Origin of the sequence: Enterococcus sp. VV15 (assembly GCF_005236045.1) — a bacterium.
GTDB classification, from domain to species: domain Bacteria; phylum Bacillota; class Bacilli; order Lactobacillales; family Enterococcaceae; genus Enterococcus_B; species Enterococcus_B durans.
In genome coordinates this window covers 1-51,695 of sequence record NZ_QPTY01000021.1, presented here as the reverse complement: position 1 = coordinate 51,695, position 51,695 = coordinate 1, and the positions used below count along the sequence as shown (strand labels likewise).

The window sequence follows — 51,695 nt, the reverse complement described above, 5'->3', positions numbered from 1 at the left end:
TATATTGAAACTTACTATAACACAAAACGCATACACTCTGCCCTTGGCTATCAATCTCCTAGAGCCTTTGAAAAAAAATCCGCTTATTCTCTTAACTAAGTGTCTAGTTTTTATTGACAACTCCAATTATTAACGTATCCTTTTGTCCAAATAAAAGAATAGCGACTTTCTTTTGAATTGATTAATCGTAAATTTTTTTGAGAGATAGTTCCGGTAGTAGGAATTGCATTACCTGAAAATACAGAGGTCATTTTGCCAGAGCTAATCTTTGTTTTAAAGCTGGCTTTCCAAGCACCTGGAGAAGAATATTTGATTAGGTAAGTACCAGATTTAATGGTTCGTAGTAAGTTAGCGGAGTAATCTGAAATCTCTTCGATAGATATTTCAATTATCCCTTCTTCGGTGGGGATATTAAAATATTGATCTCCATTTTGAATTAAGTCGTAAGATATTTCTACTTTGTTTTTTGAAGAAGTAATTTCGCTAGCAAAATTTATAGAACAACTCACAAAACTAGAAATAATAACGAATGCGAATAAAATTATTTTTTTCATTAAAAGAACTCCTTTCCATGTAGTTAACATACACGGAAAGGAGTTTCTTTTATAGCAACTAGTGGATGCAACCTAGCAACTGTTGGTTGCTATATAAATTGGTTGCTGAGTGTAAATTAATAGTTGCTAGGTTAAAAGAAAATTCAGTAATAATATAAAAATATAAATTACGAAAGGAGCTAGTGAAAAAAGTTAGAAAAGCTTGTTTAATGTATTCTATTTAAAGAGGAGAGTTGATTTGTTATGAAGAAAAAAATGATTCTATTTTCAACGTTTATTTTGTTATTGATTTATCCATCTCAAGTATTTGCATCAAACTTAGAAAATGATGCTACCAGGGAATTACTTAATCAGGCAGAGTTAGTTGCAAGCATAACTAACCCGGATGAACAAGATAAAGAAGTAATTAAGCTACAAAAAATGTTAGAAAATTATGATGTAGATATCTCTGAATCATATTGGACTCCAGAAGAAAATGAAGCGTTGACACGTGGTTATGGACAGTGGCATGATTTAGGAAAAGGCTACAAGGTAAGGGTAGATAGACCGCATGGGAGTAATGACACAAAACCACACGTACATGTGAAAAAAGGAAATAAAGATGTTACTGAAAACGTTGATGGATCCAATTCTCACGGAACAAATATGACAAGAGGAGGAGTACCTAAAGATATTCAAAAAAGGGTAAAGGGCTAAATGATTATAAAAAGGCTCAAAAAGATTTAAAAAGTATGAATGCAGCTCGTTCAAAAATTAAAGCTCGAAAATTAAATATGAAGAAAACGGCTGATATTGTAATTGCAATTGGAATATTTATTGCTGTAGTTGGCTTTGCAATTTTTGCTGCTTCTGCAATAGCTAGTTGGGGCGCGTTTTTCTTAGTATTCATTTAGATAAGGAGAATACCTATAAATGGAATATTTTGTTAATGATGAACACTGGGATATCGAAGGTTATTATAAAAATTTAGAACAATTATCTAAACGTTTGGGTACTTCATATCATTTTCTAAAAGATAATTCTCTTCATGACTATCGATTAGTAAAGATAGAAGTAGAAGAATTAGCAAATCTAGTAATAGAAGTCAATCTGTATTTACGTAATCCTTATGAAAATATTGACTATATTATTAAATGGAAAAATATACAGAAATTTTCTTTTCGGTATGATTGCTTACAGTACAAATTTGCTAATACGGATGATTTTGTTACAGATGACGGCTACGGGAGCGTTGCAGAAGATGAAATCACCGCCTATGATGACAAGTATTTGCAACATGAGCTTCTTTTTACTTCGAAAATGAAGCTCTACTTAGTGGGGGAAAGTGTTGAAGTATGTTAGGAATAACTATTAAAGTATTTTCAGTTGCTTGAAAAAAAGTTGAGCTAATTAGCTCTAAAAAGTAGTGAACAAAAGAAAAAGCCCTTGTCAGCCGTTAATCTGACAAGGGTTTTTGGTAGGGAAAATGGTAGGGAACCATCTTATTTTTAATGAAAATCAAGCATTTTAGCTATTGAAGAATGTTGATTTATCGGGATTCCCCTTCCATATTCTGTTGGCTCTTTATTCCCACTCCACAGTTGCAGGTGGTTTAGACGTAATGTCGTACACGATACGGTTGACGTGTGCCACTTCGTTAACGATACGTACAGAGATTTTTTGCAAGACGTCCCAAGGGATGCGAGCAAAGTCAGCTGTCATGCCATCGATGGAAGTAACGGCGCGGATACCGATAGTGTAATCATACGTACGGCCATCGCCCATAACACCAACAGAACGGATACCTGGTAGGACTGTAAAGTATTGCCAGATATCACGGTCTAATCCAGCCGCAGCGATTTCTTCACGCAAGATTGCATCAGATTCGCGGACGATTTCTAATTTTTCTTCACTGATTTCACCTAGTACACGGATACCTAGACCTGGTCCAGGGAAAGGTTGACGCCATACGATTGAATCGGGCATACCTAATTGTGTTCCTAATTCACGGACTTCATCTTTGAAGAGTGTGTTCAAAGGTTCGATCAATTCAAATTGCATATCTTCTGGAAGACCACCAACGTTGTGGTGAGACTTGATTGTTTGAGCTGTCTCAGTACCACTTTCGATCACGTCAGTATAAAGTGTGCCTTGTGCCAAGAAAGCAACGCCTTCTTCGCCAGCTAATTTCGTTGCTTCATCATCAAAAACATACACAAATTCATTTCCGATGATTTTGCGTTTTTGTTCAGGATCAGAAACACCAGCTAGTTTATCTAGGAAACGTTTTTTGGCATCAACTTTGATGATGTTCAAGCCAAATTTACCGCCTAGGCTTTCCATTACTTGGTCAGCTTCGCCTTTACGTAATAGACCATGGTCAACGAAGATCGATGTCAATTGATCACCGATCGCTTTTTGTAAAAGAACGCCGACAACACTAGAATCTACGCCGCCTGAAAGACCAAGTAAAACTTTTTTGTCGCCTACTTGTTGACGGATTTTTTCGATTTGCATATCGATGAAGTTATCCATTGTCCAGTTGCCTTCGCAATGGCAGACATCAAATGCAAAGTGACGTAATAATTCGATTCCGTATTCGGAATGGCGCACTTCTGCATGGAATTGGATACCATAGAAGTTGCGTGTTGTATCTTGGATTGATGCAATTGGGCAATCTTTGCTTGTTCCGACGATTTCAAAACCTTCTGGAACTTTTGTTACCAAGTCACCATGACTCATCCAAACAGTTTGTTGTTTTGGTATTTCATTGAACAACACAGCATCGTCAGCAGTTACTTCTAAGAGTGCTTTTCCGTATTCGCGGTTTTTGGCTGGCTCAACTGATCCACCTAATTTATAAGTGATCAATTGCATACCATAACAAATCCCTAACACTGGAATTCCTAAGTTAAAGATCTCTGGATCGATTCCAAAAGCATTTTCATCATACACACTGTTTGGTCCACCAGAAAGAATGATCCCTTTTGGATTCATTGCTTTTACTTCTTCTGCAGTAATGCGGTGGCTCAATAGTTCGGAAAAGACTCCCAAATCACGGATGCGTCGTGTAATCAATTGGTTATACTGGCTACCATAATCTAATACGATAATCTTTTCAACGTTTGTCATATCGGCAACGTTTGTCACATTTATTACCCCTATCCCTTTAAATTTTATCTCAAAATAGATGAAACTATTTTAAAATGCTAATATTTTCGCATGAAAATCGAATCGATGATATGATTTTCAGTTTTATGGAGAATTATATCTGCTCTGCTGCGAGTAGGCAAGATATATTCGTTTAAATTCTTTAAATTCACATTTTTCCATACTTCTTTTGCCATTTTGAACGCATCTTCGCGATCACCGATAGCAAATCGATAGTAATAGTTTTGTGGATTTTGAAAAGCTGTATCGAGTAAGGCACCGAAACGATCAAGGTACCATTTTTCGATCAGTGATGAATCTGCGTCAACGTAAACGGAAAAGTCAAAAAAGTCGCTGACGTAAATTTGTTGGTTGGCTGGTAGTTGAAGCGTGTTGATTCCTTCAACGATCAGAATATCTGGTTGTTGGATCAGCTCGTATTCATCAGGAATGATATCATAGACGTCATGTGAATAGACTGGGACTTTGATTTCTTCCTGACCGGATTTGACTTTATTTAGGAAGTCAATGAGCATTTCCATATTATAACTTTCTGGGAATCCTTTACGATCCATAATCCCTCGTTTTTTTAAGACCTTGTTAGGATAGAGAAAACCGTCAGTTGTAATCAACTGAACATTTCTCCGCTTAAAAGTACGAGATAAGATTGTTTGCAGTAGGCGAGCAGTGGTGCTTTTACCAACGGCGACACTTCCGGCGATACCAATGATGAATGGTGATACCTCCACGTATTTATGAAGAAAAAGACCTTTACTCAAAGTAAGAGATTCAAATTCTTTCATATAAAGATAGATCAGATGAGCAAGAGGAACATAAATGTCTCGAACATCTTGCATCGAAATACGGTCATTCAAACTCTTGATTTTATCTAATTCATCTTGGGTCAATGGTGCTTGCCCGTTACGATAAAATTCACGCCATTCTTCTCTTGCGACACGGTAGTAATTCATTGGATCATTCATAATAGCCTTATAGCCTCCTGCATTCTCCCATCAATGGATTTATTTTAACACAAAACATTCCTAAACCCCACCACTTGGGAGGAAAGCTTTGTCTTTTTTGGGTATTTTTCCATAGTCGGAAGAAAAAATAACTCTCAAGGGTTCTAGTCTGACTTGCACCTCTGTACATAAAACGATAGACTATGGACAACTAACAAAGTAAGAAGGGTGGACATTATGACAAACCACTATTATTCAGAAAACCCCGATACAGCCCATGATTTTGAGGAATGGCCGTTTGAATTAAAAGGAAAAATATTCCGATTTGTGACTGATTCTGGTGTATTTTCACGTGAAACAGTCGATTACGGTTCACGTGTATTGATTGATGCATTTGACTGGGAAGAATTACCGAATGAAGGGAAAATCTTAGATGTTGGCTGTGGCTATGGGCCAATCGGTTTAGCCATTGCTTTTGCGAGCCAGCGGATGGTGGAGATGGTCGATATCAATTCACGGGCAGTTGCATTGGCGCAGGGGAATTCGAAACGAAACCAAATTGAAAACGTTGAGATCCACCAATCCAATATCTATGAAGATGTTCAGGAAGAAGGCTATGCTGCTATTGTCAGTAATCCGCCCATACGTGCAGGAAAAAAAGTAGTTCACGAAATATTGACAGAGGCGTATCCACGATTAAAAACAGGTGGAACATTAACGATCGTGATCCAAAAGAAACAGGGAGCACCGAGTGCGCAGAAAAAAATGCTGGAAACTTTTGGAAACGCGGAGATCGTTACAAAAGACAAAGGATACTACATTATCAAAAGTGTGAAAGAATAAATAAAATTATACGGTATCGTGACTATTAATCGTTTTTTGCTCTTTTTAGAAAAGCAGCGATGTGAATGGATATAAATTTTTTTGCTATGAGTAGAATATTTTGAGATATGATTTATACAGATCTAGGAGGCTGAGACATAGAAATGTCTCGGCTTTTTTTTGTTTCGTTGAAGCTTAGATAAAAAAGGGGAAGTAAGTAAAGCATTGTGTCTATTTTCTAGCTATTCTTTTTGAAAGGGTTTTGGTAAACTAAAAAAGAATTTATACAAAGGGGGAGAAGAAGTGAAATTAACGATCAGAGATATCGCAGAGATGGCTGGCGTTTCTGTGACAACTGTCTCACAGATATTGAACAATAAAGGAAGCCGCTTTAGTGATAAAACCAGAAAAAAAGTATTGGAGATCGTGGATGAGCATCACTACAAACCTGATTATTTTGCCTCCAATGTGATCAATCGTCATTCTAAGACGATCGGGATGATCGTACCTGATGTGACCGACTTTTTCTTCTCTAAATTGATTGAAGGGGTCGAAAGTTATTTAAATCCGTTGGGGTATGTGATCATGCTGTGTAATTCTCGGCATAGTCAGGAGAATGAAATCAAATATTTACAAGAACTCTCTCATCGTTCGGTAGATGGCATCTTATTGGCTACCCCGAATGTCTTGCCTGATGCGTATTCTTTAGATAGTGGGTTTTATACGAACATGCCGATTATCTTGATCGATCGGGGACTAAACCGTAGAGACAATGGTCGCTTGCTTGTGAAAGAATATGAAGGGGCTTACCAAGCGGTATCGCTGTTCATTGAAAATGGACATACTAAAATCGGTATGTTGAAGGAAACAACTGGTTATTATCAATTGGAAGAGCGATTCAATGGATATCGCCATGCGCTCAAAGATCATGGTATTCCTTTTAACGGCAAGCTTGTTGAACAGGGTGAATTGACGGTACAAGGTGGTTATGAATCTTCCAAGAGATTGCTACGCCACAAAGATATTACTGCGATTTTTTGTGGGAATGATGCGATGGCGATTGGTTGTTACCAAGCAATCGATGAGTTAGGGAAAAAAATTCCGGAAGATATTTCAGTCATTGGGTTTGATGGGCTAAAACTTTCTGAATATATGATCCCCCAATTGACAACAGTTAAACAACCAAGTTTTGATATTGGTTTTTATGCTGCTCGCTTTTTGATCGACAAGATTGAATTTCCCCAACGCAAAGTTCCGAACAAAGTCTTTGAAACAAAATTAATTATTCGTGAGAGCATAAAAACATTGACAACGGGCTAACTGGGCGGTATATTGCTTATGTAAGTGTTTACAAACGTGAAGTATAGCTCTTTGTATTTTTAGTAAACTGGTTTACTAAAGTGGTTTACCTTTTATAAAAATCCTGTATAATACCGAATGAAGACAAGGAGGATCAGGCAATGCGAATGGTGGATCTGATTGAAAAAAAGAGGGACGGAAACGAATTATCAACGAAAGAAATCGACTATATTATTACGAATTATACGAGTGGTAACATTCCTGATTATCAAATCAGCGCATTGCTAATGACGATCTTCTATCAAGATATGACGGATCGAGAAATTACTGACTTGACACTGGCAATTGCACATTCAGGGGATGTGATCGATTTGAGTCCATTAGATGGGATCAAAGTCGACAAACATTCGACTGGTGGTGTGGGAGATACGACAACGTTGATCTTAGCGCCGTTAGTAGCTAGCGTGGGTGTTACAGTGGCAAAAATGTCTGGCAGAGGACTTGGCTATACGGGCGGAACACTAGATAAATTAGAAGCGATCCCAGGGTTTAAGATCGAACTTTCTGATGAAGAATTTATCCGGATCGTCAATGACAGTAAGGTTGCTGTCATTGGTCAATCGGGAAATCTTGCACCAGCAGATAAAAAGTTATATGCCTTACGGGATGTGACGGCGACAGTTGACTCGATTCCTTTGATCGCAAGTTCGATCATGAGTAAAAAAATCGCCGCGGGAGCGGATGCAATCGTATTAGACGTCACTACTGGTGATGGGGCATTTATGAAAAATATTGAGGATGCCCGACGATTAGCGAAAACAATGACCAGTATTGGTAAACTAGCGAATCGACAAACAGTTGCAGTGATTTCTGATATGTCTGAACCATTGGGTGAGGCAATTGGCAACAGTCTGGAAGTCGTCGAAGCTATTGATACATTAAAAGGTAACGGGCCGGAAGATTTGGTGGAAATGTGTTACGCATTGGGAAGCCAAATGATGGTATTAGCAAAACAAGTGGCTACGATCGATGAAGCAAGAGTTCAACTTAAAGAAGCGTTGGAATCTGGCAAAGCTTTGTTGAAATTCAAAGAAATGATCCAAAATCAAGGGGGCGACCCAAGTGTGGTGGATCAGCCTGAACGATTGCTGACAGCGAAGTATGTAAGCGAGCTTCCTGCGAAGGAAAGTGGCATTGTGTCGAAACTTGTTGCGAATGAGTTGGGAATTGCTGCAATGATGTTGGGAGCTGGCCGTAAAACGAAAGATGATGCTATCGATCATGCGGTAGGTCTTAAATTAAATAAAAAAATCGGCGATCCTGTTCAAGAGGGTGAATCTTTATTAACGATCTATAGTAATGAAGAAGATATCTCTTCTGTGAAAGAATTGCTTTATCAAAATATTGAAATCAGTGATTCGGCTGAGAAGCCTACTTTAATACACGACATTATCACAGAATAAAAAGGAGAGAAAAAAATGGAATTGAATCGAATGATTGATCATACAATTTTAAAAGCAGATGCTTCAGAAACGGATGTCATGCGTATCATTGAAGAAGCAAAGAAATATCATTTCTATTCTGTCTGTATCAATCCAACATGGGTTTCTTTAGCAAAAGAAAATCTAAAAGGTGAACCGGTAGCGGTCTGCACGGTGATTGGGTTTCCTCTAGGGGCTAACACATCAGAAACAAAGGCTTTTGAAACAACAAATGCCATTGAAAACGGCGCAGATGAAGTAGATATGGTCATCAATATTGGTGCATTGAAATCACAACAATATGGAAAAGTACAACAAGATATCGAAGCAGTAGTTGAAGCAGCCAAAGATCGTGCATTAGTGAAAGTGATCATTGAAACAGCGCTACTAAACCATGAAGAAATCATCAAAGCTTGCGAACTTGCGAAAGCAGCTGGAGCAGATTTCGTCAAAACATCTACTGGTTTTTCAACTGGTGGTGCCAAAGTAGAAGATGTTCGATTGATGCGTCAAACTGTAGGACCAGAAATGGGTGTGAAAGCATCAGGTGGCATCCATAATGAAGCGGAAGCTTTAGCAATGGTTGAAGCTGGAGCAACACGGATAGGTACTAGCGCAGGCGTTTCGATCATGTCTGGCTCAACAGGTGAAGGATACTAATTTTAAGGAGAAGTTTATGTCAGAAGTGAAACAAGAGTGGATCGATACTGCAATAGAGGCCTTGGATAAAGCCTACGTTCCATATTCCCATTTTCCTGTAGGCGCATGTTTAGTGACTGAATCAGGGCGAACGTATCAAGGAATCAACATCGAAAATGCATCATTTGGCTTAACAAATTGTGCCGAACGTACAGCATTCTTCAAAGCAATCTCTGAAGGAGAAAGGTCATTTATACACTTGGTTGTGTCTGGGCATACACCAGATCCGATTTCTCCTTGCGGTGCTTGTCGTCAAGTCATGGCTGAATTTTGTTCGCCGGATATGCCAGTAACTTTGATTGGCGATGACGATGTCATGAAATCCACAACTGTGGAGGGATTGTTACCTTACGCATTTACAGAAAAAGATTTATAACTCACGTTCATTCAGTCAGCTGACTGTTGAAAAATAAAACAATTATTTTAGGGGGCTTTACAGAAATGAAAAAAGCAAAATTATTTGGTTTAGGTGCTGTAGCGTTATCTGCTGGGTTATTATTGGGCGCATGTGGCAACGGCGGCGATTCAGACTCTACTGATTCCACTGGTGGAGGCAGCTCTTCAAAAACAACAACTGCAGCATTGATCACAGACACAGGCGGTGTCGATGACCGTTCATTCAACCAGTCAGCTTGGGAAGGACTAGAAGCTTGGGGGAAAGACCATGATCTTTCACGTGGAAATGATGGATTCCAATATTTCCAATCATCTAATGAATCAGATTATATTCCAAACATTGACCAAGCCTTGAATGCCGGATTTAAAACAATATTTGGGATTGGCTATAAATTAAAACCTGCGATAGAAGAACAAGCTGGTTCTAATCCTGAAACAAACTTTGCGATTATCGATGATGTAATCGAAGGAAAAGACAATGTCGTTTCAGCAACATTTAAAGATAACGAAGCTTCTTATCTTGCGGGGATTGCAGCGGCATACACAACTGAAACAAATATTGTTGGATTTATCGGTGGGGTAAAAGGTGAAGTAATCGATCGTTTTGATGCTGGATTTAAAGCTGGTGTTGATGCTGGAGCGAAAGCTTTGAATAAAGAAGTAAAAGTTTTGAACCAATATGCAGGTGACTTCTCAGCACCAGATAAAGGTCGTTCAATTGCACAAGGTATGTACGCTCAAAACGCGGATATCATTTTCCATGCTTCAGGTGGTACTGGTAACGGTGTATTCCAAGAAGCTAAATCATTGAATGAATCTGGCGACAAAAAAGTTTGGGTAATCGGTGTTGACCGTGACCAATCTGACGAAGGAGACTACACTTTAAATGGGGAAAAGAAAAACTTCACGTTGACATCTACACTTAAAGGTGTGGGAACTGTTGTAGAAGACTTAGCACAAAAATCAGCTGACGGTAAATTCCCTGGTGGCGAACACACAGTTTATGGATTGAAAGAAGACGGTGTGGGTATCACTGAAGGTCAACTTTCAGATGAAGCGAAAAAAGCAGTGAATGAAGCAAAAGAAAAAATCATTTCAGGAGATATCAAGGTACCAGAAACTCCTAAAAGTTAATTAAGTTTTATTCGATAGAGGTCGGGACAGAAGTGTTTCACTCCGAGAAATAAGAAGGGATTCACGGGAATTGTTTTTCACATCTTTGTGCATCTTCAGATTATTTTTTCGAAGGGGGGCTTTTGTTCCCGCCATTTATTCATATTTAGAGTGTGAGGCAAAAGTATTGCTTACTTTTGTCCCATATTTTATGAATAAATATATTTCGATCTATTGTTTCTTTATCAAGGTGTTGTAAGAAGTGGGTTGTTTTTGACGTCTTGTCTCATCGGAGCAAAGTGCTTCTTTCATAACCACTGTTAAATGGTGTTCAAAAGCCAACTCCTTGAAATAAGCCTGAATTTTTAAAAATATGAAAAGCTATTTTTAAAAATTATTTCTTATTGTCATCGGAGCAAAACGGCCTTTTCACAACCTCTATTAAACGGTGTTCAAGAAGCTGTCCTTCGGCAATAAATCAAAAAAACTCAAAATATAAGAAGCTATTTCGAGTTTTTCATCTTTATTGCTCAGGACAAAGCGCTTCTTTCACAACCTCTTGATAAGGGAACAATCCCCTGAAGTATTTTGCTTCATTTTAAGATTTATATAGAAATAGAAATCTTTGTCAATCGTTGCCTAGACAGAAATCGTTAGGATGTGAAAAATGTGGTTCAAGAAAATATTGTCATAGAAATGCGGAATATCACCAAACAATTTGGTACATTCAAAGCAAATGACAACATCAATTTACAAGTGAGAGCTGGTGAGATCCACGCTTTGCTTGGAGAAAATGGTGCCGGGAAATCAACATTGATGAATGTACTATCGGGTCTTTTAGAACCGACTTCAGGTGAGATCCTGATGCATGGGAAAGAAGTGAAGATTACAAGCCCAACAAAAGCTAATCAGCTAGGTATCGGAATGGTCCATCAGCATTTTATGTTAGTGGATGCTTTTACGGTCACAGAAAATATTGTTTTGGGTAGCGAACCCAGTCGAGCAGGGGTGCTTAATCGTCGCAAAGCTCGTGAAGAAATCAAAAAACTTTCAGAGCAATATGGGTTGTCGGTTAATCCAGATGCCTATGTTCGTGACATCTCTGTAGGGATGGAGCAACGGGTCGAAATTTTAAAAACACTTTATCGTGGAGCAGATGTATTGATCTTTGATGAACCAACCGCTGTATTGACTCCTCAAGAAATTGATGAATTGATTCTTATCATGAAAGAGTTAGTGAAGGAAGGCAAATCAATCATTTTGATTACGCACAAATTAGACGAAATCAAAGCTGTAGCTGACCGTTGTACTGTCATCAGACGTGGACAAGGGATCGGTACGGTCAATGTGAAAGATGTCTCTTCTCAACAATTAGCAGATATGATGGTGGGACGTACCGTTTCATTTAAAACAATGAAGAAAGAAGCACGTCCGCAAGAAGTAGTATTGTCCATTGAAAATCTAGTAGTCAAAGAAAATCGAGGACTAGACGCAGTCAAAGATCTTAGCCTAGAAGTACGGGCTGGTGAAGTACTAGGGATTGCGGGTATCGACGGGAATGGTCAATCTGAGTTGATCCAAGCATTAACAGGCTTGCGAAAAGCAGAAAGCGGCACAATCCGCTTGAAGGGTGATGATATTACCAATAAGAAACCGCGTAAAATCACAGAGTCTGGCGTAGGTCATGTGCCTGAAGATAGACATAAATATGGACTGGTACTAGATATGACTTTAGCTGAAAATATCACTTTACAGACGTATTATCAAAAACCATATAGTAAGAATGGGTTACTGAATTACTCGGTCATCAACGAGCATGCACGTGACTTGATCGAAGAGTACGATGTACGGACAACAAATGAAGTCGTACCGGCAAAAGCACTCTCAGGTGGAAATCAGCAGAAAGCGATCATTGCACGTGAAGTGGATCGTGATCCAGATTTATTGATTGTTGCGAATCCTACTCGAGGACTAGATGTAGGAGCCATTGAATTTATTCATAAACGTTTGATTGAACAAAGAGATAAATTCAAAGCTGTTTTATTGATTAGTTTTGAGTTGGAAGAAATCTTGAATGTGTCGGATCGAATCGCCGTGATCCATGAAGGGAAAATCGTCGGTATCGTCGATCCAAAAGAAACATCTGAAAATGAACTAGGATTACTTATGGCGGGCTATTCTTTGGAAGAAGCAAGAAGAGAGTTAGAAAAGGTTGGTGGCGCACATGAATGATCGCAGTGAGAAGTTTCGTAATCTGCTAGTACCGGTATTTTCAGTAATTTTAGGATTGATCTTAGGCGCTATTTTGATGGCTGCTTTTGGATTCAACCCAATTCAAGGTTATTCTTCGATGTTGGATGCTTCACTTGGTTCACAACGAAGTATCGGAGAGACATTAAGACAAGCAACGCCTTTGATTTTTACAGCGTTAGGTTTCTCGGTAGCTAACTCTGCGGGCTTCTTTAATATCGGGCTTTCAGGACAAGCGCTTTGCGGTTGGATCGTTAGTGTCTGGGTAGCATTGGCATTTCCTGATCTGCCAAAAGTGGTTTTATTGCCGCTTTGTGTGGTCTTAGGTGCCTTAGCAGGAGCGATGGCAGCAGCTATTCCTGGTTTGCTACGTGCCTTTTTTGGAACAAGTGAAGTAATCGTAACGATCATGATGAACTATATTTTACTTTATCTTAGCACATTCGCTTTACACGATATCATGCCGGAAAGCTACCGTTCTAGTTTGGATTCATCAAACTTAGTTGGACAAAATGCCTCATTGAGAGTGCCTTGGCTTACTCAAATGTTCGGGGGTTCCCGTGTAAATGCAGGATTGTTTTTAGCACTTATTGCTTTGTTCCTCGTTTGGTTGCTTATGAAGAAGACAACGCTGGGATTTGAAGTGCGTTCGGTCGGATTGAATCCTTTTGCTTCGGAGTATGCAGGGATGAGCAGCAAGCGTACGATTGTTTTATCTATGGTGATTTCAGGCGCTTTAGCAGGGCTAGGCGGAGTAGTTGAAGGACTAGGAACATACCAAAACTTCTTCGTTCAAACCACTTCACTATCCATCGGTTTTGATGGGATGGCGGTTTCGCTATTAGGTTCTGGATCAGCAATTGGAATCCTTCTTTCAGCGATCTTGTTCAGTATCTTGAAGATCGGTGGACTGGGAATGCAGACAGGTGCAGGAGTACCATTTGAGATCGTGAATGTTTCGATCGCCTTGATTATTTTCTTTGTCGGAATCAATTTCTTGATTCGCTTTATCATGGCAAAACTATTCCAAGGAAAGAAACAAGCAGCAATCGTTGCAACGGTCGAGTCGAACCCAACAAGTCAGAATAAAGAAGGAGGAGAGCTCTAATGTCAACAGTCGAATTGATTGCTTTGATCCTTACATCTACACTCGTTTATTCAACGCCGTTGATCTTAACCTCTTTAGGTGGAACTTTTTCTGAGCGCAGTGGGATCGTTAACGTAGGTTTAGAAGGTATCATGGTCATGGGTGCATTTAGTGCGGTTGTTTTCAACTTGACGATGAGCCCTGAATTAGGTGCAATGACGCCTTGGATCGCTATCCTAGTTGGTGGGGTCGTCGGTGTCTTATTCTCCTTGCTACATGCAGTAGCAACGGTTAGTTTACGTGCAGACCACATTATCAGTGGTACGGTCATCAACTTGATGGCTCCCGCATTAGGTGTATTTTTAATCAAAGCATGGTATGGTAAAGGTCAAACGGATAACATCTCCGTAAACTTAGGGTATTTCTCCTTCCCAGGTCTATCAGATATTCCTGTGATTGGACCGATATTCTTTAAAAATACCTTTTTACCAGCTTATTGTGCGATCTTGATTGCTGTTCTTGCGTGGTTTATCATCTTTAAAACCAAGTTTGGACTACGTCTACGTTCGGTTGGTGAGAATCCTCAAGCCGCAGATACACTAGGAATCAATGTATATGCGATGCGTTATTCAGGTGTATTGATCTCAGGTCTTCTAGGAGGAATGGGCGGCGCTGTTTTTGCACAGTCTATCTCAGGTAATTTTTCTGCCGGAACAATTGTTGGGCAAGGGTTCATTTCAATGGCAGCAATGATTTTTGGTAAGTGGAATCCGCTAGGCGCAATGGCCGCTTCTTTATTCTTCGGTTTTGCGCAAAGCTTAAGTATCATCGGCGCACAATTGCCAGTGATTTCTTCAATACCGCCAGTTTTATTACAGATCGCGCCTTATCTATTAACGATCATTGTTTTGGTCATTTTCTTAGGAAAAGCATCTGGGCCTAAAGCAAACGGTAAAAATTATATCAAATCAAAATAAACTTTTAGTGCATAAAAAGGGCGGGTTACGGGAACTATTTTTCGGCTCGTCCTTTTTGATTTATATAGTTAAAAAATAAAAGGAAAGAAGGAATATTCATGTTTAAACGTGTACATTTGATCGTCATGGATTCAGTTGGAATCGGAGAAGCACCTGATGCAGAAAAATTTGGTGATAAAGGTTCAGATACACTAGGCCACATTGCAAAAGAAGCAGGTTTGACCATTCCTCATTTAGAACAATTGGGACTAGGAACGATCCGTCCATTAGAAGGAGTAGAAGCTGTAGCTGATCATCAGGGGTATGTGACCAAATTAGAAGAAGTGTCTGTTGGTAAAGATACGATGACAGGACATTGGGAGATCATGGGTCTAAATATCAAAACGCCATTTCGTGTGTTCCCTAATGGATTTCCAGAGGAGCTTCTAAAACAAATCGAAGAATTCTCCGGTCGTAAAATCGTTTGTAACAAACCATATAGTGGAACCGCTGTTATTGATGATTACGGCGAACATCAAATGAAGACAGGCGATTTGATCGTGTATACCTCAGCAGATCCAGTTTTGCAAATTGCGGCACATGAAGAAATCATTCCTTTAGAAGAATTATATCGGATCTGCCAGTTTGTCCGTGACATCACGAAAGATGATCCATATATGATCGGTCGGATCATTGCCCGTCCTTATGTCGGCGAACCAGGCAACTTCACACGGACAAGTAACCGTCATGATTACGCACTAGATCCATTTGGCCATACGGTATTAGATTCATTGAAGGATGCAGGCAAAGATGTAATTGCTGTTGGAAAAATCAACGATATCTTCAATGGTCAAGGGATAACAGAATTTGTTCGCACGAAGAGCAACATGGATGGTGTCGATCAATTGCTAAATGTCATGAAAAAAGATTTTACAGGGATCAGTTTTACGAACTTAGTTGATTTTGATGCCTTGTATGGTCATCGTCGTGATGTAGTAGGGTACGCACATGCGATCGAAGATTTTGATTTACGAATACCTGAATTATTGGATGCAATGGCAGAAGATGACTTGCTGATGATCACGGCTGACCACGGAAACGATCCAACATTCCCTGGAACAGACCATACACGGGAATATGTTCCATTACTTGTCTACAGCAAAAAAATGAAGGAACAAGGCAGTTTATCTCAAGGATACTACTCTGACATTTCTGCAACGATCGCAGAGAACTTTGATGTTCCAGCAACTGAAAATGGCGAAAGTTTCTTGAAACTGTTGAAATAATTAAAAAACGAGATTGGGACAAAAGTAAGAAACACTTCTGTCCCAATCTCGATTCAAGAAGAGTTCATGTAAAGGATTTTGTAAAAGAGCCATCTTGCTTTAAATGATAAAAATCAGCTGTTGAGAATGTGGAGACCATTTGTTTGAACAAAATGAAGAATTCTACAAATGATCAATAGAGAAAAATTTTTAAAATAGGAGAAAGTAAATGACCCAATTAAGCGAAATGTTACAAGAAACGACGCAATTTATTCAGTCAAAAGGAGTAAAAGGAATCGATTTTGGTTTGATCCTAGGTTCAGGATTAGGTGAATTAGCAGAGGAAATCGAAGAAGCTATCACGATTCCTTACGATCAGATTCCCTTCTTTCCAACATCAACAGTTGTTGGGCACGCAGGTCAACTTGTTTACGGCACGTTATCTGGAAAAAAAGTATTAGCGATGCAAGGACGTTTCCATTTTTATGAAGGCCATTCGATGCAGACAGTGACATATCCCGTTCGTGTCATGGCAGCATTAAAGGCACACTCAGTGATAGTCACAAATGCTTGTGGTGGGGTGAATGAATCATTTGCTCCTGGCGATCTAATGGTGATTACCGATCATATCAATTTCACTGGCCAAAATCCATTGGTTGGACCAAATGATGATGAAATCGGTCCGCGCTTCCCGGATATGAGCGATGCGTACACAGCTAGCTATCGTGAAATCGCACAAAAAGCAGCGGAAAACTTAGCATTGAATCTAAAAGAAGGCGTATATATGGGATATTCTGGCCCAACTTATGAAACGCCCGCAGAAATCCGAATGTCACGAACAATGGGGGCAGATGCTGTCGGCATGTCTACGGTTCCGGAAGTGATTGTAGCGGCACACAGTGGTTTGAAAGTATTAGGGATTTCATGTATTACGAATCTTGCAGCAGGAATGCAAGCAAATCTGAATCATGAAGAAGTAGTAGAAACTACACAACGTGTCAAACAATCTTTTAAAGCACTGATCAAAGAAGTGCTAGTGTTACTATAAAACAAAAGGAGCAAGGAATATGAGTGTGCATATTGAAGCAAAACCGGGAGAAATCGCAGATAAGATCCTACTACCAGGAGATCCATTACGGGCAAAGTATATCGCTGAAACATTTTTAGAAAATCCTGTATGTTATAACGAGGTTCGTGGAATGCTTGGCTTTACAGGTACGTATAAAGGAGAACGAGTTTCTGTGCAAGGAACAGGAATGGGGATGCCTTCTGCAACGATCTATGCCCATGAACTGATCCATTCATATGATGTGAAGAAATTGATCCGAGTAGGGACTTGTGGCGCATTATCAAAAGATGTCCATGTTCGCGATTTAGTTTTGGCACAAGGAGCAGCTACGAGTTCTTCCATGATCGAAAAGAATTTCCAAGCATTTCATTTCCCACCAATCAGTGATTTCGATCTACTATTAAAGGCGTATGGACTAGCGAAGGATAAAGGGTATAGAACACATGTTGGCAACGTACTTTCAGAAGATACGTTTTATAAAGATGATTTGACTGAAACATTCAAATTAGCTGAACTAGGTGTTTTAGGTGTTGAGATGGAAGCAGCTGCCTTATATTATTTAGGTGCAAAATATCATGTTCAAACACTGGCGATCATGACAGTTAGTGACCATTTGATTACTGGAGAAGAAACATCCGCAGAGGAACGCCAGACAACATTCAATGAAATGATCGAAGTTGGTTTGGAAACAGCGATTGCAAAATAAAAAGAAAAAAACCTTAGGGATCAACGGGTAAGTTGATTTCCTAAGGTTTTTTGACCTATAATTTTTGATTATAAGTAGTATTTTTTAGCAACTGTTAAATCATCGTTTAATTCATAAACAAGTGGTTGACCAGTTGGGATTTCAAGATCCATGATGTCTTCATCAGAGATTCCTTCAATGTGTTTTGCTAAAGCACGTAGAGAGTTACCGTGTGCAGCTACTAAAACAGTTTTGTTGTCTAGTAAAGCTGGAGCGATTTCGTCTTGCCAGAATGGTAAAGCACGTTCCAAAGTAACTTTTAAGTTTTCGCCACCAGGAATATCGCGTTTGTCTAACATTGCATAACGACGATCGTTTGCAGCAGAACCTTCGTCACTTTCGTCCATTAATGGAGGAAGAGTGTCGTATGAACGACGCCAGATGTGTACTTGGTCATCCCCGTATTTTTCAGCTGTTTCTTTTTTGTTCAAACCTTGTAACTTACCATAATGACGTTCGTTTAAGCGCCATGATTTGATTTGAGGAACCCATAATTGGTCTGAGTATTCTAAAATCAAGTTACATGTTTTGATTGCACGAGTTAAAACAGAAGTATAAGCAACGTCAAATTCGATTCCAGCTTCTTTGATTTTGCGTCCGCCTTCTTTTGCTTCTTCGATTCCTTCTGGTGCTAAGTTTACGTCAGCCCAACCAGTAAATTGGTTTAATGCATTCCATTCACTAAGACCATGACGAGAAAAAACTAATTTTGGCATGTTTAGCTCTCCTTTAAGATAGGTTTTATTTCTGAAAATTTCAGTTCTGCTTTATTGTACAATTTTTTTGCCTAGATTTCCATTGAAAAATGAAGTTAGTTCCTTGAGAAAAGGATCAATAGAAGATAAAAGAACAAAAAACAGCGTAATACGCACTTTTTACATTTCGAATCACCTGATGAGAGGTCCATTCGTAAACGAGGGTACTTTAAAAGAAAAACAACGAAATTTTATAGAAGTAAATAGGAAATAATAAGTACATCACATCATTGTTAGAACAAATTTTCTCTATGTTTACGAGTTTTTCTGAAAAAAGGTCGCTACATAAAAAAGAAGTATCAGAACACCTTTTCATGTTCTTGATACTTCTTTTTTAGAGCAGAGTCTCTTGCCTCGGATAACCATTGCTCACAGTATGATCCATGGCACTAAGTTCGATAATCCTTCAACCTCACCAAGTGGAGAGATTCATTTTTTTATTTCAGTCAAAATGAGTTGGCACAATCGGTTAAGATAACTGCTGGATCTCTTTTTCTGGGAGGTTGATATATTTATAACACGTTCCGACTGATACACCACATTTTGAAGAAATCAATTGAATCGTTTCTTTTTTCTCGTAGTAAAGTCTGCGGATTTTTTTGATTGTTTTTGGATCGATTTTTGGTCGTCCGCCAATTTTTCCTTTTTTACGTGCTTCGTCGAGGCCTACTAAAGTACGTTCTTTGATCAATGAGCACTCCATAGTAGCTAAGCCTTCCATTAACTGGAAATAAATTTTTCCCATTGGTTCACGAGTATCGATTTCTTCGTGAAGACTGACAAGGTGTAACCCACGGTCTTTGAATAATTGCGTTAGTTCTGTTAATTGTCGGGTCGACTTTCCTAAACGATGCAGCTGGCAGATCACTAAAGTATCACCTTGGCGCATTTCTTTGATGACTTTTTCTAAACAAATGTTATCAGACATGGCATCCTTCGACTCATATGTCTCGTGAAAAATTTCTTGACAACCAAAATTAGAGAGTTGTTCAACCTGTGATGTTAGATCAACATCATTTATGGTTGTGCGTGCATAACCAATAATCTTCATGGTGATTCCTTTCTAGCAATGATTTTCTGACTATCTATGACAGTAAGAATGTAGCATAAAGTCTTTTAAAAAGATAGTTTTTTATGTTTGTTTAAACGCGTCGTTTTTTACAGAAATCGTAAAAAAATTTCTATTTTTGAAAATGGGTATCGGTCACTGTGACGCCTCCATCGGCACCGACGATGACTTTTGTCACCATATTCAAAAATAGTCCATGTTCGACTACACCAACGAGTTGGTCAAGATATGTTGCTAAGCTTTCAGGATCTTCAATGACATCAAGATGAAGGTCAATGATGTAATGACCGCCATCAGTAACTAAAGTTTCGCCAGTTTCAGTTGATCGGAGCACAGGATTGTAGCCTTTTTTAGTGAAGATACGCATCAATTGTTGTGAACCGTAGGGAATGACTTCTACAGGAAGAGGGAACTTGCCCAGTTTAGCCACCAGTTTCGATTCATCAACGATCCAAATGGTTTGTTTTGAATAAGTTGCCACGATTTTTTCGAAAAGAAGCGCTGCGCCACCACCCTTGATTCCTTGGAAATCTTGGCTGATTTCATCCGCGCCGTCAATCGTTAAATCGACCTCTGTAACTTCATCAATACTCTTTAAAGGGATGCCGAGTGTTTCAGCTTGTTCTTTTGTTGCATTTGAAGTAGTTACACCAGTGATCTTCAATCCTTCTTCACGCATTTGACGGCCGATTTCTTCTACCATATAGTAGGCAGTTGAGCCTGTACCTAATCCGACGATCATTCCGTCTTTTACAAATTTTGCAGCTTCGATACCAGCTAATTGTTTTAGATTCATTTTTTGCTTCCACCTTTTTTTGAGTCTGATCTTTCATAGCTATTTTATATGGAAACCGTATAAAAAGATACCAAACATTTGGAGTATTTTGTTGGTTTGAAAAAAAAGTACAACACTAGTTGACATCCTTTTTTATTCATGATATTCTAACCAAGGTGCTTTATCTACAGGTCTCTATTTAAGAGGCGTGCTGACTGTTTATCAAAGCATATTTGATAAAGATGCATAGATTGCATTTATTTTTTATCGCAAAAAAAGAACCACCTGGATGTGTGGAACTAGACGCGAATAGTGGGAAGGAGGAAACAAGGAATGCCTACAATTAACCAATTAGTACGTAAACCTCGTAAATCAAAGGTGGAAAAATCAAATTCACCTGCTTTGAACAAAGGATATAACAGCTTTAAGAAAACTCAAACAAACGTGAACTCTCCTCAAAAACGTGGGGTAGCAACTCGTGTGGGTACTATGACACCTAAAAAACCGAACTCAGCTTTACGTAAATATGCTCGTGTTCGTTTGTCAAACTTAATTGAAGTTACTGCTTATATCCCAGGGATTGGTCACAACTTACAAGAACACAGCGTGGTACTATTACGCGGTGGACGTGTAAAAGACTTACCAGGGGTACGTTACCACATCGTTCGTGGCGCACTGGATACTGCTGGTGTAAACGATCGTAAACAAAGCCGTTCTAAATACGGTACTAAAAAACCTAAAGCTTAATTTTAATTATTAAACAAATGAAACTTGCTTCTACTTAATAAGTAGCGGAGCAATTACTATGAATATTATTTCGGAAGGAGGAGTTACGGATGCCACGTAAAGGTCCTGTTGCAAAACGTGATGTTTTACCAGATCCTATTTATAACTCAAAATTAGTAACTCGCTTGATCAACCGTGTAATGGTTGACGGAAAACGCGGTGTTGCAGCTAATATCATTTATAACGCCTTTAAGATTGTTGAAGAATCTACAGGTAACGACCCACTAGAAGTATTTGAACAAGCAATGAAAAATATCATGCCTGTTCTTGAAGTTAAAGCTCGTCGTGTTGGGGGTTCAAACTATCAAGTACCAGTTGAAGTTCGCCCTGAACGTCGTGTGACTTTAGCGCTTCGTTGGATTGTTAACTACGCTCGCTTGCGCGGTGAACATACAATGGAAGAACGCTTAGCAAAAGAAATCATGGATGCTGCAAACAACACGGGTGCTTCTGTTAAAAAACGTGAAGACACTCATAAAATGGCTGATGCCAACCGTGCGTTTGCTCACTATCGCTGGTAAGATCCTCTCTGCGTGGTCGGTTTTATACCGACCATCAGAAAGTATCCTTATTTTTAGCAACTAGATAGTAAAGAGAGGAGAAACAAGGAGAATGACCAGAGAATTTTCTTTACAAAACACTCGTAATATTGGTATCATGGCCCACATCGATGCTGGTAAAACGACTGCTACTGAACGTATCTTGTACTATACTGGTAAAATCCATAAAATTGGTGAAACTCATGAAGGAGCTTCACAAATGGACTGGATGGAACAAGAACAAGAACGTGGGATTACGATCACTTCTGCTGCTACAACAGCACAATGGAAGGGTCACCGCATCAACATCATCGACACACCAGGACACGTAGACTTCACAGTTGAAGTTGAACGTTCATTACGTGTACTTGATGGTGCTGTAACAGTTCTTGATGCACAATCAGGTGTTGAACCTCAAACTGAAACAGTTTGGCGTCAAGCAACAACTTACGGTGTACCTCGTATCGTATTCGCAAACAAAATGGATAAAATCGGTGCTGATTTCTTATATTCAGTATCAACATTACATGATCGTTTACAAGCAAATGCTCATCCAATCCAATTACCAATCGGTGCGGAAGATGACTTTACAGGTATTATCGACCTTGTAACAATGAAAGCCGAAATCTATACAAATGACTTAGGGACTGAAATCGAAGAAAGAGAAATCCCTGAAGAATACCGTGAATTAGCGGAAGAATGGCGCGAAAAATTAGTGGAAGCTGTAGCTGAAACTGATGAAGAACTTACTTTGAAATACTTAGAAGGTGAAGAAATCACTGAAGCTGAGTTAAAAGAAGGAATCCGTCGTGCAACTCTTAACGTTGATTTCTACCCAGTATTATGTGGTTCAGCATTTAAGAACAAAGGGGTTCAATTATTATTGGACGCAGTTCTTGCTTACTTGCCATCACCGTTAGATATCCCTGCTATCAAAGGGATTGACCCTAAAACTGATGAAGAAGTTGAACGTCCAGCAGACGACAGCGCTCCTTTCTCAGCTTTAGCATTCAAAGTTATGACTGACCCATTCGTAGGTCGCTTAACTTTCTTCCGTGTGTACTCTGGTGTCTTGAAATCAGGTTCATACGTACAAAACGCTACAAAAGGCAAACGCGAACGCGTAGGTCGTATCTTACAGATGCATGCTAACTCACGTTCTGAAATCTCTGAAGTTTACGCTGGAGATATCGCAGCTGCAGTTGGTTTGAAAGATACAACTACTGGGGACACACTATGTGATGAAAAGAATCTAGTTATTCTTGAATCAATGGAATTCCCAGAACCAGTTATCCAAGTCGCTATTGAACCAAAATCAAAAGCTGACCAAGATAAAATGGGTGTCGCTTTGCAAAAACTATCTGAAGAAGATCCTACTTTCCGCGCTGAAACAAACGTTGAAACAGGCGAAACGATCATCGCTGGTATGGGTGAACTTCACTTAGACATCATCGTTGACCGTATGCGTCGCGAATTCAAAGTTGAAGCTAACGTAGGTGCTCCTCAAGTATCTTACCGTGAAACTTTCCGTTCTGGCACTCAAGCCGAAGGTAAGTTTGTACGTCAGTCTGGTGGTAAAGGTCAATACGGTCACGTATGGATCGAATTTACACCAAACGAAGAAGGCGCAGGCTTTGAATTTGAAAATGCGATCGTCGGTGGGGTTGTTCCACGTGAATACATTCCAGCTGTTGAAACTGGATTGAAAGATGCTATGGAAAATGGTGTCTTAGCTGGATATCCATTAGTTGATATCAAAGCTAAACTTTACGATGGTTCATACCATGATGTCGATTCAAATGAAACTGCCTTCCGTGTTGCTGCTTCTATGGCATTACGTGCAGCAGCTAAGAAAGCAAATCCAGTTATCCTTGAACCAATCATGGCTGTTGAAGTCGTTATCCCTGAAGATTACTTAGGTGATGTTATGGGACACGTTACTGCACGTCGTGGTCGCGTTGAAGGTATGGAAGCACGCGCTGGCGGACAACAAGTTGTTCGTGCGATGGTTCCACTTGCTGAAATGTTTGGTTATGCTACAACTCTTCGTTCAGCCACTCAAGGTCGTGGTACTTTCACTATGACATTTGACCACTACGAAGATGTACCAAAATCAGTTCAAGAAGAAATCATTAAGAAAAACGGCGGAAAAGCTGAATAATTTCTTAAAACCGGATCGTCCGTTTAACGGATTATCCAAAGAGACTATATTTTTAATATAGTTTCGTGTAAAATAATTATCGATGATATGGGCATGTGGGTGACCGTCTGGTTACCACATACCTATCAGACAAATAAAAAAATTATATTGTATTTTTAGGAGGACATTTTAAAATGGCAAAAGAAAAATTTGACCGTTCTAAACCACACGTTAACATTGGTACTATCGGACACGTTGACCATGGTAAAACAACTTTAACAGCAGCAATCACAACAGTACTATCTAAGAAAAACGGCGGCCAAGCTATGGCTTACGATCAAATCGATGGTGCTCCAGAAGAACGCGAACGCGGAATCACAATCTCAACGGCTCACGTTGAATACGAAACTGACGCTCGTCACTACGCTCACGTTGACTGCCCAGGACACGCGGACTACGTTAAAAACATGATCACTGGTGCTGCACAAATGGACGGAGCTATCTTAGTAGTTTCTGCTGCTGATGGCCCTATGCCTCAAACTCGTGAACATATCCTATTATCTCGTCAAGTTGGTGTTCCTTACATCGTTGTATTCTTGAACAAAGTGGATATGGTCGATGACGAAGAATTACTAGAATTAGTTGAAATGGAAGTTCGTGACTTATTAACAGAATACGAATTCCCTGGTGACGATGTTCCTGTAATCGCTGGTTCAGCTTTGAAAGCTTTAGAAGGCGACGCTTCATACGAAGAAAAAATCCTTGAATTAATGGCTGCAGTTGACGAATATATCCCAACTCCAGAACGTGACAACGACAAACCATTCATGATGCCAGTTGAAGATGTATTCTCAATCACTGGTCGTGGTACTGTTGCTACAGGTCGTGTTGAACGTGGACAAGTTCGCGTTGGTGACGTTGTAGATATCGTTGGTATCGCAGAAGAAACAGCTCAAACAACAGTTACTGGTGTTGAAATGTTCCGTAAATTATTAGACTACGCTGAAGCTGGAGACAACATTGGTGCTTTACTACGTGGTGTTGCACGTGAAGACATCCAACGTGGACAAGTTTTAGCTAAACCAGGTACAATCACACCTCATACAAAATTCTCTGCAGAAGTATACGTGTTGACTAAAGAAGAAGGTGGACGTCATACTCCATTCTTCACTAACTACCGTCCACAATTTTACTTCCGTACAACTGACGTAACAGGTGTTGTTGAATTACCAGAAGGAACTGAAATGGTTATGCCTGGCGACAACGTAACAATGGAAGTTGAATTAATCCACCCAATCGCTATCGAAAACGGTACTAAATTCTCAATCCGTGAAGGCGGACGTACAGTTGGTGCCGGTGTCGTTACAGAAATCAAAGCTTAATTAGATTAAGCCTAAAAAGTTACATCTACTCGGACGTTGAAGTCTGGAATGAAAGATCTCTTGATCTTCATTCCAGGCTTTTTTTATTTTCTCGAAGAAGCTAGATGTTTCAACTGTCCAAATTAATGGACAGAACAAAAAATCAGATAAGAGAAATTTCGATTATAGTTATGGACAAGGGGGGAGTCAAATGCAGCTAAGTAGAAGAGAAAAAGAAATGATCGAGTGTTTTATCAAACATGGATTGACCCTTACAGCCCAAGAACTAGCTGGATTTGCAAATGTTTCCACTAAGACGATCTATCGGGCAATCAGAAAAATCAATGAGGCATCTAAACATGGAGATATCATTTTGGCAGAAGTCGGTAAAGGGTTCCGTTTAGATTATGCTAACTATTTAAAAGAAAATGTTAAGAATACTGTAAGCAGAAGTAGACAGGGACCTTTGGAAAGAAGAAATGAAATATTGTTAACTTTATTGTTCAAATCACCGAAAAAATTATTGATCCATGAGTTGTTCCATCCTTATTACATCAGTGATCCAGTAATCAGTAATGATCTGAATAAAATCAGCTTGTTCTTGAAAGACAATGACCTGAAACTCAAACGTCACGGACAGAGAGTAGGGATCGAAGGGGTAGAACGAAATATTCGCAAAGTCGTCAACATGTTGTTGAGCTTCAATTTATTAGAGGATAAACAATCTTTCACAAATAACTATTCGACCAATTCATTTGATATCAACTTTATTACAACGATGCTGGAATATATTGAGCAACAATTGGTCAGCGGAATTGCGTATCCTTATGGGATGAATATCTTTTCACATATTTATATTTTATTGAAACGTTGTCGGGAAGGAAACATTCAATTAGAAGATGAATCTTGGTGCCTAGAAGAGGAAGACCAGAGAATCATTCAATACAATCAAGAACTATATGAGTTAGCACGTGTAGTGATGGATAGAATGGGGAATTATCTAAATATCTCTTTACCAGAAAGTGAGACATTTTATCTCTTTCAATACTTGGTATCTTCTAGAGTAGAAAATGGCGCAATCAGCTATCAGAATCTATTCAGTGAGGCGAAAGAGATCACGCAATTTTTCTCTATGAGTATGAGTCAACTAATGGGGATTGCTATTGATCAAGAATTGTATCAGCAAGATCTATATAACCATATCCAACCCCTCTTGTACCGATTGAAACATCATATCATCATCAAAAACGATTTATTGAATGATATCGAATCAGAATATACCCAAACATTCAAACAAGTAGCCTATGTCAGTCAAATGGTTCAACAAGTATTCCATACGAACCCTATTTCAAAAGATGAAATCGGCTTCTTGACCCTTTATTTTGTGAAATACAAGGAACTTATCTCTATAAAAAAAAGAGTGTTGATCATGTGCAGTAGTGGTGTCGGGACTTCTGAATTATTAAAAGTGAAAGTCAAAAAGGCATTTCCTGAATTAGAGATCATTGCTGTTGTATCTGCGCGCCAGTATCAAAAAAATCAGACACAGTTTTCTAATATCGACTTGATTCTAACGACTGTCCATCTCACTATTTCTTCTGAAACACCGATGATTTTAGTGAATTCAGTATTTACGAAACAAGACGAAAATCGTGTGAAAGAGAAGTTAGGAGAGATAGAAAATGGGAGTGAAAAATGAAACAGAATTTAGTATTGCTGATGTGATCACCGAGGAGTTGATCTATCTAGAAATGAAAGCGAAAACAAAAGAAGAAGTAATTCGTGAATTAAGTGAATTACTAGAAAAGAACGGTAGTATCACGAATGTTGACGAGTTTTTAAAAGATGTCTTTCAACGTGAAAAAGAGGGAATGACAGGTATTGGAAATGGTTTAGCTATTCCCCATGGCAAATCCAAAAGTGTACTTAAAACATGCTTGGCAGTCGGTAAAGTTTCAACACCGATCAAGTGGGAAACATTAGATGATCAGCCAGTCCAAGTGATTATTTTATTTGCAGTTAAAGACACAGATGCAAACACCGTCCACATCAAATTATTGCAAAAGGTAGCCATGCTGTTAGCAGAAGAAACGTTTATTGACAACTTGATACATGCAACAACTAAAACAGAATTCATGGCTCTACTAGCAAAAGAGCCATCTGAATAATAAAAAAAGGAGGAAAGTAAACATGAAGATTGTTGGAGTAGCCGCATGTACCTCAGGAATTGCCCATACGTATATCGCTAAGCAGAAACTAGAAAAAGCTGCTAAAAGTTTAGGGCATGAGGTCCACATTGAAACACAAGGAACGATTGGAACCGAAGATGAACTAACAGCAGAAGAAATCGCACAGGCAGACGTTGTGATCCTTGCTACAGATATAAAAATCGGGGGCAAAGAACGCTTCAGTGGGAAAAAGGTCATTGAAATACCAACGAGTATGGTGATCAAAGCACCTAAAGGATTGATAGCGAAAATCGAGACGGACATCAATAAAACGTAAAGGGGAGAAGTGGAATGTTTCAGCGCTTGCAATTAAAAAAGCATGCATTAACAGCTATTTCGTATATGTTGCCCATCGTGGTCACCGCTGGACTGTTGATAGCAATCGGGAATTTGACTGGTGGAACGGTCATAACAGATTATCAAGTAACGTATACTGTACCAGATGCTTTGGTTTCTTTAGGTGTATTAGGGATGGGTTTATTGGCGCCTGTTATTTCAGCGGCAATTGCTTATTCCATTGCTGATCGACCAGGAATTGGCCCAGGATTATTTATGGGATTGATTGCTAATGCCATTGGGGCAGGCTTTTTAGGTGGAATGCTAGGTGGGTATTTAGTCGGCTTTTTCGTTTTGTTTTTAGTGAAGCATGTAAAGGTACCAGCTTGGGCACAAGGATTGATGCCGATGATGATCGTCCCACTCGTTTCTACGCTGATCGTAGGACTCCTTTTGTTCTTTGTGGTGGGTATTCCGATTGTTTGGGCAACAGAAGCACTTACTGGATTTTTACGTGAGTTACAAGGTTCTGGGAAATTTTTATTTGGAGCAATCGTGGGTGGAATGGCAGCTTTTGACTTTGGTGGTCCAGTAAATAAAGTTGCTTCATTATTTGCGGATGGATTATTGCTGGAAGGCGTGCAGGAACCGGAAGCGGTCAAAGTCCTTGCTTCGATGGTCCCACCATTTGGTGTCACCATCTCGTGGATCCTATCAAAAATAGCACGTCAGGCAAAGTATTCTAAGGAGGAAGAGGACAATATCAAATTAGCTTTTCCAATGGGGTTATGCATGATCACAGAGGGAGTGATCCCTATTGCAGCAGTTGATCCGATACGTGTGATGATTTCTTGTACGGTAGGAGCGGCGGTCGGTGGTGGTCTAAGTATGTCTTGGGGAGTTGGTTCTCCTGTTCCTTCGGGAGGAGTATTTATTATTCCAGCAATGAGTGATCCGTTGAAATTCACTCTAGCGTTGCTCATAGGCTCGGTTGTTTCAGGAATTTTGTTATTTGTACTGAAAAAAGCACCCGCTGCTAGTACATTAGCGGAAGAGGAAGAAGAAATCGATTTTTCTTCGATTAAAATATCCTAACGAGTAAAGGAGAACATCATGTATGTTTCAATGAAAGAAATGCTAAAAAAAGCAAATCGAGAAAACTATGCAGTCCTGGCAATCAATTGTTTTAATTTAGAAACTGCTCAGGCAACTATTCAGGCAGCGGAAGAGATGCATGCACCGATTATCATTGATTTGCTACAAGATCATTTGAAAGAACATCTTAGCTATCTTTATCTAACAAAGCCGATCATTCGCATGGCAACAGCGGCAAAAGTACCTGTGGCATTAAACTTGGATCATGGGCAAGATGTAGCTTTTGTAAAACAGTGTCTACATGAAGGATTCTCTAGTGTCATGATGGATGCTTCGAGGTATGCATTGTATAAGAATATCGAGATTACTAAAATGATTGTTCAGTTTGCGCAAACATATAATGCAAGCGTAGAAGCAGAAGTTGGCAATATGGGTGCTGTGAACGGCGATCAGTTTACAGATACTAAAATGTATACAGATCCTAAAGAAGCGATTCATTTTATTAATGAGACTGGTGTGGATTGTTTAGCTATTTCTTATGGGTCGAGCCATGGAGAGTATCCCGAAGACTATCAACCTAAGTTTCAGTTTGATATCATCAGCAAAATCAAAGAAGCAACCCATTTACCGCTTGTTTTACATGGTGGTTCAGGAGCAGGTGAGGCGGTGATCCTGCGTTCTGTCAAATTAGGTATCAATAAGATCAATGTTGGATCAGATTTTATGAAGACCCAAAAAAACTCTCTTTTTCAACTATTAAAAGAAAATCAGACGATCGAGTATCCTGAATTACTCCGTCAAGCATCCTTAGCAGGAAAAGAAGTAGTAAAAGTGTATATCGAACTTTCGGGTTCTAAAAATAAAGCATAAGAATGGAGATAAAAAATGTTAATCAATATGAATCAACTATTAGAAATTGCCAAAGAAAACCATTTTGCAGTAGGAGCATTCAATGTAGCAGACAGCAATTTTTTACGAGTAGTCATTGAAGCTGCTGAAGAAAACGATGCACCAGCGATTATCGCAGTCCATCCGACAGAATTAGATTTTACCAAAGATGAGTTTTTCCAGTATGCAGTTAGCCGAGTGAAAAATAGTCCGGTTCCATTTGTTATCCATATGGATCATGGCGATAATCTAGCCAGTATTATGCGGGCGATCCATTGTGGGTTCAGCTCAGTCATGATCGATGGCTCCTTGTTGCCGTTTGAAGAAAATATTGCTGTGACGAAAGAGGTCGTGGACATTTGCCACAAAATAGGTGTTTCGGTTGAAGGTGAGCTAGGAACGATTGGGAATACAGGAACTTCGGTCGAAGGGGGTGTCTCAAAGGTCACCTATACAAAACCGGAAGATGCAGAAGAATTTATTGCGCGTACAGGCATTGATACTCTGGCAGTAGCGATTGGCACAGCCCATGGTATCTATCCTAAAGATGTCAAGCCAGAATTGAAGATGGATATCCTTGAACAAATCAAAGAAAAAGTAGCGATCCCGTTAGTCTTGCATGGTGGGTCAGCAAATCCAGATGAAGAGATCGAAAAAGCAGTGCAGATCGGTATCCAAAAAGTAAATATCTCCTCTGATTATAAATATGCGTTTTATAAAAAATGCCGTGAGATACTTGCTTCAACAGAGCTATGGGATCCAAATGCCATCTATCCAGAATGTATTAAAGAGGCGAAGAAAGTGGTTAAACAAAAAATGACGCTGTTCCACTCCGTTGGGCAAGCGCAACTCTATCGCCAAGCGAATATCAAACCTTGGCGTCAAGAACTGAATTAGTAGACGACCGAGTCGATCCTAGTATTGTTTTTCCTAACTATTTAACGAGAGGTTGGGACAGAAGTGTTTAACTCCGAGAAATAAGAAGGAATTCATGAAAATCGCTTTTTAAATTTTTGTGAATTTCGGCTTATTTAAGAAGGAGTTGCTTCTGCTCCCGCCGTTTATTTGTTTTTAAAGAATGAGACAAAAGTGTTTCTTACTTTTGTCCCACGCTCTTTTAGATAAAACTATATTTAAAACTATATTTTAGTAGAAACCTGTCTAAATGAAAACTTATGAAAACAAATTAGTATTTACAGGAAAAAAGCCTTGCTTTGTGGATTTAGATATATTATAATTAAAAAGGTGCGTTTACCAAACGTAAACGACACGGACGTAATCGATGTGATTTCGTCGGCTAAGAAACGAGAGGTTGCGACACGCCCGGACGCTTTGCCACGAACGAGCGTGACGGAAATTTTCGTGGAGCTATGTCTACTTTTCAAAATAGACGAAGGAGGGAACAAGATGGCAAAACAAAAAATTCGTATCCGTTTAAAAGCGTATGAACACCGTATTTTAGATCAATCTGCGGATAAAATCGTGGAAACTGCAAAAAGAACTGGAGCTAGCGTGTCTGGTCCAATTCCATTACCAACTGAACGCAGTCTTTACACAGTTATTCGTGCGACTCATAAATACAAAGATTCACGCGAACAATTCGAAATGCGTACACACAAACGTCTTATCGACATTGTGAACCCAACACCAAAAACTGTTGATGCTTTGATGAAGCTAGACTTACCATCTGGTGTTAACATCGAAATCAAACTATAAAACTAAAATAAAATTAATGGAGGTGTACTCATGACCAAAGGAATCTTAGGGAAAAAAGTGGGAATGACACAAATCTTCACTGAATCTGGCGAACTAATTCCAGTAACTGTTGTAGAAGCTACTCCAAACGTAGTACTACAAGTTAAAACAATGGAAACTGATGGCTACGAAGCTATTCAAGTTGGTTACCAAGATATGCGTGAAGTTTTATCAAACAAACCTGCGAAAGGTCATGTTGCAAAAGCAAACACGACTCCTAAGCGCTTCATTCGTGAATTCAAAAATGTTGAGCTAGGAGAATATGAAGTAGGAAAAGAAATTACAGTAGATGTTTTCCAAGCAGGAGACATTATTGATGTAACAGGTACTACGAAAGGTAAAGGATTCCAAGGGGTTATCAAACGTCACGGCCAAAGCCGCGGACCAATGGCTCACGGTTCTCGTTACCATCGTCGTCCTGGGTCAATGGGTCCAGTTGCACCTAACCGTGTATTCAAAAACAAACGTCTTGCTGGCCGTATGGGTGGCAACCGCGTAACAATCCAAAACTTGGAAGTTGTTCGCGTTGATGCAGAAAGAAACGTAATCTTGATCAAAGGAAACGTTCCTGGAGCTAAAAAATCATTAATCACTATCAAATCAGCTGTGAAAGCTAAATAATAGTAGGAAGAAAGGAGGAACTAAGGAATGCCGAATGTAGCATTATTCAAACAAGATGGAAGCCAAAACGGTGAAATCACACTTAACGAAGAAATCTTCGGAATTGAACCAAATGAAAGTGTTGTTTACGATGCAATCGTTATGCAACGTGCGTCATTAAGACAAGGAACACATGCGGTTAAAAACCGTAGCGCTGTTCGAGGCGGTGGACGCAAACCATGGCGTCAAAAAGGAACTGGTCGTGCTCGTCAAGGATCAATCCGCTCACCACAATGGCGTGGAGGTGGAGTAGTCTTCGGACCAACACCACGTTCTTACAGCTACAAACTTCCTAAAAAAGTTCGTCGTTTAGCAATGAAATCTGTTTTATCAGAAAAAGTTGCTGAAAATAACTTGGTAGCAATCGAAGGTTTAAGCTTCGACGCACCAAAAACAAAAGAATTCAAACAAGTTCTTGCTAACTTATCTATTGACTCTAAAGTATTGGTTGTTCTTGAAACAGGTAACGACTTTGCTGCTTTATCAGCACGTAACTTACCAAACGTTTCTGTAGTAACTTCTGATAACGTTAGTGTTCTAGATGTTGTTTCAAGTACAAAAGTGTTAGCAACACAAACTGCTCTTACTCAAATTGAGGAGGTGCTTGCATAATGAACTTACTAGACGTAATCAAACGCCCAGTGATCACTGAAAAATCAATGCTTGCCATGGATGACAAGAAATATACTTTTGAAGTGGACACTCGCGCAAACAAAACTTTAGTAAAACAAGCGGTTGAAGCTGCTTTTGACGTTAAAGTCAAAAACGTGAACATCGTGAACGTACGTGCGAAATTCAAACGTATGGGCAAATATGCAGGTTATACAAAAAAACGTCGCAAAGCGATCGTTACATTAACCGAAGATTCAAAAGAAATCCAATTATTCGAAGCTGCTGAATAAGCACTTACTAGATAACTCATTAAATTAGGAGGGAAAAACGTGGCGATTAAAAAGTACAAACCTACCTCAAATGGTCGTCGTAACATGACAGGTTCTGATTTTGCTGAAATCACAACATCAACACCTGAAAAATCATTGTTACAACCATTGAAAAACCATGCTGGACGTAATAACAACGGCCGCATCACTGTACGTCACCAAGGTGGCGGACATAAACGCCAATATCGCGTGATCGACTTCAAACGTAACAAAGATAACGTTGTTGCAACTGTTCAAACGATCGAATATGATCCAAACCGTTCAGCTAACATCGCGTTAGTACACTATGAAGATGGAGTGAAAGCTTACATCTTAGCACCAAAAGGACTACAAGTTGGAATGAAACTTGTTTCAGGTCCAGATGCAGATATCAAAATCGGAAATACTCTTCCTTTAGAAAATATTCCAGTTGGTACTGTTATCCACAATATTGAAATGAAACCTGGTAAAGGTGGACAATTGATCCGTTCTGCTGGTACAAGTGCTCAAGTACTTGGTAAAGAAGGCAAATACGTATTGATCCGCTTGAACTCTGGTGAAGTTCGTATGATCTTAGCTGCTTGCCGCGCTACAATCGGTTCAGTAGGTAACGAACAACATGAACTTATCAATATCGGTAAAGCAGGACGCTCTCGTTGGATGCGCAAACGCCCAACTGTACGTGGTAGCGTAATGAACCCTAATGATCACCCACACGGTGGTGGTGAAGGTAAAGCTCCTATCGGACGTAAAGCACCAGTTTCTCCTTGGGGTCAACCAGCTCTTGGTTACAAAACTCGTAACAAAAAAGCACAATCAGACAAACTTATCGTTCGTCGTCGTAAAACTAAATAATTACTTTGACCATGTGTCGCACATTTTGAGAGGAGGTTCACCATGGGTCGTAGTTTAAAGAAAGGACCTTTCGTTGATGAGCATTTAATGAAAAAAGTTGAAGCTCAAGCAGGGGTTGAAAAGAAAAAAGTTATCAAAACTTGGTCTCGTCGTTCGACAGTATTCCCAAGTTTTGTTGGATATACCATCGCAGTATACGATGGACGTAAACACGTACCAGTTTACATCCAAGAAGATATGGTAGGACACAAATTAGGTGAATTTGCACCAACAAGAACTTATCGTGGCCATGCCGCAGACGATAAGAAAACTAAACGCTAATTTGAGGGGAGGATAAAACCAAATGGCAGAACAAATCACATCAGCTAAAGCAACTGCAAAAACAGTTCGCACTTCACCTCGAAAAGCCCGTTTAGTAATTGACCTTATCAGAGGTAAAAGTGTTGCGGATGCAATTTCAATCTTGAAATTCACACCAAACAAATCTGCTGGAATCATTGAAAAAGTATTGATGTCAGCAGTTGCGAATGCAGAAAATAATTTTGACTTAGATGTTGAAAACTTGGTAGTATCTGAAGCATTTGTTAACGAAGGACCAACAATGAAACGTTTCCGTCCACGTGCAAAAGGATCAGCTTCTCCAATCAACAAACGTACAAGTCATATCACGGTAGTCGTATCAGAAAAATAAGGAGGGATAATCAGTGGGTCAAAAAGTACATCCAATTGGAATGCGTGTAGGCATCATCCGCGACTGGGATGCAAAATGGTATGCTGAAAAAGAGTATGCAGAGTTCTTACACGAAGATCTAAGAATCCGTAAATTTATTTCAACTAAACTTGCTGATGCTGCTGTATCAACAATTGAAATCGAACGTGCTACAGGCCGTGTTAACATTTCAATTCACACAGCAAAACCAGGTATGGTTATTGGTAAAGGCGGATCTGAAGTCGAAAACCTAAGAAAAGAATTAAACAAACTAACTGGTAAAAGAATCCATATCAACATCGTGGAAATCAAAAAACCAGATCTAGATGCAAAATTAGTAGGTGAAGGAATCGCACGTCAATTAGAAAACCGTGTTGCTTTCCGTCGCGCTCAAAAACAAGCTATCCAACGTTCAATGCGTTCTGGCGCTAAAGGAATAAAAACTCAAGTATCTGGACGTCTAAACGGAGCAGATATCGCTCGTTCAGAAGGATACTCAGAAGGAACTGTTCCTCTTCATACTTTACGTGCGGACATTGATTACGCATGGGAAGAAGCAGATACAACATACGGAAAACTAGGAGTTAAAGTGTGGATCTATCGTGGAGAAATTCTTCCAACTAAAAAAAACACTGAGAAAGGAGGGAAATAATCATGTTAGTACCTAAACGTGTAAAACACCGTCGTGAATTCCGCGGAAAAATGCGCGGGGAAGCTAAAGGTGGTAAAGAAGTAGCATTCGGTGAATACGGTTTGCAAGCTGTTGATTCACATTGGATCACTAACCGCCAAATCGAAGCTGCTCGTATCGCAATGACTCGTTACATGAAACGTGGTGGGAAAGTATGGATTAAAATTTTCCCTCACAAATCTTATACTGCCAAAGCAATTGGGGTACGTATGGGTTCTGGTAAAGGGGCACCTGAAGGATGGGTTGCACCAGTAAAACGTGGTAAAATCATGTTTGAAATCGCAGGCGTTCCTGAAGAAGTGGCTCGTGAAGCGTTACGTCTAGCTTCTCACAAATTACCAATGAAAACTAAGATCGTAAAACGTGAGGAAATGGGTGGTGAATCGAATGAAGGTTAAAGAAATCAGAGAATTAACCACTGCCGAAATGCTTGATCAAGAAAAACAATTAAAAGAAGAATTGTTTAATCTTAGATTCCAATTAGCAACAGGTCAATTAGAAAACACTGCACGTATTAAAGAAGTACGTAAATCGATTGCACGCATCAAAACTGTGTTGCGTGAACAAGCTAAGTAATTATGGAAGGAGGCCATTAAGCGTATGACTGAAGAAAGAAATCAACGCAAAGTTTATCAAGGTCGTGTGGTTTCAGACAAAATGGATAAAACAATTACCGTTGCTGTCGAAACAAAGAAAAACCACCCTATCTATGGCAAACGCATGAACTATTCTAAGAAATACAAAGTACATGATGAAAACAACACAGCAAAAGTTGGCGACATCGTGAAAATTATGGAAACTCGTCCATTATCAGCTACAAAACGTTTCCGTTTGTTGGAAGTAGTCGAAGAAGCAGTTATTATCTAATAACACGAGATTTTCCTATATAGATTGAATGCAAAATCTGAAAGGAGGATACACAACGTGATCCAAGCAGAAAGTCGTTTAAAAGTCGCTGATAACTCAGGCGCACGTGAAATATTGACGATCAAAGTCCTTGGTGGTTCTGGTCGTAAAACTGCTAGTATCGGTGACGTGATCGTAGCTACGGTTAAACAAGCAACGCCAGGTGGGGTTGTCAAAAAAGGTGACGTCGTAAAAGCCGTTATCGTTCGAACAAAATCAGGAGCTCGTCGTACAGACGGTTCATATATTAAATTTGATGAAAATGCTGCAGTGATTATTCGTGATGATAAAAGCCCTCGTGGAACACGTATCTTTGGGCCAGTTGCACGTGAACTACGTGAAAACAACTTCATGAAGATCGTTTCACTAGCACCAGAAGTTTTATAATTTTGAGACACTTATCAAAGGAGGTGCGAAACAGTTATGTTTGTTAAAAAAGGCGATAAAGTTAAAGTTATCACTGGAAAAGACAAAAATAAAGAAGGCGTTGTATTATCAGCGTTTCCTAAAAAAGATAAAGTCATTGTCGAAGGTGTAAATGTTGTTAAAAAACACCAAAAACCTTCTCAAGCTGCTCCTCAAGGTGGAATCGTTGAGATGGAAGCTCCAATTCATGTTTCTAACGTGATGGTGATCGACTCTACTGGCGTAGCTGGCCGAGTTGGCTATAAAGAAGTAGATGGCAAAAAAGTCCGAGTTTCTAAAAAAACCGGTGAAGTTTTAGATAAATAATAAGTTTAAGGAAGGAGGGTCTTACTGAATGAACCGCCTAAAAGAAAAATATCTTAAAGAAGTAACTCCATCATTGATGGAAAAATTTGACTATAGCTCTGTTATGCAAACACCTAAAGTTGAAAAAATCGTCATCAACATGGGTGTTGGTGATGCGGTATCAAACGCTAAAAACTTAGATAAAGCAGTTGAAGAATTAACTTTGATCACCGGACAAAAACCAATGATTACAAAAGCTAAAAAATCAATCGCTGGATTCCGTTTACGTGAAGGAATGCCAATTGGTGCAAAAGTTACATTGCGCGGAGAAAGAATGTACGAATTCTTAGACAAATTGGTTTCAGTTTCTCTACCACGTGTACGTGACTTCCATGGTGTAAGTAAAAAAGCCTTTGACGGTCGTGGAAACTATACTTTAGGTATTAAAGAACAATTGATCTTCCCAGAAGTAGATTATGATTTAGTAGATAAAGTACGTGGTATGGACATCGTTATTGTAACGACAGCTAACTCAGATGAAGAATCTCGTGAGTTGTTGACACAATTAGGCATGCCATTCCAAAAATAATTAAAGGAGGCGAACTACGTGGCTAAAAAATCAATGATTGCTAAAAACAAACGTCCTGCAAAACATTCAACACAAGCTTATACTCGTTGCGAACGTTGCGGACGTCCACATTCAGTTTATCGTAAGTTCCATCTTTGCCGTATTTGCTTCCGCGAACTTGCCTATAAAGGTCAAATTCCCGGCGTGAAGAAAGCTAGCTGGTAAAAAGTAAATTCGCATAAGAAGGAGGTAAAAGATCAATGGTCATGACAGATCCAATTGCAGATTTTCTAACTCGTATCCGTAACGCAAACATGGTTAAACATGAGTCTTTAGAAGTTCCTGCATCAAAAATTAAACGTGACATCGCTGAAATCTTGAAACGTGAAGGTTTCGTTCGTGATGTTGAATATATCGAAGATGACAAACAAGGCGTAATCCGTGTTTTCCTAAAATTTGGTAAAAACGGCGAACGTGTTATCACAAACTTAAAACGTATCTCTAAACCAGGTTTGCGTGCTTATGTCAAAGCTGACGAAGTACCAAAAGTATTGAACGGTTTAGGTATCGCAATCATTTCGACTTCTGAAGGTGTTGTCACTGATAAAGAAGCTCGTGAAAAAAATATTGGCGGCGAAGTTATCGCTTACGTATGGTAATCAAGTAGAATCTACAAGGAGGTGTCTTTAAGTGAGCCGTATTGGAAATAAAGTCGTTGTGATCCCTGAAGGAGTAACTGTTACTCAAGATGGAAACAACGTTACAGTTAAAGGACCAAAAGGTGAATTAACACGTACTTTCTCTTCAGATATCACAATGAATATCGAAGGAAACGAAGTGACATTCACTCGTCCGAACGACAGCAAAGAAATGAAAACAATTCATGGAACAACTCGTGCCAACTTCAACAACATGGTTGTAGGTGTCAGCGAAGGATTCCAAAAAGCGTTAGAATTGATCGGGGTTGGGTACCGTGCACAATTACAAGGATCAAAACTTGTATTGAACGTTGGTTATTCACATCCAGTCGAAATCACACCACCAGCTGGAGTAACTGTTGAAGTACCAGCAAATACACAAGTAATTGTTAAAGGTGCGAACAAAGAAGAAGTTGGCGAATTAGCTGCGAACATTCGTGGAACTCGTCCTCCAGAACCTTATAAAGGTAAAGGTATTCGTTATGTTGGCGAATATGTACGCCGTAAAGAAGGTAAAACTGGTAAATAATAGTTTTGAAAATTGCATAGAAGCCAGCAGCAGGAAAAAAATATTTTGCAGAAGTTTTTCTTCGATCAAAAGAAATTTTGCTTGTGCCGCAGCTTCTATTTTTCGGGACTTTCAGTTTATTGCTTGATCAAGCAATACAATAAAATTAAAGAGGTGACAATTGTGATTACAAAACCAGATAAGAACAAAACACGTCAAAAGAGACATCGTCGTGTACGTAACAATATCTCTGGTACTGCTGAGCGCCCACGCTTGAACGTTTTTCGTTCTAACAAAAACATCTACGCTCAAATTATTGATGACGTAGCGGGTGTAACGCTAGCAAGTGCCTCTACCTTGGATAAAGAAATTTCAGGTGGAACAAAAACAGAAGCAGCACAAGCTGTCGGTAAATTGGTTGCTGAACGCGCAACTGAAAAAGGCATTAAAGTAGTAGTCTTTGACCGTGGTGGATACCTTTACCATGGCCGTGTGCAAGCTTTAGCTGAAGCTGCTCGCGAAAATGGACTAGAATTTTAGAAGAAGGAGGAATACCATTCATGGTTTATATCGATCCAAAACATTTGGAATTAGAAGACCGCGTTGTTGCAATTAACCGTGTAACAAAAGTTGTTAAAGGTGGACGTCGTCTACGTTTTGCTGCTTTAGTTGTTGTCGGTGACAAAAACGGACACGTAGGATTTGGTACAGGTAAAGCACAAGAAGTACCTGAAGCAATCCGTAAAGCAATTGAAGATGCGAAGAAAAACTTAGTTGAAGTACCTATGGTTGGTTCAACAATCCCACACGAAGTAATCGGTGCTTTTAGTGGTGGTAGAATCCTAATGAAACCTGCTGTTGAAGGTTCTGGGGTTGCTGCTGGTGGACCAGTTCGTGCCGTATTAGAATTAGCTGGGGTAGCAGATATCACTTCTAAATCTTTAGGCTCAAATACACCAATCAACGTTGTTCGTGCAACTGTTGAAGGTTTGAAACAATTGAAACGTGCTGAAGAAGTTGCAGAACTTCGTGGCAAATCTGTTGAAGAATTAATCGGATAAGGAGGACAAACATAATGGCTGAATTAAAAGTTACTTTAAAACGCAGTATTATCGGACGTCCTCAAAACCAACGCGATACAGTCAAAGCGTTAGGTCTTACTAAGATTAACAGTTCAGTGGTTAAGCCTGCTAACGATGCTATCAAAGGCATGATCAATACTGTTTCTCATTTAGTGGACGTTGAAGAAGTCTAATTAAACTTAAATAATCTAAGAAATTAAGAACTAGAATATTAAGGAGGTGCCAAACCTATGAAACTTCATGAATTGAAACCTGCAGAAGGTTCACGCCAAGTACGCAATCGTGTTGGACGTGGTACTTCTTCTGGTAACGGAAAAACTGCTGGACGCGGTCAAAAAGGACAAAAAGCTCGTTCAGGCGGTGGTGTACGTCTAGGATTTGAAGGAGGACAAACGCCATTATTCCGTCGTTTACCAAAACGTGGATTCACAAACGTGAACCGCAAAGACTATGCAGTTGTTAACCTTGATGTCTTGAATCGCTTTGAAGACGGTGCTGAAGTAACACCAGTTGCTTTAGTAGAAGCTGGAATCGTGAAAAACGAAAAAGCTGGAATCAAAGTATTAGCTAACGGTGAATTAACTAAAAAATTAACTGTGAAGGCCGCAAAATTCTCTAAAGCAGCTGAAGAAGCAATCGTTGCTGCTGGTGGATCAATCGAGGTGATCTAATGCTTAAACTATTAAAAGATGCTTTTAAAGTAAAAGATATTAGATCAAAAATCCTATTCACAGTGTTTGTTCTATTTGTATTTCGTCTAGGCGCACATATTACTGTGCCTGGCGTAGATGCTAGTTCATTGCAAAATCTTTCTTCTTTGCCATTTTTCAATATGTTGAACTTAGTCAGTGGTAGTGCGATGCAAAACTTCTCTATTTTCTCAATGGGGGTTTCACCTTACATTACAGCGTCTATCGTCATCCAATTGCTACAAATGGATATCGTTCCACGTTTCGTGGAATGGTCAAAACAAGGGGAAGTTGGTCGTAAAAAGTTAAATCAAGCAACACGATACTTGACATTAGTATTGGCATTTATCCAATCAGTCGGTATCACTGCTGGGTTTAACCAATATGCCCAATTAGGTTTTGTCAATAACCCTAATGTGTCAACATATGTAACGATCGGTCTGATCTTGACTGCCGGTACAATGTTTGTCACTTGGTTAGGAGAACAAATCACCGAAAAAGGTATTGGTAATGGTGTGTCAATGATCATCTTTGCAGGAATCATTTCTAGACTACCTGAAAGTGTCAAAGAAATTTATGAAGATTACTTTATAAACATTGATCCTTCAGATATTTGGAAATCTGCAATTTTCGTTGCCATCTTACTTGTTGCGATTTTATTGATCGTAACGTTTGTCACATTTTTCCAACAAGCTGAACGCAAGATCCCGATCCAATATACGAAACGCGTAGCAGGCGCTCCAACAAGTAGTTATCTACCGTTGAAAGTGAATGCGGCTGGGGTTATCCCGGTTATCTTCGCCAGCTCGTTTATTGCTACTCCTAATGCAGTATTACAGGCATTGAGTGGTCGGTTTGGATCTGAAAATTGGTATAAGATAATGATGGAGATCTTTAACTATAACACGGCGCCAGGTGCGACGATTTATACGATACTGATCGTTGCATTTACGTTCTTCTATGCTTTTGTTCAAGTGAACCCTGAGAAATTAGCGGAAAACTTACAAAAACAAGGAAGTTATATACCAAGCGTACGCCCTGGTAAGGGGACTGAAGAGTATGTCTCAAGCTTATTGATGCGTTTAAGTACAGTCGGTGCAATTTTTCTTGGTTTGGTGGCTTTATTACCGATTATTGCTCAAATGATCTGGAATTTGCCTCAATCTATCGGGTTAGGTGGTACCAGCTTACTGATCGTTATCGGTGTTGCTTTAGAAACTGCGAAACAGTTAGAAGGCTTAATGCTGAAACGTAAATATGTTGGATTTATTGAGTAAGAGTAAGAAAGCGTGTTGAGGTTTTTCCTCAACACACGTTCTCACATTTATTAGGAGGGTAAACAATGAACCTCATTTTAATGGGGCTACCAGGCGCGGGTAAAGGAACGCAAGCAGAAAAAATCATTGATGCTTATCATATTCCGCATATCTCAACAGGAGACATGTTTCGTGCAGCGATGAAAAATGAAACAGCTCTTGGCTTGGAAGCAAAGTCTTATATTGATAAAGGTGCATTAGTTCCTGATGAAGTAACAAATGGAATCGTGAAAGAGCGTTTAGCTGAACCAGATACGGAGAAAGGCTTCTTATTAGATGGTTTTCCACGTACGATTGAGCAAGCAGAAGCTCTGGACGCAATGCTGAAAGATTTAAATAAAAAAATTGATGCTGTCATCGATATCCATGTTGGTGAAGAAGTATTGGTTGAGCGTTTAGCCGGCCGATTCATCTGCCGTAACTGTGGAGCAACTTACCATAAAATTTTCAACCCTACAAAAGTTGAAGACACATGTGATCGTTGTGGTGGGCATGAATTCTATCAAAGAGAAGATGATAAACCTGAGACGGTTAAAAATCGTCTGGCTATCAACATCAAAAATAGTGAACCAATCTTGGCTTATTATAAAGAACAAGGTTTGCTACACACTATCGATGGTGATCGTGAAATCGATGCTGTATTTACTGATGTACAAAAAATCATTGAAAAATAGCACGATTGCCCGTAGCCGACTTGCATTAAGCAGTTACTCTTGTCAAGTTCAATAAATTATGATAGAATATGTCAGTCCGACTTCTAGAGAAATCCTCTAGATGATCCATTTTGAGAATTTTGAGGTGGGAACTGCAGTTTCCGCCATTTTATCGTGTGAAAATGCGAAACAAGTACAAGGAGGTACTGTGCGTGGCAAAAGAAGATATGATTGAAGTCGAAGGTACAGTCGTCGAAACTTTGCCGAATGCAATGTTTAAAGTTGAACTAGAAAACGGACACCAAGTTCTTGCTACTGTTTCAGGTAAAATTCGTATGCATTACATCCGTATCTTACCTGGTGACAAAGTGACGGTTGAATTGTCTCCGTACGATTTAAACCGTGGCCGTATTACTTATCGCTTTAAATAATTGTACTCCGTAAAACTACAGGAGGTATTATCATGAAAGTAAGACCATCAGTAAAACCAATGTGCGAACATTGTAAAGTAATTCGTCGTAAAGGACGCGTTATGGTGATTTGCCCAGCAAATCCAAAACATAAACAACGTCAAGGATAATTGGAGGTGCAATAAATATGGCTCGTATTGCAGGAGTAGATATTCCTCGTGATAAACGTGTAGTAGTTTCACTTACTTATATCTATGGTATTGGTAACACTACTGCTAAAAAAATCTTAGCTGATGCTGGTGTATCTGAAGATATTCGCGTTCGTGAATTAACGAATGAACAAACAGATGCTATCCGTGCGGAAGTAGATAAATTAAAAGTTGAAGGTGATCTTCGTCGTGAAGTGAACTTAAACATCAAACGCTTGATGGAAATCGGTTCATACCGAGGCATCCGTCATCGCCGTGGTTTGCCTGTTCGTGGACAAAACACGAAAAACAATGCACGTACTCGTAAAGGCCCAGCTCGCGCTATCGCTGGCAAGAAAAAATAATTCTTAGGTGAAGGAGGTTAAAACTTCATGGCAGCAAAAAAAGTGAATCGTAAACGCCGTGTGAAAAAGAATATAGAAGCAGGTATTGCACATATCCATTCTACATTCAACAACACTATCATCATGATCACTGATACTCACGGAAATGCATTAGCGTGGTCGTCAGCTGGTTCATTAGGCTTCAAAGGAAGCAAAAAATCAACTCCTTTTGCCGCTCAAATGGCAGCAGAAACAGCTACAAAAGCAGCAATGGAACACGGATTAAAGACTGTTGAAGTAACAGTTAAAGGACCTGGTTCTGGACGTGAAGCAGCAATTCGTTCATTACAAGCTACAGGTTTAGAAGTGACTGCAATTCGTGACGTGACTCCAGTTCCTCATAATGGTGCCCGCCCTCCAAAACGCCGTCGTGTTTAATGAGTGCCGCTCATTTTGAGTTCTATTAGTAACGTCATTGAACAAGACACTTTTCGTTTTGAAAGGGGTAAAGATAAGAATGATTGAGTTCGAAAAACCAAGAATCGCAAAAATTGATGAAGAAAAAGATTATGGCAAGTTCATCGTTGAACCTCTTGAAAGAGGCTATGGGACTACTTTAGGGAATTCCCTACGTCGTATTTTATTATCTTCTTTGCCAGGTGCTGCCATCACTAATATTCAAATCGATGGTGTACTGCATGAATTCTCTACCATTAAAGGTGTACGAGAAGACGTCACTCAAATCATCTTGAACATTAAAGGTTTAGCACTGAAAATGTATGGCCAAGAAGAAAAAACCCTTGAAATCGATATTACCGGACCTGCTACAGTAACTGCTGGCGATATTATCGTTGATAGTGAGGTAGAAATTCTTAACAAAGATATGTACATCTGTAGTGTCTCAGAAGGTGCTACGTTCCATGCTCGCTTAACAGTGAAACCAGGACGTGGTTATGTTCAAGCAGATGAAAACAAAAAAGAAGATATGCCGATCGGCGTACTTCCAGTCGATTCAATCTACACACCAGTTCGTCGTGTAAACTACCAAGTAGAAAACACTCGTGTTGGACACCGTGAAGATTTTGATAAATTGACGATGGAGATTTGGACAGATGGTTCAATCGAACCATTGGAAGCAATGAGTTTATCTGCAAAAATCATGACTGAACATTTAGATATTTTTGTTAACCTGACTGATGAAGCGAAAAATGCTGAAATCATGGTCGAAAAGGAAGAAACACAAAAAGAAAAAATGTTGGAAATGACAATTGAAGAATTAGACTTATCTGTTCGCTCTTACAATTGTTTAAAACGTGCAGGAATCAACACTGTACAAGAACTTACGAATAAATCTGAGCCAGAAATGATCAAAGTCCGTAACTTAGGACGTAAATCATTAGAAGAAGTGAAAGCAAAATTACACGACTTAGGATTAGGTTTACGTAAAGAAGATTAAAACCTTTTACGAAGGAGGGAAACCAACGTGAGTTATCGTAAACTAGGACGCACATCTAGCCAACGTAAAGCGATGTTGCGTGATTTAACAACTGACTTATTAATTAACGAACGTATTGTGACTACTGAAGCTCGTGCGAAAGAAGTTCGCTCAACTACAGAAAAAATGATCACTTTAGGCAAACGTGGAGACTTGCATGCACGTCGTCAAGCTGCGGCTTTTGTACGTAATGAAGTTGCTAGCGTACGTGAAGAAAATGAGGATATCGTCATTGAATCAGCTTTGCAAAAACTATTCAACGATATTGCACCTCGTTATGCTGAACGTCAAGGTGGCTACACTCGTATCTTGAAGACAGAACCAAGACGCGGTGATGGTGCACCAATGGTTGTCTTAGAACTTGTCTAAAATCACACTAATAACATCACTTTATAGATGATTCTTTTAGAGTGTTATGATGTTGGAAGTTAACTCTTCCGAGTCTAGCTCAGCGCTACTCCTCAAGTCGAATCGATTTGAGGAGTATGCACTCATCATAAAGTGTTTTTTTGTACCTTTAATTAACTGTCTTGACATGTATTTGAAGGTACAAAAAAACACTTTAATTAAAACGGAAACAATTGAAAAATCAGGTATTTTTTGATAGTGTTAGTAGGAACTTTAGGATGGAGAAGGAGTAATTATGGAGCCAATTATTGAATTAGGAAAGATTAATTACAAATACCAACCAGATGATCCCCGTTTTGCGTTAAAAGATATTTCATTTACGATCAATCAAGGTGAATGGATCGCAATTATCGGGCACAATGGTTCAGGTAAATCAACACTCGCAAAGACGATCAACGGTCTGCTTTTGCCAGAATCAGGCACGGTAAAGGTAGGAAAGCAGTTACTAAATGAAGAAAACATCTGGTCTATACGTCGAATGGTCGGCATGGTTTTCCAAAACCCTGACAACCAGTTTGTCGGATCAACAGTGGAAGATGATGTTGCTTTTGGTCTTGAGAATCAGGGTATCTCACGAGAAGAGATGGTGGTTCGTGTAAAGGATGCACTTGAAAAAGTCCGTATGAGCGACTTTGCAAAAAGAGAACCTGCACGATTGTCTGGTGGACAAAAGCAACGAGTTGCTATTGCAGGGGTTGTTGCGTTACGGCCAGATATCATCATTTTAGATGAAGCGACTAGTATGTTAGACCCCGAAGGACGAGAAGAAGTTATTTCGACGATCAAAAAGATCAAAGAAGAAAGCAACTTGACGGTCATATCTATCACACATGATATCGATGAAGCAGCGAATGCCAATCGGATCTTTGTCATGAAACAAGGTGAGCTAGTCAATGAAGGCACACCAGAAGAAATTTTTTCTGCTGGTCCTGAACTGATCAATCTGGGGTTGGATCTTCCTTTTCCTGAAAAATTAAAGAGTGCATTAAAACAACGAGGTTTTGTCGTTCCAGAAGAGTACATGACTGAAGAAGGGATGGTGGACTGGTTATGGACATCCGTTTTGAAAAAGTAGATTTTACGTATCAGCCCAATACACCATTTGAACAAAGAGCGCTATTTGATATTGATATGACGATTGAAGAAAATAGCTATACAGCTCTAGTCGGCCATACAGGTAGTGGTAAATCGACCCTACTTCAACATCTAAATGCATTGGTCAAGCCTACGAGTGGAATCGTACATATTGGCGATCGACAAATCAAACCTGATACGAACAATAAAAATTTAAAACCGATCCGTAAAAAAGTCGGGATCGTTTTTCAGTTTCCTGAAGCACAATTATTTGAAGAAACAGTCGCTCGAGACATTGCGTTCGGTCCTAAAAATTTTGGAGTCAGTGACGAAGATGCGCTTCAGTTAGCAAAAGAGATGCTTGGGCATGTTGGTTTAGATGAGACTTACTTAGAACGTTCGCCATTTGAATTGTCTGGTGGACAAATGCGGCGAGTGGCTATTGCTGGCGTCTTAGCAATGAAGCCAGAGGTACTCGTGTTAGATGAGCCAACAGCAGGACTTGACCCACAGGGAAGAAAAGAAATGATGGACATGTTCTGGCGTCTGCATAAAGAGCAGCATATTACGATCGTACTAGTCACCCACTTGATGGATGATGTGGCGAACTACGCAGACTATGTCTATGTACTTGAAAAAGGGAAAATTGTCGAAAGTGGACGACCCCATCAAGTTTTTCAAAATCTTACCTGGTTAAAAGACAAGCAATTAGGTGTTCCTACTGCTACCGAGTTTGCAGAAAAATTAAACAATCGCGAGAAGCTATTTTCCGAGTTGCCGATCACTGCTGAAGAATTGGCAGATAAGATTGTTGAATTAGCAGGAGGAAATGCACATGATGAATAAATTGATTTTTGGTCGGTATATGCCAGGGAATTCCTTGATTCACCGATTAGATCCTCGTGCAAAATTATTAGCCAGCTTCTATTTTATCGGTATCATTTTTTTAGCAAATAATTGGCAGACTTATGCACTATTAGCAGTTTTCACGTTGCTTGCTGTTTTTCTTTCGAAAGTCGATATCAAATTCTTCATTCGTGGTATTCGACCGTTGATCTGGTTGATCTTATTCACCGTAGCTTTACAAGTCTTATTTACAAGCGGTGGTGCCACTTATTGGAGTTGGGGGATCTTTAACATCACTGAATTTGGTGTGATGAACGGACTCTTCATTTTTTGCCGTTTCGTATTGATCATCTTTATGTCGACATTATTGACGTTGACCACGCCTCCTTTAGAATTGTCTGATGCAATTGAATATCTGTTAAGACCACTAAAAGCTGTGCGTTTTCCAGTACACGAAATCTCCTTGATGTTGTCGATCGCCTTACGTTTTGTTCCTACCTTGATGGATGAAACAGAAAAAATCATGAATGCGCAACGCGCACGTGGCGTCGATTTTGGAGAAGGTAGCTTAGTTCAAAAAATGAAAGCTGTTATTCCCTTGTTGATCCCGTTATTTGTCAGCAGTTTTAATCGTGCAGAAGATTTGGCAACAGCTATGGAAGCAAGAGGTTATCAAGGTGGTGAAGGACGAACGAAATATCGTATCCTTCATTGGCACAACCGTGACACGTTCGTCATTCTTGCATTTGTATTATTGACGATCGCGTTGATTTTTTTAAGAAGCTGATTTAGTAGAAAAGGTGAATGTATGACACGCTACAAAGCAATTATTGCATATGATGGAACGAACTTTAATGGATTTCAAAAACAGCCAAATGGTCGTACCGTACAAGAAGAAATAGAAAAAACATTAACAAAGATGGCGAATGGTAAAGAAATCACTGTTTTTGGGTCTGGTCGTACAGATGCAGGAGTACATGCAATGGGGCAAGTGATCCATTTTGATTACCCCGAAGAGCGTCCGTTAGAACGCATGCGTTTTGCTTTAGATACGCAGTCACCAGAAGATATTGCAGTGAAAGAAGTAGCGATTGTTTCAGAAGATTTCCATGCTCGTTATCTTGTAAAAGAAAAAACGTATCAATTTCGAGTAGATATAGGCAAACCGCGTAGTCCATTTCGACGCCATTATGCCAGTTATTTTCCTTATCCAATAGATGTGGAAAAGATCCAACGAGCACTTCCTGATTTATTAGGAACACATGATTTCACTTCTTTTTGTGCTTCTGGTAGCTCTATCGAAGACAAAGTTCGAACGATCTATGAGGCGAAAATGGAAGTGAATGAAACCGGAGATGAGCTTTTGTTTACTTTCCGCGGTAATGGTTTTCTTTATAAAATGATCCGTATCTTAGTTGGAACATTGCTTAAAATTGGGAATGGACGTTTGGCAGAGGATAGTATTCCTGAAATCATAGCGAAAAAAGATCGTAATGCTGCTGGACCGACGGCTCATCCAGAAGGGCTATATCTTTACGAAGTCAAATATGAATGAAAAAACTCCTTTAGCATCTGATGATGATCAGACAACTAAAGGAGTTTTTTATTTTCTTCTACGATGTGAAGTTCTTTGTGGGGCTGCTTGTTCGATTTCAATAACTCGTTTAAATGAACTATTACGCTTTAGATACCAGACGTAGAGAATGAACAGTGTAAGACAGAGAACGAATAAGATGGCACCGATCATAAATCCCTGAGGTAAATAGCTAAGCGTGACAGTGTGCTTACCTGCTGGAACTTTGATCATCAAGAAGGCATCTTTAAAGCTTTCTATCTCTACTGACTTGCCATCAACTTTGGCCTTCCAACCTGCATCATAAGGAATCGTTGTGACAAGCATCTTATCTTCAGGAGTATTGACTGTTCCTGTAGCTGTACGTCCTGTAGTGTCCATCTCAACGCCGTTGTCCTTGATCTGGTTCATTGCAGCTTGATAAGCTACAACATCTAAGCCGATGACTTTGGGTTCCATAAAACTAACTTCTTTTGTGCCATAAAAACTAGCAGTAAAGGTGACTGTCGTTTCTTGCGGATAATAACCAAGATCATAATATTGCCCAGAGATATTGATTTGGGTCTTGCGTGACATCCCATTGACTGTAATGGTAGCAGTTGAACTTTCTAATTGTGCATAATTCGTTGGGAAAAGGCTCAAGTAAGCTTGTGTATTTGCTGGTACTTTCACTTCCCAAGTTAAGACTTTTGGCTGATTTTCAGCTGTTTCGCCATAAGTCACACCTGTTGATGTATTGCTGACTGTGACATTTTGCTGGCTTTTCAATGTTGGTGTATAGAATGTATAATACTGTTCGTTCAAACCAGACAGTTGGTTGATCAAATTTGTTTGACTAGTCAAATTGTCTGTCAGTGGCTGTTCCACATCATTGATCGACAAAGGAGCAGTAAAGGCTAAAGGTAAAGCATTGATATTTTTATAGAGCGTGTAATCACCGCTTTGATCTTCTCGAATAAAGCCGTATTTACTAAAGCTGCTGTCGTTTTTCGCGATATTGTATTTGATTCCTGTAAAACCATCCATCAACAAAGTATTATTCGCATAGCGAATGTTCAAATTCGTTCCGCGAGAACGAAAACCTAATGTATCCAGATAAGAAGAAGAGTTTCGGTTTCTGATAGAAGAAAACAAACTAATCCCGCTATAACCATAATTGATCGAATCATTCGGTGAGATGGGGTCAAGGTTTTCTAAACGATAAAATGTATCTGATTCTTTTTTTGTTTTGTCAACTAATGTTTTCAATGAGGGCGCAGGGTCAGTATACAAACTTCGCGATGCGTAATTCCAATCATCTAAAATACCATGGATCATGCTGTTCGTGTTGACACTTGCTTCTGCAGTCATGAGCAACAATAACAATAGACTGAGGTATTTAACTGACTGTTTGTGATGGTGGAAAAAACCGATCGTCAAAGCATAGAGACCTAAGAAAACAACAGTCAAAACAAAGGAAGTCGTTGTGACATAAGAATAACTACCTGTTGTTTTCAGTCCCCAAGCAGTAGTGAAGACCACTGCAAGAAGAATGATGATCCCAACTAGTAATCCCTGATCTTCTTTCGTCAGCACTTCCCAAGCTTTGGCGGCCAGTAAAATAACTAAGAAAGAAAACAGATACGCATAACGGAATAAGAACATATTCGGTGCGTGCATCCCATGCCAGAATAGATTCAAAGGAACGATATAAAAACTAGCAATCAACAGTGCAAACAAACTACCAAATAAAAGTTTGTTTTTGACAGTGATTTTTCGGCTGATAAAATAAAACAGGCACAGTACTAATGGAAACAATCCGGCGTAAATAAAAGGAATCGAACCATATTTGGTTGTATCATAAACGCCCACCATATTTTTCATGATCAGATCCAAGTAGGAAGTGGCCTCTGTTTTGAACGTCGTGATCTGAGTCAGTGCTTCTCCATTAGAGCGCAGATCAAGGATAGCCGGCAAAATAATAATCATTGAAGCACCACCAGCTAGTAAAGAGGTAATACCGTAAGGAAGAATCGTTTTTTTATATACCGACCAATTACTTAGAAGTCTAATAACAAAGTAAAGGAAAGAAAAGACACCGATCATGAATCCCATATAAAAACTCGATAGAAAGAGTAAGAGATAGCTGACAAATAGGACGATCGGTTTTTTTAAATCCATTACTCGATGAATCCCTAGAATGATCAGGGGAAGGTAAATAAAGGCATCTAACCACATGATGATTTCTGAGTGTGCAGTGATGAAAGAAATCGATGCATAGCTAACACTCAGCGCAACATGGCCCCAACGAGGTATCTTGTATGTTCTTGCAAGAAACCAAAAAGACAATCCTGCACAGCCGACTTTTAAGATCGTAAGAAAATAAAGGGCATCAGGCATCATCTGATTAGGGAACAACACCACAAGTGGCGTGAAGATCCCGCCTAGATAGTACGAGATCAAAGAAAGGTAATTCAAGCCGAGAGAGGCATTCCATGTATAGAAAATACTTTGCTTTCCAATTAACATATTCCGAAAGCTTGCATGAAAGTTAGAAAATTGTGAAAAGGCATCACTCGCAAGAATGCTGCGGTCGCTTCCAGGATAGATACCGATACTTAGATAAATAAGTGTGAGTATCAGTAAAGGAATCAGGAAGCTAGCTAATGCGTAGCGACCATTCTCTTTAAGAAAAAGTTTTAATTTTGTTTTCATATTCAAACCACCAATTTCTATGATAATGAAGATACTTCTAGTTTATCACATTCATCTTTTTCTCCGCCTTAAAAGACTTTACATTTCATAAAAAAATAAAAAACAAAATAAATAATACAAAATCGTGATAAAGTCCATATAATTGTGTAAAAGATAAAAGGCCATGTAACAGCCCTTTTACGGTACAATGTTTTTAACCACAA

The 51,695-nt window shown here is 39.4% G+C and carries 66 protein-coding genes; 59 read left to right on the top strand and 7 right to left on the bottom strand.

Annotated features, from left to right (window positions below; all coding sequences use genetic code 11):
• The first annotated feature begins 3 nt into the window (after positions 1–3).
• Positions 4–99, top strand: coding sequence for a hypothetical protein (locus DVW83_RS16120; RefSeq protein WP_375731119.1), 96 nt, complete (start codon positions 4–6; stop codon positions 97–99).
• Positions 100–110: 11 nt separating this feature from the next.
• Here the strand turns inward: DVW83_RS16120 and DVW83_RS08940 are convergent, their stop codons facing one another.
• Positions 111–554: a DUF5626 family protein gene (locus DVW83_RS08940; protein WP_104660464.1), complete on the bottom strand. Its 444-nt coding sequence runs from the start codon at positions 552–554 to the stop codon at positions 111–113.
• A 243-nt stretch (positions 555–797) separates the two neighbouring features.
• Here DVW83_RS08940 and DVW83_RS08935 point away from each other — a divergent pair, with 243 nt between their 5' ends.
• From DVW83_RS08935 to DVW83_RS08930, 3 genes are read left to right on the top strand one after another with little or no spacing between them, the layout of a single operon-like run.
• Positions 798–1,250 carry a hypothetical protein gene (locus DVW83_RS08935; RefSeq protein WP_104660465.1) on the top strand — a complete coding sequence of 151 codons (453 nt, stop codon included), beginning with the start codon at positions 798–800 and terminating at the stop codon, positions 1,248–1,250.
• A 35-nt stretch (positions 1,251–1,285) separates the two neighbouring features.
• Complete coding sequence (locus DVW83_RS15065) at positions 1,286–1,447, top strand: hypothetical protein (protein ID WP_161569452.1); 162 nt, start codon at positions 1,286–1,288, stop codon at positions 1,445–1,447.
• Positions 1,448–1,466: 19 nt separating this feature from the next.
• Positions 1,467–1,895 carry a hypothetical protein gene (locus DVW83_RS08930; protein WP_095803334.1) on the top strand — a complete coding sequence of 143 codons (429 nt, stop codon included), beginning with the start codon at positions 1,467–1,469 and terminating at the stop codon, positions 1,893–1,895.
• 222 nt (positions 1,896–2,117) lie between these two features.
• Here the strand turns inward: DVW83_RS08930 and guaA are convergent, their stop codons facing one another.
• Positions 2,118–3,683 carry a glutamine-hydrolyzing GMP synthase gene (gene guaA, locus DVW83_RS08925; protein WP_104660466.1) on the bottom strand — a complete coding sequence of 522 codons (1,566 nt, stop codon included), beginning with the start codon at positions 3,681–3,683 and terminating at the stop codon, positions 2,118–2,120.
• A gap of 59 nt (positions 3,684–3,742) precedes the next feature.
• Positions 3,743–4,666, bottom strand: a complete 924-nt coding sequence (coaA, locus tag DVW83_RS08920; RefSeq protein WP_104660467.1) for a type I pantothenate kinase — start codon at positions 4,664–4,666, stop codon at positions 3,743–3,745.
• 216 nt (positions 4,667–4,882) lie between these two features.
• Here coaA and DVW83_RS08915 point away from each other — a divergent pair, with 216 nt between their 5' ends.
• From DVW83_RS08915 to deoD, 12 genes are all read left to right on the top strand, one after another.
• Positions 4,883–5,488, top strand: coding sequence for a class I SAM-dependent methyltransferase (locus DVW83_RS08915; RefSeq protein ID WP_104660468.1), 606 nt, complete (start codon positions 4,883–4,885; stop codon positions 5,486–5,488).
• 282 nt (positions 5,489–5,770) lie between these two features.
• On the top strand, positions 5,771–6,787 hold the full coding sequence (locus DVW83_RS08910; RefSeq protein ID WP_104660469.1) for a LacI family DNA-binding transcriptional regulator: 1,017 nt from the start codon (positions 5,771–5,773) through the stop codon (positions 6,785–6,787).
• Between the two features lie 140 nt (positions 6,788–6,927).
• Positions 6,928–8,229: a pyrimidine-nucleoside phosphorylase gene (locus tag DVW83_RS08905; protein ID WP_104660470.1), complete on the top strand. Its 1,302-nt coding sequence runs from the start codon at positions 6,928–6,930 to the stop codon at positions 8,227–8,229.
• Positions 8,230–8,244: 15 nt separating this feature from the next.
• Complete coding sequence (deoC, locus tag DVW83_RS08900) at positions 8,245–8,907, top strand: deoxyribose-phosphate aldolase (RefSeq protein WP_016177176.1); 663 nt, start codon at positions 8,245–8,247, stop codon at positions 8,905–8,907.
• Positions 8,908–8,923: 16 nt separating this feature from the next.
• A complete protein-coding gene (locus DVW83_RS08895; RefSeq protein WP_137239304.1) occupies positions 8,924–9,322 on the top strand; it encodes a cytidine deaminase in 399 nt (132 codons plus the stop codon).
• Between the two features lie 65 nt (positions 9,323–9,387).
• Entirely contained in the window at positions 9,388–10,476 is a 1,089-nt protein-coding gene (locus DVW83_RS08890) for a BMP family lipoprotein (protein ID WP_104660472.1), read from the top strand.
• Between the two features lie 648 nt (positions 10,477–11,124).
• The gene (locus tag DVW83_RS08885) at positions 11,125–12,687 is read left to right on the top strand and encodes an ABC transporter ATP-binding protein (RefSeq protein ID WP_104660473.1); all 1,563 of its coding nucleotides are present in this window, start codon (positions 11,125–11,127) and stop codon (positions 12,685–12,687) included.
• On the top strand, positions 12,680–13,813 hold the full coding sequence (locus DVW83_RS08880; protein WP_104660474.1) for an ABC transporter permease: 1,134 nt from the start codon (positions 12,680–12,682) through the stop codon (positions 13,811–13,813). Before DVW83_RS08885 ends, DVW83_RS08880 begins: the two co-directional genes overlap by 8 nt.
• Positions 13,813–14,769 carry an ABC transporter permease gene (locus DVW83_RS08875; protein ID WP_005880836.1) on the top strand — a complete coding sequence of 319 codons (957 nt, stop codon included), beginning with the start codon at positions 13,813–13,815 and terminating at the stop codon, positions 14,767–14,769. Before DVW83_RS08880 ends, DVW83_RS08875 begins: the two co-directional genes overlap by 1 nt.
• A 98-nt stretch (positions 14,770–14,867) precedes the next feature.
• Positions 14,868–16,034, top strand: a complete 1,167-nt coding sequence (gene deoB, locus DVW83_RS08870; RefSeq protein ID WP_104660475.1) for a phosphopentomutase — start codon at positions 14,868–14,870, stop codon at positions 16,032–16,034.
• Between the two features lie 208 nt (positions 16,035–16,242).
• Positions 16,243–17,061, top strand: coding sequence for a purine-nucleoside phosphorylase (locus tag DVW83_RS08865; RefSeq protein WP_104660476.1), 819 nt, complete (start codon positions 16,243–16,245; stop codon positions 17,059–17,061).
• 19 nt (positions 17,062–17,080) lie between these two features.
• The gene (gene deoD, locus DVW83_RS08860) at positions 17,081–17,788 is read left to right on the top strand and encodes a purine-nucleoside phosphorylase (RefSeq protein WP_005880831.1); all 708 of its coding nucleotides are present in this window, start codon (positions 17,081–17,083) and stop codon (positions 17,786–17,788) included.
• 68 nt (positions 17,789–17,856) lie between these two features.
• On the opposite strand, the gene gpmA is transcribed toward deoD, so the two are convergent.
• The 3 genes from gpmA to rpiA all read right to left on the bottom strand — a co-directional run bounded on the left by gpmA (position 17,857) and on the right by rpiA (position 20,447).
• Positions 17,857–18,543, bottom strand: coding sequence for a 2,3-diphosphoglycerate-dependent phosphoglycerate mutase (gpmA, locus tag DVW83_RS08855; protein WP_081133709.1), 687 nt, complete (start codon positions 18,541–18,543; stop codon positions 17,857–17,859).
• A 508-nt stretch (positions 18,544–19,051) separates the two neighbouring features.
• Entirely contained in the window at positions 19,052–19,633 is a 582-nt protein-coding gene (locus tag DVW83_RS08850) for a recombinase family protein (protein ID WP_005880827.1), read from the bottom strand.
• 130 nt (positions 19,634–19,763) lie between these two features.
• Complete coding sequence (gene rpiA, locus DVW83_RS08845; RefSeq protein ID WP_137239302.1) at positions 19,764–20,447, bottom strand: ribose-5-phosphate isomerase RpiA; 684 nt, start codon at positions 20,445–20,447, stop codon at positions 19,764–19,766.
• 312 nt (positions 20,448–20,759) lie between these two features.
• Here rpiA and rpsL point away from each other — a divergent pair, with 312 nt between their 5' ends.
• The 43 genes from rpsL to truA all read left to right on the top strand — a co-directional run bounded on the left by rpsL (position 20,760) and on the right by truA (position 48,780).
• On the top strand, positions 20,760–21,173 hold the full coding sequence (gene rpsL, locus DVW83_RS08840) for a 30S ribosomal protein S12 (protein WP_002294318.1): 414 nt from the start codon (positions 20,760–20,762) through the stop codon (positions 21,171–21,173).
• 89 nt (positions 21,174–21,262) lie between these two features.
• Complete coding sequence (gene rpsG / locus DVW83_RS08835; RefSeq protein ID WP_005880823.1) at positions 21,263–21,733, top strand: 30S ribosomal protein S7; 471 nt, start codon at positions 21,263–21,265, stop codon at positions 21,731–21,733.
• 91 nt (positions 21,734–21,824) lie between these two features.
• Positions 21,825–23,912 carry an elongation factor G gene (gene fusA / locus DVW83_RS08830; RefSeq protein ID WP_104660478.1) on the top strand — a complete coding sequence of 696 codons (2,088 nt, stop codon included), beginning with the start codon at positions 21,825–21,827 and terminating at the stop codon, positions 23,910–23,912.
• A gap of 173 nt (positions 23,913–24,085) precedes the next feature.
• A complete protein-coding gene (tuf, locus tag DVW83_RS08825; protein WP_005880819.1) occupies positions 24,086–25,273 on the top strand; it encodes an elongation factor Tu in 1,188 nt (395 codons plus the stop codon).
• A gap of 190 nt (positions 25,274–25,463) precedes the next feature.
• On the top strand, positions 25,464–26,951 hold the full coding sequence (locus tag DVW83_RS08820) for a BglG family transcription antiterminator (RefSeq protein WP_137239300.1): 1,488 nt from the start codon (positions 25,464–25,466) through the stop codon (positions 26,949–26,951).
• A complete protein-coding gene (locus DVW83_RS08815) occupies positions 26,935–27,420 on the top strand; it encodes a PTS sugar transporter subunit IIA (RefSeq protein ID WP_016177183.1) in 486 nt (161 codons plus the stop codon). The genes DVW83_RS08820 and DVW83_RS08815 overlap by 17 nt, the downstream gene beginning before the upstream one ends.
• Before the next feature lie 22 nt (positions 27,421–27,442).
• The gene (locus tag DVW83_RS08810; RefSeq protein ID WP_104660480.1) at positions 27,443–27,757 is read left to right on the top strand and encodes a PTS fructose transporter subunit IIB; all 315 of its coding nucleotides are present in this window, start codon (positions 27,443–27,445) and stop codon (positions 27,755–27,757) included.
• Between the two features lie 14 nt (positions 27,758–27,771).
• Positions 27,772–28,851, top strand: a complete 1,080-nt coding sequence (locus tag DVW83_RS08805) for a PTS fructose transporter subunit IIC (protein WP_123863144.1) — start codon at positions 27,772–27,774, stop codon at positions 28,849–28,851.
• 18 nt (positions 28,852–28,869) lie between these two features.
• The gene (locus DVW83_RS08800) at positions 28,870–29,721 is read left to right on the top strand and encodes a class II fructose-bisphosphate aldolase (protein WP_104660482.1); all 852 of its coding nucleotides are present in this window, start codon (positions 28,870–28,872) and stop codon (positions 29,719–29,721) included.
• Between the two features lie 15 nt (positions 29,722–29,736).
• Positions 29,737–30,636, top strand: a complete 900-nt coding sequence (locus DVW83_RS08795) for a ketose-bisphosphate aldolase (RefSeq protein ID WP_104660483.1) — start codon at positions 29,737–29,739, stop codon at positions 30,634–30,636.
• 510 nt (positions 30,637–31,146) lie between these two features.
• Positions 31,147–31,455 (top strand): 30S ribosomal protein S10, encoded by a 309-nt coding sequence (rpsJ, locus tag DVW83_RS08790; RefSeq protein WP_005880808.1) that lies wholly within the window; start codon positions 31,147–31,149, stop codon positions 31,453–31,455.
• A gap of 30 nt (positions 31,456–31,485) precedes the next feature.
• Positions 31,486–32,115: a 50S ribosomal protein L3 gene (gene rplC / locus DVW83_RS08785; RefSeq protein ID WP_005880805.1), complete on the top strand. Its 630-nt coding sequence runs from the start codon at positions 31,486–31,488 to the stop codon at positions 32,113–32,115.
• A gap of 27 nt (positions 32,116–32,142) precedes the next feature.
• On the top strand, positions 32,143–32,766 hold the full coding sequence (rplD, locus tag DVW83_RS08780; RefSeq protein WP_081133714.1) for a 50S ribosomal protein L4: 624 nt from the start codon (positions 32,143–32,145) through the stop codon (positions 32,764–32,766).
• Positions 32,766–33,056, top strand: coding sequence for a 50S ribosomal protein L23 (gene rplW / locus DVW83_RS08775; protein WP_002290449.1), 291 nt, complete (start codon positions 32,766–32,768; stop codon positions 33,054–33,056). Before rplD ends, rplW begins: the two co-directional genes overlap by 1 nt.
• 39 nt (positions 33,057–33,095) lie before the next feature.
• Positions 33,096–33,929, top strand: coding sequence for a 50S ribosomal protein L2 (gene rplB / locus DVW83_RS08770; RefSeq protein ID WP_104661217.1), 834 nt, complete (start codon positions 33,096–33,098; stop codon positions 33,927–33,929).
• 42 nt (positions 33,930–33,971) lie between these two features.
• Positions 33,972–34,250, top strand: coding sequence for a 30S ribosomal protein S19 (gene rpsS, locus DVW83_RS08765; protein WP_002288655.1), 279 nt, complete (start codon positions 33,972–33,974; stop codon positions 34,248–34,250).
• 22 nt (positions 34,251–34,272) lie between these two features.
• The gene (rplV, locus tag DVW83_RS08760; protein WP_002288657.1) at positions 34,273–34,620 is read left to right on the top strand and encodes a 50S ribosomal protein L22; all 348 of its coding nucleotides are present in this window, start codon (positions 34,273–34,275) and stop codon (positions 34,618–34,620) included.
• A 13-nt stretch (positions 34,621–34,633) separates the two neighbouring features.
• Positions 34,634–35,290: a 30S ribosomal protein S3 gene (gene rpsC / locus DVW83_RS08755; RefSeq protein ID WP_005880799.1), complete on the top strand. Its 657-nt coding sequence runs from the start codon at positions 34,634–34,636 to the stop codon at positions 35,288–35,290.
• Between the two features lie 2 nt (positions 35,291–35,292).
• Positions 35,293–35,727, top strand: a complete 435-nt coding sequence (rplP, locus tag DVW83_RS08750) for a 50S ribosomal protein L16 (protein WP_002288661.1) — start codon at positions 35,293–35,295, stop codon at positions 35,725–35,727.
• Positions 35,717–35,905: a 50S ribosomal protein L29 gene (rpmC, locus tag DVW83_RS08745; protein ID WP_002288664.1), complete on the top strand. Its 189-nt coding sequence runs from the start codon at positions 35,717–35,719 to the stop codon at positions 35,903–35,905. Before rplP ends, rpmC begins: the two co-directional genes overlap by 11 nt.
• A 24-nt stretch (positions 35,906–35,929) precedes the next feature.
• Positions 35,930–36,196, top strand: a complete 267-nt coding sequence (gene rpsQ / locus DVW83_RS08740) for a 30S ribosomal protein S17 (RefSeq protein WP_005880796.1) — start codon at positions 35,930–35,932, stop codon at positions 36,194–36,196.
• A 57-nt stretch (positions 36,197–36,253) separates the two neighbouring features.
• Positions 36,254–36,622 carry a 50S ribosomal protein L14 gene (rplN, locus tag DVW83_RS08735; RefSeq protein WP_005880793.1) on the top strand — a complete coding sequence of 123 codons (369 nt, stop codon included), beginning with the start codon at positions 36,254–36,256 and terminating at the stop codon, positions 36,620–36,622.
• Between the two features lie 36 nt (positions 36,623–36,658).
• Positions 36,659–36,967, top strand: coding sequence for a 50S ribosomal protein L24 (gene rplX, locus DVW83_RS08730; protein ID WP_005880792.1), 309 nt, complete (start codon positions 36,659–36,661; stop codon positions 36,965–36,967).
• 28 nt (positions 36,968–36,995) lie between these two features.
• On the top strand, positions 36,996–37,535 hold the full coding sequence (gene rplE / locus DVW83_RS08725; RefSeq protein WP_005880790.1) for a 50S ribosomal protein L5: 540 nt from the start codon (positions 36,996–36,998) through the stop codon (positions 37,533–37,535).
• A gap of 18 nt (positions 37,536–37,553) precedes the next feature.
• Positions 37,554–37,739: a type Z 30S ribosomal protein S14 gene (locus DVW83_RS08720; RefSeq protein ID WP_002356214.1), complete on the top strand. Its 186-nt coding sequence runs from the start codon at positions 37,554–37,556 to the stop codon at positions 37,737–37,739.
• Between the two features lie 35 nt (positions 37,740–37,774).
• On the top strand, positions 37,775–38,173 hold the full coding sequence (gene rpsH, locus DVW83_RS08715) for a 30S ribosomal protein S8 (protein ID WP_002288675.1): 399 nt from the start codon (positions 37,775–37,777) through the stop codon (positions 38,171–38,173).
• A 31-nt stretch (positions 38,174–38,204) separates the two neighbouring features.
• Positions 38,205–38,741, top strand: a complete 537-nt coding sequence (gene rplF, locus DVW83_RS08710) for a 50S ribosomal protein L6 (protein WP_005880749.1) — start codon at positions 38,205–38,207, stop codon at positions 38,739–38,741.
• Positions 38,742–38,903: 162 nt separating this feature from the next.
• On the top strand, positions 38,904–39,260 hold the full coding sequence (gene rplR, locus DVW83_RS08705) for a 50S ribosomal protein L18 (protein WP_005880747.1): 357 nt from the start codon (positions 38,904–38,906) through the stop codon (positions 39,258–39,260).
• Between the two features lie 20 nt (positions 39,261–39,280).
• Positions 39,281–39,781 carry a 30S ribosomal protein S5 gene (rpsE, locus tag DVW83_RS08700; RefSeq protein ID WP_002288681.1) on the top strand — a complete coding sequence of 167 codons (501 nt, stop codon included), beginning with the start codon at positions 39,281–39,283 and terminating at the stop codon, positions 39,779–39,781.
• Between the two features lie 14 nt (positions 39,782–39,795).
• Complete coding sequence (gene rpmD, locus DVW83_RS08695; protein ID WP_005880745.1) at positions 39,796–39,975, top strand: 50S ribosomal protein L30; 180 nt, start codon at positions 39,796–39,798, stop codon at positions 39,973–39,975.
• 57 nt (positions 39,976–40,032) lie between these two features.
• On the top strand, positions 40,033–40,473 hold the full coding sequence (gene rplO, locus DVW83_RS08690) for a 50S ribosomal protein L15 (protein ID WP_005880742.1): 441 nt from the start codon (positions 40,033–40,035) through the stop codon (positions 40,471–40,473).
• Positions 40,473–41,768, top strand: coding sequence for a preprotein translocase subunit SecY (gene secY, locus DVW83_RS08685; RefSeq protein ID WP_104661218.1), 1,296 nt, complete (start codon positions 40,473–40,475; stop codon positions 41,766–41,768). Before rplO ends, secY begins: the two co-directional genes overlap by 1 nt.
• 65 nt (positions 41,769–41,833) lie before the next feature.
• A complete protein-coding gene (locus tag DVW83_RS08680) occupies positions 41,834–42,481 on the top strand; it encodes an adenylate kinase (RefSeq protein ID WP_005880738.1) in 648 nt (215 codons plus the stop codon).
• Positions 42,482–42,672: 191 nt separating this feature from the next.
• Positions 42,673–42,891, top strand: a complete 219-nt coding sequence (gene infA / locus DVW83_RS08675) for a translation initiation factor IF-1 (RefSeq protein WP_002288695.1) — start codon at positions 42,673–42,675, stop codon at positions 42,889–42,891.
• Between the two features lie 32 nt (positions 42,892–42,923).
• A complete protein-coding gene (gene rpmJ / locus DVW83_RS08670; protein WP_002288710.1) occupies positions 42,924–43,040 on the top strand; it encodes a 50S ribosomal protein L36 in 117 nt (38 codons plus the stop codon).
• 17 nt (positions 43,041–43,057) lie between these two features.
• Positions 43,058–43,423, top strand: coding sequence for a 30S ribosomal protein S13 (gene rpsM / locus DVW83_RS08665; protein ID WP_104661219.1), 366 nt, complete (start codon positions 43,058–43,060; stop codon positions 43,421–43,423).
• Positions 43,424–43,450: 27 nt separating this feature from the next.
• Entirely contained in the window at positions 43,451–43,840 is a 390-nt protein-coding gene (rpsK, locus tag DVW83_RS08660) for a 30S ribosomal protein S11 (protein ID WP_002288714.1), read from the top strand.
• 79 nt (positions 43,841–43,919) lie between these two features.
• Complete coding sequence (locus DVW83_RS08655; RefSeq protein ID WP_005880735.1) at positions 43,920–44,858, top strand: DNA-directed RNA polymerase subunit alpha; 939 nt, start codon at positions 43,920–43,922, stop codon at positions 44,856–44,858.
• A gap of 27 nt (positions 44,859–44,885) precedes the next feature.
• Positions 44,886–45,266, top strand: a complete 381-nt coding sequence (gene rplQ, locus DVW83_RS08650) for a 50S ribosomal protein L17 (RefSeq protein ID WP_005880733.1) — start codon at positions 44,886–44,888, stop codon at positions 45,264–45,266.
• Between the two features lie 274 nt (positions 45,267–45,540).
• Positions 45,541–46,380 (top strand): energy-coupling factor ABC transporter ATP-binding protein, encoded by an 840-nt coding sequence (locus tag DVW83_RS08645; protein WP_104661804.1) that lies wholly within the window; start codon positions 45,541–45,543, stop codon positions 46,378–46,380.
• The gene (locus tag DVW83_RS08640) at positions 46,356–47,225 is read left to right on the top strand and encodes an energy-coupling factor ABC transporter ATP-binding protein (protein ID WP_104661803.1); all 870 of its coding nucleotides are present in this window, start codon (positions 46,356–46,358) and stop codon (positions 47,223–47,225) included. The genes DVW83_RS08645 and DVW83_RS08640 overlap by 25 nt, the downstream gene beginning before the upstream one ends.
• Positions 47,215–48,012 carry an energy-coupling factor transporter transmembrane component T family protein gene (locus DVW83_RS08635; RefSeq protein ID WP_081133718.1) on the top strand — a complete coding sequence of 266 codons (798 nt, stop codon included), beginning with the start codon at positions 47,215–47,217 and terminating at the stop codon, positions 48,010–48,012. Before DVW83_RS08640 ends, DVW83_RS08635 begins: the two co-directional genes overlap by 11 nt.
• A 21-nt stretch (positions 48,013–48,033) precedes the next feature.
• Positions 48,034–48,780: a tRNA pseudouridine(38-40) synthase TruA gene (truA, locus tag DVW83_RS08630; protein WP_016177191.1), complete on the top strand. Its 747-nt coding sequence runs from the start codon at positions 48,034–48,036 to the stop codon at positions 48,778–48,780.
• Between the two features lie 48 nt (positions 48,781–48,828).
• On the opposite strand, the gene DVW83_RS08625 is transcribed toward truA, so the two are convergent.
• Positions 48,829–51,492 carry a YfhO family protein gene (locus DVW83_RS08625; RefSeq protein WP_104661802.1) on the bottom strand — a complete coding sequence of 888 codons (2,664 nt, stop codon included), beginning with the start codon at positions 51,490–51,492 and terminating at the stop codon, positions 48,829–48,831.
• Positions 51,493–51,695: the final 203 nt, after the last annotated feature.

Coding starts and splice junctions, on each gene's coding strand:
- rpmC (WP_002288664.1), top strand. CDS start 35,717: ATGAAGGTTAAAGAAATCAGAGAATTAACCACTGCCGAAATGCTTGAT.
- rplC (WP_005880805.1), top strand. CDS start 31,486: ATGACCAAAGGAATCTTAGGGAAAAAAGTGGGAATGACACAAATCTTC.
- DVW83_RS08815 (WP_016177183.1), top strand. CDS start 26,935: ATGGGAGTGAAAAATGAAACAGAATTTAGTATTGCTGATGTGATCACC.
- rplV (WP_002288657.1), top strand. CDS start 34,273: ATGGCAGAACAAATCACATCAGCTAAAGCAACTGCAAAAACAGTTCGC.
- DVW83_RS08680 (WP_005880738.1), top strand. CDS start 41,834: ATGAACCTCATTTTAATGGGGCTACCAGGCGCGGGTAAAGGAACGCAA.
- rpsJ (WP_005880808.1), top strand. CDS start 31,147: ATGGCAAAACAAAAAATTCGTATCCGTTTAAAAGCGTATGAACACCGT.
- deoD (WP_005880831.1), top strand. CDS start 17,081: ATGAGTGTGCATATTGAAGCAAAACCGGGAGAAATCGCAGATAAGATC.
- DVW83_RS08850 (WP_005880827.1), bottom strand. CDS start 19,633: ATGAAGATTATTGGTTATGCACGCACAACCATAAATGATGTTGATCTA.
- rplD (WP_081133714.1), top strand. CDS start 32,143: ATGCCGAATGTAGCATTATTCAAACAAGATGGAAGCCAAAACGGTGAA.
- rpsQ (WP_005880796.1), top strand. CDS start 35,930: ATGACTGAAGAAAGAAATCAACGCAAAGTTTATCAAGGTCGTGTGGTT.
- fusA (WP_104660478.1), top strand. CDS start 21,825: ATGACCAGAGAATTTTCTTTACAAAACACTCGTAATATTGGTATCATG.
- rplE (WP_005880790.1), top strand. CDS start 36,996: ATGAACCGCCTAAAAGAAAAATATCTTAAAGAAGTAACTCCATCATTG.
- rplP (WP_002288661.1), top strand. CDS start 35,293: ATGTTAGTACCTAAACGTGTAAAACACCGTCGTGAATTCCGCGGAAAA.
- DVW83_RS08895 (WP_137239304.1), top strand. CDS start 8,924: ATGTCAGAAGTGAAACAAGAGTGGATCGATACTGCAATAGAGGCCTTG.
- rpsG (WP_005880823.1), top strand. CDS start 21,263: ATGCCACGTAAAGGTCCTGTTGCAAAACGTGATGTTTTACCAGATCCT.
- rpsS (WP_002288655.1), top strand. CDS start 33,972: ATGGGTCGTAGTTTAAAGAAAGGACCTTTCGTTGATGAGCATTTAATG.
- coaA (WP_104660467.1), bottom strand. CDS start 4,666: ATGAATGATCCAATGAATTACTACCGTGTCGCAAGAGAAGAATGGCGT.
- gpmA (WP_081133709.1), bottom strand. CDS start 18,543: ATGCCAAAATTAGTTTTTTCTCGTCATGGTCTTAGTGAATGGAATGCA.
- DVW83_RS08880 (WP_104660474.1), top strand. CDS start 12,680: ATGAATGATCGCAGTGAGAAGTTTCGTAATCTGCTAGTACCGGTATTT.
- DVW83_RS08865 (WP_104660476.1), top strand. CDS start 16,243: ATGACCCAATTAAGCGAAATGTTACAAGAAACGACGCAATTTATTCAG.
- deoC (WP_016177176.1), top strand. CDS start 8,245: ATGGAATTGAATCGAATGATTGATCATACAATTTTAAAAGCAGATGCT.
- DVW83_RS08655 (WP_005880735.1), top strand. CDS start 43,920: ATGATTGAGTTCGAAAAACCAAGAATCGCAAAAATTGATGAAGAAAAA.
- DVW83_RS08795 (WP_104660483.1), top strand. CDS start 29,737: ATGTTAATCAATATGAATCAACTATTAGAAATTGCCAAAGAAAACCAT.
- deoB (WP_104660475.1), top strand. CDS start 14,868: ATGTTTAAACGTGTACATTTGATCGTCATGGATTCAGTTGGAATCGGA.
- rpiA (WP_137239302.1), bottom strand. CDS start 20,447: ATGAATCTAAAACAATTAGCTGGTATCGAAGCTGCAAAATTTGTAAAA.
- rplO (WP_005880742.1), top strand. CDS start 40,033: ATGAAACTTCATGAATTGAAACCTGCAGAAGGTTCACGCCAAGTACGC.
- rpmJ (WP_002288710.1), top strand. CDS start 42,924: ATGAAAGTAAGACCATCAGTAAAACCAATGTGCGAACATTGTAAAGTA.
- rpsH (WP_002288675.1), top strand. CDS start 37,775: ATGGTCATGACAGATCCAATTGCAGATTTTCTAACTCGTATCCGTAAC.
- DVW83_RS08890 (WP_104660472.1), top strand. CDS start 9,388: ATGAAAAAAGCAAAATTATTTGGTTTAGGTGCTGTAGCGTTATCTGCT.
- DVW83_RS08625 (WP_104661802.1), bottom strand. CDS start 51,492: ATGAAAACAAAATTAAAACTTTTTCTTAAAGAGAATGGTCGCTACGCA.
- rplX (WP_005880792.1), top strand. CDS start 36,659: ATGTTTGTTAAAAAAGGCGATAAAGTTAAAGTTATCACTGGAAAAGAC.
- DVW83_RS08905 (WP_104660470.1), top strand. CDS start 6,928: ATGCGAATGGTGGATCTGATTGAAAAAAAGAGGGACGGAAACGAATTA.
- rpsM (WP_104661219.1), top strand. CDS start 43,058: ATGGCTCGTATTGCAGGAGTAGATATTCCTCGTGATAAACGTGTAGTA.
- truA (WP_016177191.1), top strand. CDS start 48,034: ATGACACGCTACAAAGCAATTATTGCATATGATGGAACGAACTTTAAT.
- DVW83_RS08810 (WP_104660480.1), top strand. CDS start 27,443: ATGAAGATTGTTGGAGTAGCCGCATGTACCTCAGGAATTGCCCATACG.
- rpsL (WP_002294318.1), top strand. CDS start 20,760: ATGCCTACAATTAACCAATTAGTACGTAAACCTCGTAAATCAAAGGTG.
- DVW83_RS08915 (WP_104660468.1), top strand. CDS start 4,883: ATGACAAACCACTATTATTCAGAAAACCCCGATACAGCCCATGATTTT.
- DVW83_RS08635 (WP_081133718.1), top strand. CDS start 47,215: ATGATGAATAAATTGATTTTTGGTCGGTATATGCCAGGGAATTCCTTG.
- DVW83_RS08640 (WP_104661803.1), top strand. CDS start 46,356: ATGGACATCCGTTTTGAAAAAGTAGATTTTACGTATCAGCCCAATACA.
- secY (WP_104661218.1), top strand. CDS start 40,473: ATGCTTAAACTATTAAAAGATGCTTTTAAAGTAAAAGATATTAGATCA.
- DVW83_RS15065 (WP_161569452.1), top strand. CDS start 1,286: ATGAATGCAGCTCGTTCAAAAATTAAAGCTCGAAAATTAAATATGAAG.
- rpsK (WP_002288714.1), top strand. CDS start 43,451: ATGGCAGCAAAAAAAGTGAATCGTAAACGCCGTGTGAAAAAGAATATA.
- rpmD (WP_005880745.1), top strand. CDS start 39,796: ATGGCTGAATTAAAAGTTACTTTAAAACGCAGTATTATCGGACGTCCT.
- tuf (WP_005880819.1), top strand. CDS start 24,086: ATGGCAAAAGAAAAATTTGACCGTTCTAAACCACACGTTAACATTGGT.
- DVW83_RS08820 (WP_137239300.1), top strand. CDS start 25,464: ATGCAGCTAAGTAGAAGAGAAAAAGAAATGATCGAGTGTTTTATCAAA.
- DVW83_RS08645 (WP_104661804.1), top strand. CDS start 45,541: ATGGAGCCAATTATTGAATTAGGAAAGATTAATTACAAATACCAACCA.
- DVW83_RS08800 (WP_104660482.1), top strand. CDS start 28,870: ATGTATGTTTCAATGAAAGAAATGCTAAAAAAAGCAAATCGAGAAAAC.
- DVW83_RS08935 (WP_104660465.1), top strand. CDS start 798: ATGAAGAAAAAAATGATTCTATTTTCAACGTTTATTTTGTTATTGATT.
- DVW83_RS08875 (WP_005880836.1), top strand. CDS start 13,813: ATGTCAACAGTCGAATTGATTGCTTTGATCCTTACATCTACACTCGTT.
- DVW83_RS08940 (WP_104660464.1), bottom strand. CDS start 554: ATGAAAAAAATAATTTTATTCGCATTCGTTATTATTTCTAGTTTTGTG.
- DVW83_RS08930 (WP_095803334.1), top strand. CDS start 1,467: ATGGAATATTTTGTTAATGATGAACACTGGGATATCGAAGGTTATTAT.
- DVW83_RS08805 (WP_123863144.1), top strand. CDS start 27,772: ATGTTTCAGCGCTTGCAATTAAAAAAGCATGCATTAACAGCTATTTCG.
- rpsE (WP_002288681.1), top strand. CDS start 39,281: ATGGTTTATATCGATCCAAAACATTTGGAATTAGAAGACCGCGTTGTT.
- rplW (WP_002290449.1), top strand. CDS start 32,766: ATGAACTTACTAGACGTAATCAAACGCCCAGTGATCACTGAAAAATCA.